At 40.5% G+C, this 57,671-nt stretch carries 34 protein-coding genes and 13 pseudogenes (2 of these 47 cut by a window edge); 30 read left to right on the top strand and 17 right to left on the bottom strand.

What is annotated here, in order from left to right:
• A protein-coding gene (locus tag RS130_RS17735; RefSeq protein WP_316027030.1) for a TonB-dependent receptor crosses the window boundary here: on the top strand, window positions 1-818 show its 3' portion. Its footprint begins 607 nt before the window's first position; 818 of the gene's 1,425 nt are visible here — the last part of the coding sequence; its start codon lies beyond the left edge, outside the window; its stop codon occupies window positions 816-818.
• Between the two features lie 153 nt (window positions 819-971).
• Here RS130_RS17735 and RS130_RS17740 read toward each other — a convergent pair whose 3' ends face one another.
• A complete protein-coding gene (locus RS130_RS17740) occupies window positions 972-2,264 on the bottom strand; it encodes a JmjC domain-containing protein (RefSeq protein WP_316027031.1) in 1,293 nt (430 codons plus the stop codon).
• 249 nt (window positions 2,265-2,513) lie between these two features.
• Between RS130_RS17740 and RS130_RS17745 the strand changes: the two genes are divergently transcribed.
• From RS130_RS17745 to RS130_RS17755, 3 genes and pseudogenes are all read left to right on the top strand, one after another.
• Window positions 2,514-3,257: a SapC family protein gene (locus tag RS130_RS17745; protein WP_316027032.1), complete on the top strand. Its 744-nt coding sequence runs from the start codon at window positions 2,514-2,516 to the stop codon at window positions 3,255-3,257.
• A 122-nt stretch (window positions 3,258-3,379) separates the two neighbouring features.
• A pseudogene (locus RS130_RS17750) lies at window positions 3,380-4,315 on the top strand (cupin-like domain-containing protein).
• A gap of 10 nt (window positions 4,316-4,325) precedes the next feature.
• A pseudogene (locus RS130_RS17755) lies at window positions 4,326-5,816 on the top strand (tryptophan halogenase family protein).
• Between the two features lie 40 nt (window positions 5,817-5,856).
• Here RS130_RS17755 and RS130_RS17760 read toward each other — a convergent pair.
• Both RS130_RS17760 and astE read right to left on the bottom strand, forming a co-directional pair.
• Window positions 5,857-6,182, bottom strand: a pseudogene (locus RS130_RS17760) (heavy metal-binding domain-containing protein).
• A gap of 34 nt (window positions 6,183-6,216) precedes the next feature.
• A pseudogene (astE, locus tag RS130_RS17765) lies at window positions 6,217-7,229 on the bottom strand (succinylglutamate desuccinylase).
• A 457-nt stretch (window positions 7,230-7,686) separates the two neighbouring features.
• Between astE and RS130_RS17770 the strand changes: the two are divergent.
• From RS130_RS17770 to RS130_RS17790, 5 genes and pseudogenes are all read left to right on the top strand, one after another.
• Entirely contained in the window at window positions 7,687-10,704 is a 3,018-nt protein-coding gene (locus RS130_RS17770) for a TonB-dependent receptor (RefSeq protein WP_316027033.1), read from the top strand.
• Window positions 10,705-10,824: 120 nt separating this feature from the next.
• Window positions 10,825-11,496, top strand: coding sequence for a DUF6445 family protein (locus tag RS130_RS17775; RefSeq protein ID WP_316027034.1), 672 nt, complete (start codon window positions 10,825-10,827; stop codon window positions 11,494-11,496).
• 65 nt (window positions 11,497-11,561) lie between these two features.
• Window positions 11,562-13,113, top strand: a pseudogene (locus RS130_RS17780) (MFS transporter).
• A 165-nt stretch (window positions 13,114-13,278) separates the two neighbouring features.
• A complete protein-coding gene (locus RS130_RS17785) occupies window positions 13,279-15,744 on the top strand; it encodes a glycoside hydrolase family 94 protein (protein ID WP_428982866.1) in 2,466 nt (821 codons plus the stop codon).
• Window positions 15,745-15,748: 4 nt separating this feature from the next.
• A complete protein-coding gene (locus tag RS130_RS17790) occupies window positions 15,749-16,846 on the top strand; it encodes a glycoside hydrolase family 5 protein (protein WP_316027036.1) in 1,098 nt (365 codons plus the stop codon).
• A 38-nt stretch (window positions 16,847-16,884) separates the two neighbouring features.
• Here RS130_RS17790 and RS130_RS17795 read toward each other — a convergent pair whose 3' ends face one another.
• From RS130_RS17795 to RS130_RS17820, 6 genes are all read right to left on the bottom strand, one after another.
• Entirely contained in the window at window positions 16,885-17,907 is a 1,023-nt protein-coding gene (locus RS130_RS17795) for a LacI family DNA-binding transcriptional regulator (protein ID WP_316027037.1), read from the bottom strand.
• Between the two features lie 151 nt (window positions 17,908-18,058).
• Window positions 18,059-18,814: a molybdopterin-synthase adenylyltransferase MoeB gene (gene moeB / locus RS130_RS17800; protein ID WP_316027038.1), complete on the bottom strand. Its 756-nt coding sequence runs from the start codon at window positions 18,812-18,814 to the stop codon at window positions 18,059-18,061.
• Window positions 18,811-21,078, bottom strand: coding sequence for an EAL domain-containing protein (locus RS130_RS17805; protein WP_316027039.1), 2,268 nt, complete (start codon window positions 21,076-21,078; stop codon window positions 18,811-18,813). Before RS130_RS17805 ends, moeB begins: the two co-directional genes overlap by 4 nt.
• 81 nt (window positions 21,079-21,159) lie before the next feature.
• The gene (locus RS130_RS17810) at window positions 21,160-21,468 is read right to left on the bottom strand and encodes a hypothetical protein (protein ID WP_316027040.1); all 309 of its coding nucleotides are present in this window, start codon (window positions 21,466-21,468) and stop codon (window positions 21,160-21,162) included.
• Window positions 21,437-22,147, bottom strand: coding sequence for a hypothetical protein (locus tag RS130_RS17815; protein WP_316027041.1), 711 nt, complete (start codon window positions 22,145-22,147; stop codon window positions 21,437-21,439). Before RS130_RS17815 ends, RS130_RS17810 begins: the two co-directional genes overlap by 32 nt.
• Window positions 22,147-22,545, bottom strand: a complete 399-nt coding sequence (locus RS130_RS17820) for a signal recognition particle receptor subunit alpha (RefSeq protein WP_316027042.1) — start codon at window positions 22,543-22,545, stop codon at window positions 22,147-22,149. Before RS130_RS17820 ends, RS130_RS17815 begins: the two co-directional genes overlap by 1 nt.
• A gap of 247 nt (window positions 22,546-22,792) precedes the next feature.
• Between RS130_RS17820 and RS130_RS17825 the strand changes: the two genes are divergently transcribed.
• Both RS130_RS17825 and RS130_RS17830 read left to right on the top strand, forming a co-directional pair.
• Window positions 22,793-23,581 (top strand): cytochrome C assembly family protein, encoded by a 789-nt coding sequence (locus RS130_RS17825; RefSeq protein ID WP_316027043.1) that lies wholly within the window; start codon window positions 22,793-22,795, stop codon window positions 23,579-23,581.
• Between the two features lie 70 nt (window positions 23,582-23,651).
• Window positions 23,652-24,943 (top strand): annotated as a pseudogene (locus tag RS130_RS17830) (HlyC/CorC family transporter).
• Window positions 24,944-25,007: 64 nt separating this feature from the next.
• Here the strand turns inward: RS130_RS17830 and RS130_RS17835 are convergent.
• Window positions 25,008-25,190 carry a hypothetical protein gene (locus RS130_RS17835; RefSeq protein ID WP_316027044.1) on the bottom strand — a complete coding sequence of 61 codons (183 nt, stop codon included), beginning with the start codon at window positions 25,188-25,190 and terminating at the stop codon, window positions 25,008-25,010.
• 60 nt (window positions 25,191-25,250) lie between these two features.
• Window positions 25,251-25,727, bottom strand: coding sequence for a phosphohistidine phosphatase SixA (gene sixA / locus RS130_RS17840; RefSeq protein WP_316027045.1), 477 nt, complete (start codon window positions 25,725-25,727; stop codon window positions 25,251-25,253).
• A gap of 116 nt (window positions 25,728-25,843) precedes the next feature.
• Here sixA and RS130_RS17845 point away from each other — a divergent pair, with 116 nt between their 5' ends.
• The 5 genes and pseudogenes from RS130_RS17845 (at window position 25,844) to RS130_RS17870 (ending at window position 33,868) form a co-directional block, all read left to right on the top strand.
• Entirely contained in the window at window positions 25,844-28,606 is a 2,763-nt protein-coding gene (locus tag RS130_RS17845) for an insulinase family protein (protein WP_316027046.1), read from the top strand.
• A gap of 182 nt (window positions 28,607-28,788) precedes the next feature.
• The gene (locus RS130_RS17850; protein ID WP_316027047.1) at window positions 28,789-29,484 is read left to right on the top strand and encodes a ligand-binding sensor domain-containing protein; all 696 of its coding nucleotides are present in this window, start codon (window positions 28,789-28,791) and stop codon (window positions 29,482-29,484) included.
• Between the two features lie 14 nt (window positions 29,485-29,498).
• Window positions 29,499-33,293 (top strand): annotated as a pseudogene (locus tag RS130_RS23905) (EAL domain-containing protein).
• A gap of 128 nt (window positions 33,294-33,421) precedes the next feature.
• Window positions 33,422-33,610 carry a hypothetical protein gene (locus RS130_RS17865; protein WP_316027050.1) on the top strand — a complete coding sequence of 63 codons (189 nt, stop codon included), beginning with the start codon at window positions 33,422-33,424 and terminating at the stop codon, window positions 33,608-33,610.
• A 96-nt stretch (window positions 33,611-33,706) separates the two neighbouring features.
• Window positions 33,707-33,868, top strand: coding sequence for a hypothetical protein (locus RS130_RS17870; protein WP_316027051.1), 162 nt, complete (start codon window positions 33,707-33,709; stop codon window positions 33,866-33,868).
• 415 nt (window positions 33,869-34,283) lie between these two features.
• On the opposite strand, the pseudogene fadJ reads toward RS130_RS17870, so the two are convergent.
• Window positions 34,284-36,427 (bottom strand): annotated as a pseudogene (gene fadJ / locus RS130_RS17875) (fatty acid oxidation complex subunit alpha FadJ).
• 11 nt (window positions 36,428-36,438) lie between these two features.
• On the bottom strand, window positions 36,439-37,749 hold the full coding sequence (gene fadI / locus RS130_RS17880; protein ID WP_316027052.1) for an acetyl-CoA C-acyltransferase FadI: 1,311 nt from the start codon (window positions 37,747-37,749) through the stop codon (window positions 36,439-36,441).
• Between the two features lie 381 nt (window positions 37,750-38,130).
• Between fadI and RS130_RS17885 the strand changes: the two are divergent.
• The 8 genes and pseudogenes from RS130_RS17885 (at window position 38,131) to RS130_RS17920 (ending at window position 46,508) form a co-directional block, all read left to right on the top strand.
• Window positions 38,131-39,088, top strand: a pseudogene (locus RS130_RS17885) (AAA family ATPase).
• A gap of 25 nt (window positions 39,089-39,113) precedes the next feature.
• Window positions 39,114-40,067: a DUF58 domain-containing protein gene (locus RS130_RS17890; RefSeq protein ID WP_316027053.1), complete on the top strand. Its 954-nt coding sequence runs from the start codon at window positions 39,114-39,116 to the stop codon at window positions 40,065-40,067.
• A complete protein-coding gene (locus RS130_RS17895) occupies window positions 40,064-40,567 on the top strand; it encodes a DUF4381 domain-containing protein (protein WP_316027054.1) in 504 nt (167 codons plus the stop codon). The genes RS130_RS17890 and RS130_RS17895 overlap by 4 nt, the downstream gene beginning before the upstream one ends.
• Window positions 40,560-41,559: pseudogene (locus tag RS130_RS17900) on the top strand (vWA domain-containing protein). The gene RS130_RS17895 and the pseudogene RS130_RS17900 overlap by 8 nt, the downstream one beginning before the upstream one ends.
• Window positions 41,556-43,460 carry a vWA domain-containing protein gene (locus RS130_RS17905; RefSeq protein ID WP_316027055.1) on the top strand — a complete coding sequence of 635 codons (1,905 nt, stop codon included), beginning with the start codon at window positions 41,556-41,558 and terminating at the stop codon, window positions 43,458-43,460. Before RS130_RS17900 ends, RS130_RS17905 begins: the two are co-directional and overlap by 4 nt.
• Before the next feature lie 8 nt (window positions 43,461-43,468).
• Window positions 43,469-45,184 (top strand): BatD family protein, encoded by a 1,716-nt coding sequence (locus tag RS130_RS17910; RefSeq protein WP_316027056.1) that lies wholly within the window; start codon window positions 43,469-43,471, stop codon window positions 45,182-45,184.
• A 66-nt stretch (window positions 45,185-45,250) separates the two neighbouring features.
• On the top strand, window positions 45,251-45,808 hold the full coding sequence (locus tag RS130_RS17915; protein ID WP_316027057.1) for a sigma-70 family RNA polymerase sigma factor: 558 nt from the start codon (window positions 45,251-45,253) through the stop codon (window positions 45,806-45,808).
• Window positions 45,801-46,508 (top strand): DUF3379 domain-containing protein, encoded by a 708-nt coding sequence (locus tag RS130_RS17920; protein WP_316027058.1) that lies wholly within the window; start codon window positions 45,801-45,803, stop codon window positions 46,506-46,508. Before RS130_RS17915 ends, RS130_RS17920 begins: the two co-directional genes overlap by 8 nt.
• Before the next feature lie 40 nt (window positions 46,509-46,548).
• Here the strand turns inward: RS130_RS17920 and RS130_RS17925 are convergent, their stop codons facing one another.
• Window positions 46,549-46,995, bottom strand: coding sequence for a GNAT family N-acetyltransferase (locus RS130_RS17925; protein WP_316027059.1), 447 nt, complete (start codon window positions 46,993-46,995; stop codon window positions 46,549-46,551).
• Window positions 46,996-47,162: 167 nt separating this feature from the next.
• Between RS130_RS17925 and RS130_RS17930 the strand changes: the two genes are divergently transcribed.
• The 6 genes and pseudogenes from RS130_RS17930 (at window position 47,163) to RS130_RS17955 (ending at window position 53,974) form a co-directional block, all read left to right on the top strand.
• Window positions 47,163-48,380, top strand: a complete 1,218-nt coding sequence (locus RS130_RS17930; RefSeq protein ID WP_316028092.1) for an EAL and HDOD domain-containing protein — start codon at window positions 47,163-47,165, stop codon at window positions 48,378-48,380.
• Between the two features lie 141 nt (window positions 48,381-48,521).
• Window positions 48,522-49,433: a sulfate adenylyltransferase subunit CysD gene (cysD, locus tag RS130_RS17935; RefSeq protein WP_316027060.1), complete on the top strand. Its 912-nt coding sequence runs from the start codon at window positions 48,522-48,524 to the stop codon at window positions 49,431-49,433.
• On the top strand, window positions 49,433-50,029 hold the full coding sequence (gene cysC / locus RS130_RS17940) for an adenylyl-sulfate kinase (protein WP_316027061.1): 597 nt from the start codon (window positions 49,433-49,435) through the stop codon (window positions 50,027-50,029). The genes cysD and cysC overlap by 1 nt, the downstream gene beginning before the upstream one ends.
• Window positions 50,029-50,817 (top strand): 3'(2'),5'-bisphosphate nucleotidase CysQ, encoded by a 789-nt coding sequence (gene cysQ, locus RS130_RS17945; protein ID WP_316028093.1) that lies wholly within the window; start codon window positions 50,029-50,031, stop codon window positions 50,815-50,817. The genes cysC and cysQ overlap by 1 nt, the downstream gene beginning before the upstream one ends.
• 2 nt (window positions 50,818-50,819) lie before the next feature.
• A pseudogene (gene cysN, locus RS130_RS17950) lies at window positions 50,820-52,230 on the top strand (sulfate adenylyltransferase subunit CysN).
• A 17-nt stretch (window positions 52,231-52,247) separates the two neighbouring features.
• Window positions 52,248-53,974: pseudogene (locus RS130_RS17955) on the top strand (SLC13 family permease).
• Window positions 53,975-54,236: 262 nt separating this feature from the next.
• On the opposite strand, the gene RS130_RS17960 reads toward RS130_RS17955, so the two are convergent.
• The 3 genes and pseudogenes from RS130_RS17960 to RS130_RS17970 form a co-directional block, all read right to left on the bottom strand.
• The gene (locus tag RS130_RS17960) at window positions 54,237-55,556 is read right to left on the bottom strand and encodes a methyl-accepting chemotaxis protein (protein ID WP_316027062.1); all 1,320 of its coding nucleotides are present in this window, start codon (window positions 55,554-55,556) and stop codon (window positions 54,237-54,239) included.
• A 350-nt stretch (window positions 55,557-55,906) separates the two neighbouring features.
• A pseudogene (rluF, locus tag RS130_RS17965) lies at window positions 55,907-56,637 on the bottom strand (23S rRNA pseudouridine(2604) synthase RluF); the annotation flags it as partial.
• Between the two features lie 73 nt (window positions 56,638-56,710).
• On the bottom strand, window positions 56,711-57,671 hold the 3' portion of the coding sequence (locus tag RS130_RS17970) for an ABC transporter substrate-binding protein (RefSeq protein ID WP_316027063.1). The gene runs 203 nt beyond the window's last position; 961 of the gene's 1,164 nt are visible here — the last part of the coding sequence; the start codon falls outside the window, past its right edge; it ends in the stop codon at window positions 56,711-56,713.

Consider the following 57,671-nt stretch of genomic DNA (forward strand, 5'->3'; position numbering starts at 1 on the left):
TTGATGATACTAGTTATGTATCCTTTGGTTATTTCGACAAACGGGTGAGTAACTTTATTGGTAAAGAGCAGGTCAGATTACCGCAATTTGATTTACGTGATCCAACAGCTGGGCCTCGCGCACAAGCTGCTGTAGCAGCGTTAGCTGATATTGGTGTAACACTTGACGAAACACATTTATTTGTCATGACCGCCATATTAGATAATCCACAAGACTTTCCAAATGGACAGGCCGATTACTTTACCGAAATGAACAGAATTGGTAACGAATCGGACTTCGAATTTGATATTGGTGCTCGTTACGACATCTATCCCAATGAAGATGATCCACTGTATGAGTTCTTAACATCACGACCGGTCAATAACAAAGATGCAAACATATATGGTGCTGAAATAGCGGCACAACACTTTTTTGCTGATACTGGTTTTGGCTTACAAGCTAACTATACCTTGGTACGCGGTGATGTAAAATACGACAATACTGCGGCTCCTACTGTGTCACAATTTGCTTTAACCGGCTTAAGTGACACCGCCAATATGGTAGCCATGTATGAAAAAGACGGCTGGCAAGCGCGTTTAGCCTACAACTGGCGCGATGAGTTTTTACAATCAGCCGGTACTGAACCTAGATACGTGGAAGCATATTCACAATGGGATTTCACCGTCAGCTATGATGTGATGGAAGATTTAACGGTTACATTGGCCGGTATTAACATTACCAATGAAGATCAAAGAGTTAATGGCCGCTCTGTGAATACTCCTTATAATGTTACCGATCTTGGTGCCCGTTATACCCTTGGCGCTCGATACAATTTCTAAACATGTATCAGTACCTGTAGTGCTCAATATTCGCACGACAACAAAGAACAAAGCCGCTATCTAAGCGGCTTTATTTTTGTCCATTATTTAACGGTAAACCTGAGCATATGATTTTTCAAACCATCTCCCCCATACAAATCAACGGCCGGCACTCTATAGCAAATCAATTATTCCAAACTTATACAAAACCTGCATGTAATGAATAACCTCGTTATGGGGCAAACCATTGGCTTCATGTTGCAAGGCAAGTATTTCAGGAATAGTAAAAGCAGTGGAGTTATCGGCCATCCTTTGCAAGGTGGGCGCTAAGCTGGTAGGAAATTTATGTATTTCGTTATTAAAGGAGATCAGTAGCAAGCCTTGAAATTCAATATACCTAAGTGGTGGCGCTGAGACAGCAAACAATTGCTTTGGGCTTACTTCTGGTATTGCTCGGATTTGAGTCTTGCCTTTATATGACGCCCGCGTTAACGACCGCAACCAAGGTTCAACAGGGGCATTTTCGTTTCGCACAATGTGTTCAGCCAATTGTTGCAATTCAGCCATTCGATGACGAAAATAACCCACGACTTCAGCAGGAACGTTGCCTTGTATCTTATCGGCAGTAGCAGGCGGGCCTCCTCGCCAGTAGGGATTCTGCTCGGCAAACTTTTCGAGTAGGGGCAGCAAATGCGCTAAGTAATTTTGCGGCGTAAACGAAAGGTTGAGCGCCATAGAGCATCCTATACCACGCGCTGAGTGCCAAGCTCCTGCGGGTAAACAAAGCACGTCACCGGGCTCTAGCACCACTTCTTGAATATCCATGTTGTCTGGCAACTTGCCCACAGCAGTCGTCATATTTCCTGCTTGGTAAACAGCATTGTTAGTTGGCCAAGGGATTGCCGCTTCTGTGGAATACTTCCATAACTTCTTTCCAGCGACCTGAATCGTTGTGGCAACTCTGGCATCGTAGTGCATAGGAAAACCAGAACCATCTTGAGAGATATAGCAGTTGATACCCACTGTACCAGTAAAGTTAAGTTGACCACTGATTGCGAGTGCCCATTCAGCCAGAAATGGATCGGCCATTTGAATATTCGATATACAAATCGTCCCTCCTCCATTAAGCACGTCAATCACTTTGTCATGGCTTACCTCGGCTGCATCATGAGGGTCCCCTGAGTCTTCTCCAGCGGCATAAGACGCCTTAATATTATACAGTTTGTCGGTAATGCACTTACCTCGTTCAAGGGCGTGCTTTAACCTTTCCCAGCTAAAGATTGCAGAAAACTTATCTGGCGCACCTTTTAGATGTAAAGATGTTTTAGAAAAATATTGACTCACAAACTCTTGACGAGAAACGGGGCCAAGTAAGTCATCTAATTCTTGACCTGTTAACGTAGGGCTTGGCTGTTCCTGTTCTAAACTAACACTACCAAGTAATGCCTCAAAGTCTGTTTTTTTCATATCTATTTCTTTTAATTCACTCAATCCAGATTCGAACATTTTCTTATAGTAATCAAATAATTACAGGACAAAAAAGCAGGCACTATTTGATTTCTAAATGAGGCTTTCATTATACACAAACAAACTATTTATGAGTGAATTTATGTTATTTAAATGTGAATATTTAGAAAATCAGTTGAACTATTACTTATGCTTTCGTTTCGATTATGTTTAAATAAATAAATACTAAAAATAACATTCAACTGCACTATGCCAAATCATCAATTACTTAATAATGTGACTCACCAAGACCTTAAAATCATTACCGAACATTCAGCGGAATATGGCGATAATGTAGGTACAGTTATGACTTTCCCAACCGAATTTGCGGATGTGCAAAAAGAATACCCTATATTTTTTCGCAAGCACCCTAATTCTGAAGAATTTCAGTCGGTAGTCATGCTAGGGCTTTTTCAGAATGACAATTTGTTTTTAGATGGAAACAACTGGAAGGCTAATTATATCCCCGCGGCTATCGCCCGAGGCCCCTTTGCTATAGGTTTTCAAGATCAGTCCGCAGACGGCGGGCCGGAGCGAGCGCCGGTCGTACACATTGATATGGATCATCCAAGAGTCAACACTACACACGGTCACCCTGTCTTCTTAGAACACGGGGGCAATAGCCCATATTTAGAACATATCAGCAATATGTTTACCCATTTAATGGATGGGCTGGATATAGAGAAAGCCATGTTTGCGGCTTTTAAAGAGTTTGATTTACTTGAACCTATTGAACTTGAAGTGACGTTACCAGGCAACCAAATACACAAGTTGCACGGTAATTACACAGTCAGTCAGACAAAGTTACAGGCTTTATCACCTGAAAATCTGCATGCATTGCATCGTGCAGGCTTTTTAGAAGGCGCGTATCTGGTTAGGTCATCTTTAAGTAATATACAAAAATTGGTGAATTGGCAGAATCAAAAAATGCAACAACAAAACCAATCCTCTTAGTTTACTTTTACCGTACAAGTAGTGTTTAACATATGCATCAACTTTCAAAAACGCCGGTTATAGAAGGCATAAGTCCAGACAATATTCCGGATGAAATTCTATCATCCACCGTTCCGCTAATAATGAAGGGCTTAGTTAAGTCTTGGCCCTTAGTTAAAAAAGGCTTAGAAAGCCCACAATTAGTAGCAGAATATTTAAAGTCCCACTACAATGGCACGCCCGCTGGTACTTATTACGGACACCCAAATATTAATGGCCGTTATTTTTACGTGGATGACTTATCTCGTTGTAATTTCGATATTAAGAAAACTCAGTTAGATGATTTTCTTGATGAAATCATTGCGCAGATGGATGATGAAAATCCACCAAGTTTGTATATAGCATCAAATAATATTGATAAACATTTTCCTACTATTCGCGAGTCGAATGACCTGAAATTAGATCACGATGAGTTTGCTGAGGTCGATCCTTTGGTCAGTATTTGGATTGGCAATAAAACCTTAGTCTCTTGCCATTATGATGTGTTATCGAATATTGCTTGTTGTGTTGTCGGCCATAGAAATTTCACTTTATTTCCACCTGACCAAATAGAAAATCTATATCCGTAGCCCTTACACCCTACACCAGGGGCCAAGCGGTGAGTATGGTGGACTTTAAGGATCCAGACTTTGAAAAATACCCTAAATTTAAAACAGCACTGCAAAATGGGCAACTTGCCGAATTAGCACCAGTACGATGCTTTATTTATACCGACTATGTGGTGGCACCAAGTAGAAGGTTTAGATAAGTTCAATACCTTAGTCAATTATTGGTGGACCCGTGCCCCTTCCTCGATGGGACAAAGCCATACCGTGCTGTTACATGCTTTACTTAGCCTACGAGATCAGCCTGCGCAAGAGAAAGCAGCCATGAAGCATATTCTAGATTATTACGTGTTTTCAGATCCAGAACTGGCCGGTGCCCATCTGCCAGAACAAGCAAGAGGCTTTTTAGGTGCACCTAGCGATATTCGAGTGCGACAAATTAAAGCCTCTATCTTAAATAAACTCAATCGATAACGAGACTAACGTGACGCAAAACAATAGACAAAAAATAGTCATCGCTGGCGGTGGTACTGCAGGTTGGATAGCGGCAGCCACAATAGCTAAACAATTAGGCAAAGTGGTCGATGTGATGTTAGTCGAATCGGACCAAATCGGTACTATAGCGGTGGGCGAAGCCACTATCCCGACCATTCGAACTTTTAATCATTTGTTGGGTATTGACGAACAAACGTTAATGCGAGAAACATCAGCCACTTTTAAATTAGGTATTTCGTTTGAGAATTGGCAACGATTAGGAAAAGATTATGTCCACTCTTTTGGCAAAGCTGGACAAGAGAGTTTTTTTGCCGACTTTCATCACTTTTGGTTACGTGGTCTACAAGAAGGACACACCGCCGATTTCTCTGAATACAGTTTAGAATTGCAAGCGGCAAAAGCCGGAAAGTTTGCAAAATCAGAGCAGCTTGCAATCAACTATGCTTTACACTTAGACGCAACCGCCTACGCAAGGTTTCTGCGAAAATACAGTGAAAAAAGAGGAGTCAAACGAACCGAAGGTAAAATATCCGAGGTCAATAAAGATCCTCAATCGGGCAATATTGCCTCGTTAACATTAGACTCTGGGGAAGTGATTGACGGAGATGTTTTTATCGATTGTACCGGTTTTAAAGCACTTTTGATTGAACAGTCTTTGCATACCGGATATGAAGATTGGTCTCATTGGTTACCCTGTGATAGTGCCTGTGTCGTACAAACAGAATCAGTAGGTCCTCCACTACCTCTTACTCGCTCAATAGCCCATGAAGCGGGCTGGCGATGGCGTATTCCACTGCAACATCGCGTCGGTAATGGACTGGTTTATTGCAGCCGCTATTTAGCCGATGACGATGCCAAGCAGAGGCTACTCGCTGAAATTGATGGCCCTACCATCACTGAGCCTAGGATCATTAAATTTAAAGCGGGCCGAAGATTACGAGCCTGACGATAAAAATTGTGTGTCCCTAGGTTTATCTAGCGGGTTTATTGAACCACTAGAATCTACCAGTATTCATTCGATTATTAGTGGCATTATTCGCTTTATTCGCGTATTTCCGCAGTCACAAATAAACCAAGCCACAGTTGATGAGTACAATAGGCAAACAAAAGAAGAAATGGAACAGTTGCGAGACTTTATCGTCATGCATTACCATGTCACCGAACGAGACGATTCAGCATTCTGGGATCATTGTCGGAATATGCAAATACCTGAAACCCTCGCTCATCGCATTGCTTTGTTTAAGCAAAATGCACAAGCAATGCAAATAGATGGGGAGATATTTAGGGTTGACTCTTGGACCCAAGTTTTATTTGGTCAAGGCGTGATACCTGAAGAGTATCATCCTATTGTCCACGCTATGAGTGATAAAGAATTAGCGACATTTCTAAATGGGTTTAGAACAAGAATAAGCCAGGTAGAGTAGGTAAATTACCAACACATCAAACCTTTATCGATCACTATTGCAAGATCCCTCAATAAAAAACGGCTAGAGCATTTTCCTCTAGCCTCATACAAGTGGCTATTTATCGCTATATCTAACGGCGGTACCACTGATACTAACCATCAGCATAGAGCCCCCTTCCCTACCACCTCGTAATCTATATCAATACCCACTACGGCATTGCCCCCCATTGCTCTAGCTTCTGCTTCTAGCTCTTGAAAGCCTATCTTTCGCGCTTTCGTCAATTCGTCTTCATAAGCACCCGAACGACCGCCTACAATATCTCTAATTGAAGCAAAAATATCCTTGAACAGGTTTGCTCCCATTACGGCTTCACCTACAACTATGCCAAGATACTGTTCAATACGCTTACCTTCTAGTTGACTGGTAGTGGTCATGATCATTTTTTTGTTCCTCTATCTATTGCCGATTTATCAATTAAATACTAGTTGGAATAACAGTTAACAAGGCTCGTTGCCCTATTGCAACATCAGCATTAGGAAAAACAATTGCTTCTCCGTCATACTCAGCCCTATATTCTTTTCCCGCTTCAGTCGCCAACACATAGTTTTTCGGGAAATCACTAAAGTTTGGGGTGTCTATTGAAAAATTAAGACAGAAATCATCTGCTTGTTTATTAATAACTTGATTAACTTTATAAATTAAAAAGTCATCTTTATCATACTCTTTTAATGCCAAGGGTTGATTGCACATTAGCTTTCTTAAGGTACTGATAACGTCATCAAAGCGGCGCATGTCATTTTGTCCAAATGGCATGACTTTACCTAATTCAATAGTAAACGCATGTGCTGAAAACTGCTTCGACGAGTAATAGCTAAAAGTAGTGGTTGGATTGCCTGATAGTAAAATTGTATTGATGCCACAAGCTAACAATATTTGTAGTTGTGATTGACTCAGGGTTTACCATGTAAATATGGATACACCGCGAACTTTTCATTTTTTGAGCGACGAATAGCGGTATGCAAATCATAATGACTGCGCTCTCTGTTGACTCCACTGTCACCTACTGCATAAAACTGGGCAACGTATTGTTCTAACTTCGCTGCTCTAATTTGCTCTTTACTATTACTTTGATGACCGATACTAAACAAGCGGTTCATATTTTCTTCAACAAAACGCTGGGCAATATCCATCGACTCTAGGTTACCAAAAATAAACAACACTCTTTGAGCAACGATTAATTGACCACGCAAAATGTCACGAACAAAGGCATCACATATTTCAATAGGGGCCGTTTCATTACCGTGGATCCCCGAAGATAAAATAATGTCTTTTACGGTTGATGCTTTAGGATTAAAACTGATCACCCCTTCTGCATAAATCTTCACCTCTGTATGATCAGCAATACAAAATGTGACTTCGGATGAAAACAATTGCGGGTTGCGACGCGAAAGAGACAAGAAATCTCCAGTTGACAATAATTTATCAATCACTTCTGCTTTTGTAGTTTTGCCTAGCACTTTTATCAACTCTGTTACATGTAGTTATGCCAATTCTAAATCATCAGCCCAACTAAAACTAAAAAAATAACAGACTGTTAAAAAGTTGTGACAAAAAGCCTGATAAGCGCATCTCCCCTTCAACCCAAACGGACCAAAAACTTACCTTTTAATCAATAAAAACTTGCTGTTATTTAAAAGCAGAACGACCTTTTTACATATGAATTTATCTATATTATACAATCACATACTACGACTTCAGCATAACTCGTGGGCTCCAAACCAAATTCAATGCAATAAGTTTATAGTCATAGTAAAAAAACAATTTAAATGTGATGGAAACGTTTGACAATTTCGCTACAACAATTTAACTTTGAAAACGTTTACAGAAATAATTGAATGCGTAAACGGTCAATTACCATATACAACAACTAAAGGTATTAAATACATGAGAGCACACACTCAATTCAAACAATCTATTCTCGCAAAGAGTATAGGCCTAATGCTTGGCACCGCAGTCATGGCCCCAGCAATTGCTCAAGAAGAAGCAGCTGAAGTCATTGAAGTTCGTGGATTACGTTCAAGTATGGCTGAATCAATGAACACCAAAAAAGAATCTTTTGGTGTTGTTGATGCTATTTCTGCAGAAGACATAGGCAAATTTCCTGATACCAACTTAGCAGAGTCACTGCAACGTATTACCGGCGTATCCATTAGTCGTAATAATGGTGAAGGTTCACAAGTGACTGTACGGGGATTTGGTGCAGGCAATAATATGGTGACGTTGAATGGCCGTATGATGCCAGCTGCGGGAGCCTTTGGCAGTGGTCAAGGTACATCTCGAGCGTTTGATTTTGCTAATTTAGCGTCAGAAAGTGTTCGTGCTGTTGAAGTGTACAAAACCAGTAAAGCAGATATAGCTACTGGCGGGATTGGTGCAACAATTAACGTCATCACGGCTAAACCGCTAAGTGGAAAAGATGGTTTTACGGCCAATGTAGGCGCTAAAGCGGTAATGGATACTACCAACCGTACAGGCTCAGATGTCACACCTGAGTTATCAGGTATTTTCAGCTATAAGAGTGATGATGCGACTTGGGGCGTGGGATTAACTGTTAGCCATCAAGAACGTGATAGCGGCGCAACTAAGTTCGAAGAGAATGACTGGCGCATAGACACTTGGGTAGATGAAAGCTCTGTAGGTAATCGCTCAGGAGAAAATGGCACCATCACCAACGCCCCGGCTGTTGGTCAACTGTTTGCGATGCCAAATAATGCTTCATATGCATTGGTAAACACCCAACGTGTACGTGACAATGCCCAATTAACCGTGCAGTTTGCACCAACGGATGACTTTACTGCGACCGTAGATTATACCTATGCGAATAACGATATTGAAGAACAAGTAAATAGTAAAAACATGTGGTTTACACGTAACACCCATAACGTTACTTTTGATACGGACCAACCTGTTGCGACCGCAATATTAATATCTGAAGATACCAGTGGTTTTGATGCTAACAATAACGTAATTGGCACCAAAGATAACAACGCAGACTCTATTTTTAGTGCGCAAGAAAATACACTTAGCTCACTTGGTTTGAACCTTGAATACCGTGTTAATGACAGTTTTGCCGTTCGCCTTGATCTGCATAACTCAAATATGGACAGTGCACCGAATGCAGGAAAAGCGGGGAGTCAAATAAATGTGGCAACTGCCACCCCTATCGGATTTTATCAAGAATTAGACTTCAGTACTGAACTACCGGGTATTGATTTGATTATCGACGACAATGCTAAAGGTAATGGTAACGGCGTAGCTGACATTGGCGATGTAGGTAGTCAGGTTATGCGCAGTTTTTGGAATGCCCAAGAAACAGACATTTCGCAAGCTAAACTGGATGGAACGTATGAATTCGACGAAGGTCGTTTCGACTTTGGTATAGAAACCCGTTCCATGGAAATGAAACAGTCATATTCACAAAACTACATGGCGTTGGGTGATTGGGGTGTGGCCAATCCTCAGGATATTCCAACTGAACTGCTAGAAGAAATCAACATAATGGCAGAGTTTGAAGACTACGATACGTCTGGCTCAGACCAATTTGGTTGGACCTCAAATACCGTTGCGTTGGCCGATTGGGCAGAAGGCGAATACAATCACGACTATAGCTATAACCCAAATCTAGAACAAAATCACTTAGTTAAAGAAGATACCACCGCTTTATATTTCCAAGTGGCGCTAAACACTGAAATTGGTGGTATGGAAGCGAATTTCTTAACTGGCGTACGTTATGAAAGTACGGATGTTGAATCGACTTCATTCTCTTTACAAAACACAGCCATCGTTTGGGCAGACAATAACGATTACTTCTATGAATTATCGGATGAAGTAACCGCTATTGTAGGAGAAACATCTTATGATCACTTATTGCCAAGTTTAGATTTTGACTTAGCAATAACCGATGAGTTGAAAGCTCGTGCTTCATTCAGCCAAACCATTGCACGTGCAAGCTATGATCAAATGAGAGCCGCAGTTACCGGTATTGGCACAAATGGTCCTGCTGCGACAGGGGGCTCTGCTACAGCTTCCGCTTCAAACCCTGCTCTGGTACCACTTCAGTCTAGTAACTTCGATCTGTCTTTAGAATACTACTATGATGACTCAAGCTATGTGTCAGCCGGTTTCTATGAAAAACGTGTTAGAAACTTTATAGGCACTGAACAAGTTGAAGAATCTCATTTCGATCTACGTGATGCTACCGCAGGCCCTCGTGCTCTGGCCGCAACTGCAGCGCTAAATGATCTAGGTGTGCAGGTTGACGAAACCTCTTTATTTGTAATGACGGTAATTATGGATAACCCAGGCGATTTTCCTAACGGTGCCGCAGATTATCAACAAGGGATCTCATTCGCCGAAGGCATAGCAGCCGCTTATGACGTGCGCCCTAATAGCGATGATCCAGTGATGACATTTTTAACCAGTAAACCTGTTAATAATAAGGATGCCAAAATTTATGGTTTTGAATTGGCAGCACAGCACTTCTTTGGTGAAACTGGTTTTGGTTTAGCAGCGAACTACACAACTGTACGCGGCGACATTGGCTTTGATGACACCGGTAGCCCGAGTGTTTCTCAGTTTGCGTTGTTAGGCTTAAGTGATACCGCAAACGTAGTTGCCATGTACGAAGGTAACGGTTTCCAAGCTCGTTTAGCTTACAATTGGCGTGATGAGTATTTGAATAGTACGTCTTGGGGAAGCTATAGAAGTCCAGAATATGTTGAGGCCTATGCGCAATTAGACTTTAACGTCAGCTACCAAGTTAACGATCAACTATCGGTATCTTTCGAAGGCTTAAACTTAACAGAAGAAAACAGCCGAAATCACGGTCGTTCAGAGCGTCAAATCATTAGTTTATATGATCTTGGAGCTCGTTATCAGTTAGGTGCTCGTTACAGCTTCTAAGGCGATCTGGTAACATTGATACATGTTAATATCTAAGCCACTTGAAAAAGTGGCTTTTTATTTTGAGAAGCAATCGTAAAATCAATATCATACAAACTACAATTGTCACGAGAAAAATATATGCAGCTAAGAACCAGTAATCATTTTAATATCAGCAAACATTACTTTGGTCAGGAACAGGCCCCTTTGCTTATAGTTGATGACTTGGTTGAAGATCCCGACGCACTGGTTACTGCAGCCAAAAAAAGTCAATATATAAAAAACTCGCCTTTCTATCCCGGGCCAAGATCGCCCGCTCCTTTAGCCTATCAACAACTGATATTAAGTAACTTAGAAGCGCAACTAGTAGACTTTTTTCAACTGCCAACGACTAGCATTCAATTTTCTGTTTGTCATTTTTCGGTTATCACCACCCCGCCCCATCAACTAAAACTACTGCAACGGATCCCACATTTCGATTCACTTGACAAACATGGTCTAGCTGCAGTGCATTATTTATTTCAGCAAGATTTAGGAGGAACATCGTTCTATCGCCACAGAAAAACGGGATTTGAGAGTATTGATGAAGCACGCCATCTAACATATTTACAATCACTTGAAGCTGAGAATGAAGGGCCAAACTTACCCAAAAGGCAAGATGGATACATAAACGGTGATACACCTTTATTTGAACGAATTGCACAACAACCAGCGGTATTTAATCGTTTGATTATCTATAGACGTAATTCGTTGCATTCTGCATCAATCCCCTCTAACTTATTTAACAACAATACCCCCTATACCCTCGATTGACCATAAGCAGCTTTATCGATTGTATCCCAACGGCCCCCTAACATTAGCTTTAGTAGAAATATGAAATGAGCACATTACCACTATCCGAAAAAGTGGGTTATGCCATGGGTGATGCCGCGGCTAACCTTGTTTGGCGAGGCGCCTTAGCTTACTTGGCGGTTTTCTATACCGATACTTTTGGCCTGAGCACTTCGGCTGTTGCTTTACTCTTTCTGGTGGTTAGGTTATCTGACGGCATAACTGACATCATAATGGGCATGATAACGGATCGTACACAAACGTCCTGGGGAAATTCCGCCCTTGGATTTTTTGCTCAACTCCTTTTTTATGCCTATTTATGGTGCTTTGTTTTACCACCCCAGACTTAGGTGAAAATGGTAAGTTAATCTATGCCTACATCACTTATATTGGCTTAACCTTAGCTTATACAGCCAATAATGTTCCCTACTCAGCTTTGATGGGCGTGATGACAACTGATAACAATGAACGAACCAGTTTGTCTGGCTTTAGGTTTGCCGGCGCTTTTTTAGGTGGACTTTTTGTAATGGGATTTCTACCACAACTTGTTGTCTTTCTTGGTCAAGGTGATACCGCACTAGGTTACCAATATAGTATGTACATATTTGCAGGATTATTGTTAGCGTTAATGGTCATTGCGGTTACTAGTACTAAGGAACGTATCACTCCGATAGTAAAACAGCACAAGAGCCTACACGATGAACTCATTGACCTCAGCAAGCAGTTACCCTTTCTCATCATACCTCTTAGCAGCATGTCGTGTTTTTTTACTATCGCAATTGGCTATCGGGCATTATTTTTGCGCTGGTCATGGTGGTTATGACCTTTTTAGTGAAACGGTTGTACAAGAAAAACAAACATAAGGACATTGTTCAAAAATCTGGCGTTCAACAAGATATATTTGATCTTATCACCAACAAACCTTGGTTAATTTTACTCGGTTTGGGCTTTTTAACGATGATGTTCAGCGGCTTAAAATATAGTGTGGTGGCTTACTATTTTAAATACGTCGTGGCTGATGAATTACTCGCTGGACAGTACTTCATCAGTTTATTACTGGTGTCTATTTTAGGGGCACTATGCACTAGCTATTTAGCGCAAAAAATAGGCAGGAAAAACCTCTTTGTTTTAGCTTTGTTAGCGAGCAGTTTGTTAACTTGCAGCTTTTTTTGGTTAAAGGGCAACAATATTACCTCTATTTTTGTTTTGGGTTGTTCAGCTGAATTTTTTGCCGCCATGATGCCAACCTTGCTTTTTGCCATGTTAGGTGATGCCGCAGATTACAACGAGTGGTTAAATGGAAGACGAGCCACAGGACTGATTTATTCGGCGGGGACCTTCGTACAAAAAACAGGAAACGGTTTTGCGGGCGCGCTAATGTTAGTGGTATTGGCGCATTATGGCTATAGCGGCATGGACCCATCAACCGTTCAAGGTGCGCTGCCTGGCATGATCCTCCTAATGAGTTTTATTCCAGCCGCGTTTGGCTTAGCAGCGGCTGTACTCATGTTTTATTACCCCATAACTGACAAGATGCAAGCGCAAATAACAACTGACTTAATCACCCGTAGAGCTCGGAGAAAAGCAAAGCAGCGTTAAGTTTTATAACAGCGGTTTTGGCATCACACCGCGCTTACGAATCCGTAATGCCCTATTGACTTAGCGCTCAGTACTGGAGCACATAGCCATCGACAACAAGCACAGAGCGTAACTAAAACACAAAGATACTTTCACTTAACAATAAGAGCGGCAAAGAGAGTCATTATTATGCAAAGCAGCGACGATGATACAGATCAAACATACGGATATTTTGACGATCAAAATTACGAATATGTCATTACCACTCCTTACACGCCAACGCCATGGATCAATTATTTAGGATCCAATGAGTTTTACGGCATCATCTCTAATACCGCTGGCGGATACTGTTTTGACCGAGATCCGAAGTTTCGTCGCTTAACTCGCTACCGATATAATAGTGTACCTTTGGACAGTGGCGGTCGATATTTTTACATTCGTGATGAAAACGATTTCTGGTCGGCAACTGGCCGTCCAGCCACTACTCAGTTAGATCAATATAGTTGTCGTCATGGTATGGGTTACAGCCGTTTCAACGCCAGCAAAAACGGTATCGCAACACAAGTTACGAGTTTCATTCCGCTAGACACTAAAGCTGAGATACATTCCCTAGTTGTCACCAATCATACCCAATCCACCAAGTCCATCGATGTTTTTTCGTTTATCGAGTGGTGCCTATGGAATGCAGAGGATGATGGAGCAAACTTTCAGAGAAACTTGTCCACCGCAGAAGTCGAAATTGAAGGAAGCACGCTCTACCATAAAACAGAATATCGCGAACGACGAAACCACTACGGATTTTATAGCGTTAACCGTCAATTAGATGGCTACGATACCAATCGTGAGAGCTTTCTAGGACCTTACCGCGGATTTGACCGACCCGAGGTGGTGGAAAAAGGTCAGGCTAACAATTCTTTTGCCAGAGGTTGGTCCCCTATCGCCTCACACCATTTAAAATTAGAGCTAGCTCCAGGCGAGAGTCAAAGCCTCGAGTTTGTCTTAGGCTACATCGAAGTTTCTGTCGACCATAAATGGCATAGCAAAAATGTTATCAACAAACAGCCAGCCAAGGACATGTTGACTCGTTTTGATAGCCATGAAAAAGTAATGGATGAACTAGGTAAACTCAACCGTTATTGGCGTACCTTGTTGTGCAAATTTAGTGTTGAAACACCCGATGACAAATTCAATCGGGCCATTAATATTTGGAATCAATATCAAAACATGGTGACGTTTAACTTGTCTCGAAGTGCCTCATTTTATGAGTCTGGTATTGGTCGAGGTATAGGTTTTCGAGATAGTAATCAAGATACTATCGGTTTTGTCCATATGGTGCCTGAAAAGGTTAGAGCACGTATATTAGATTTATCTTCTACCCAAAAATTTGACGGCTCTGCCTATCATCAATATCAACCACTAACTAAGAAAGGCAATGCTAACATTGGCGGAAACTTTAATGATGACCCAATGTGGTTGGTACTGTCTACCACCAATTATATAAAAGAGACTGGCGACTTTAGTATTCTGCAAGAAATGGTCATATATGATGGCCAAGAACAAGCCACACATGATCACTTTGATCATTTACTTCGCGCTTTCATGCATGTGATCAATAACTTAGGCCCACACGGTTTGCCGTTGATTGGTCGAGCAGATTGGAATGACTGCTTAAATTTAAACTGCTTTTCTGATGATCCAAATGAATCATTTCAAACCACGCAAGTGGGTGCGTCTGATGTAGCTGAGTCGGTAATGATTGCGGGACAGTTCGTATTGTATGGTCAAGAGTTTGTCGATTTATGCCAGCAAGTAGGCAAAATTGAACTGGCGAATAGGTCGATGAAACATATTGAAAAAATGCGCAAAACTATAGAACAACATGCATGGGACGGAGAATGGTACTTAAGAGCCTATGACTCACGGGGTAAAAAAATAGGTAGTCACAAAAATTCTGAAGGTAAAATTTTCATCGAATCTCAAGGATTTTGCGCGATGGCTGGTATCGGTTTAAATGATGGAAAAGTAGAACAAGCTTTACGCTCAGTTGACAAACATTTAGCCACTGATTTTGGCATCATGCTCAATCAGCCTGCCTATAGCCAATACGATAAATACTTGGGAGAAATATCTTCTTATCCACCAGGCTATAAAGAGAACGCAGGGATTTTTTGCCACAATAACCCTTGGATAATCATAGCTGAAACCATGCTAGGTCACGGTGAAAAGGCCTTCGAATATTACCGTAAGATCACCCCAACCTATCTGCAAAACCGACAAACACTGCTTAAAACAGAACCATACGTTTACTGTCAAATGATAGCGGGCAAAGATGCGGCTAACCCTGGAGAAGGCAAAAACTCTTGGTTAACAGGCACCGCAGCTTGGAGTTATTATGCTGCTACTCAATACATTCTTGGTATCCGCCCCGTATATCAAGGATTAAGTATTGCGCCTTGTGTGTTACCTTCGTGGAAACTAATCAGAGTTCAACGGGAATTTCGTGGCGCTCAATACAGTATTGAAATACATAACCCACATGGTTTAAGCAGTGGAAAAATCACCTTGAGTATTGACGGTCAACCTGTAGAAGGCAACGTCATTAGCTCCTCGAGCTTCAATGGTCAACACACCGTCATCGCAACTATGGTTTAATACTATGCATATAAAAAGACGCTATTTATTCACATTCGTTTTATTCGTACTGATGTTTCACACATCAGCTATCGCCAACGTTAACAGCGCTTATCCCAACACCAATGAGAAAAACCCTGACTCAACGCAATTTAGCTTATCCCGTCTGAGTAATAAGCAGCAATTCATTTCAGTAAAGGGTAATAAGTTAGTGAACGAGCTAGGTCAGAACATTATTTTTAAAGGACTCAACATTGCAGATCCCGGAAAATTACTTGAACAAAATAAATGGTCAAAAGCATTATTTGCAGAGCTAAACGCTTGGGGAGCCAATATTATTAGGTTGCCTATCCACCCAATGTACTGGCGAAAATTAGGTAGACAGAAGTACATACAACACCTTGATGACGCTGTGACATGGGCCAATCAATACAACATGTATCTGATCATTGACTGGCACTCCATCGGTTACCTGCCAAAGGAGATTTATCAACATAAAATGTACGACACCACCATTCATGAGACGAAAGCATTTTGGCAAGATATTTCCTATCGCTATCAAAATGTGCCGACCATCGCAGTTTATGAACTATTTAACGAGCCCACTGATTTGGCAGGAAAAGTGGGCAAAGCGAATTGGGCTGAGTGGAAAAAGCTCAATGAAGAACTGATCGATATTATCTATCGTCACGATCCAAATGTTATTCCTTTAGTGGCTGGCTTTAATTGGGCCTATGATTTACGCCCGATTGCCGATAACCCAATCGATCGCCCAGGTATTGCTTACACCTCACATCCTTATCCGCAAAAAGCGAAACCTACAATCAACAGTAAGCAGAACTATTTCGATTTATGGGACGAAGTATGGGGCTTTGCTGCTAAAAAATACCCTATCATAGCGACCGAAATTGGGTGGGTTAAGGCGGATGGAAAAGGCGCCCATATACCTGTCATTAATGACGGTTCATACGGTCCACAAATTATTGAATTTATGCAACAACGAGGAATTTCTTGGGTCGCGTGGGTATTTGATCCGGATTGGTCGCCCACTATGATCAGTGATTGGCAGTTCACGCCCACTCAACAAGGTGTTTTTTTTAAACAAGAATTACTTAAGAAATAACCTCAATTCAAAATTTGTACAGATAAAGAAGTAACGGCCTACTTTTGCTTTGGTACCACACCCGTACTATTTCTAATCATTAGGGTATAAGGTAAATATCGAGAGCCTGCTGGCACCTCTTCACCTCTTAGCTGTTTTAGTAGGAGGTTAATACAGGCTTCGCCAATTTCTTGCAGAGGCTGGTGCACCGTCGACAACGAAGGTGAAACATATTCAGCGTAATTGATATCATCAAACCCCATGACCGAAATATCATCGGGGATCTTAAGCCCTTGTTGTTGGAAATGCTGCATGGCACCTATGGCCATATCATCGTTAAAGCAAAAAACGGCAGTCGGCCTTTCATTTATTTGCAGTAATTTTTCAGCACAATCCACACCAGACTTAACGTCATAACGGCCTACAACTAAAAGCCTATCATCACGCTCAATACCAGCATCTTCTAGCGCTTCATAATAGCCCCGAACTCGTTTATTAGAACTCGGAATATTCTTAGGGCCGGTTATCGCGGCGATCCGCCTATGACCCATTGACACCAAGTAATTGACTGCAGCTTTGGCGGCTGCAACATTGTCGACCGCCACTTTCACAATTTCATCTGAATCAATGCCTTCATTACCGTTTACTAAAGGAGGTAATTGTTGGCGCAAAGGCTGATCGCAGTTAACCTTGAAAGGAAGTCTAGAGCCAAATAGTAATATCCCGTCAGCTTGGCCATGAGTGACCATATCGGCATAATGTCGCTCCATCTTCTCAACGCCTTGGGTATCACCCAAAAGAATTGAGTAACCCGCATTTTGCGCGCCTTTCTCAATCGCACGAATAATACCGGCATTAACAGGTTTGGTGATATCGGGAATAATGGCTACGATATTACCACTCTTGCGGGTACGTAAATTGGCGCCCATTCGATTAGGTCGATAGCCGAGTTCATCAACCACTTTCTTAACTTTATGTAAGGTTTTTTCTGACACCAAATCAGGAGAACTAAACACGCGAGAAACAGTAGCAGGAGAAACCTTAGCTAAGGCAGCAATGTCTTTTATACCTAAAGTAGCCAAATTATAAGCGTCCTAAAAATATAGATGAATTAAGATACAATTAGCCTAACATACTAAAGATTCTCATTTTAATAAATCGTTAATAAATATAGGAATATTCTGTTATAAAAACTATTTTTTTACATAAAAAACAAGCATATTTCAAGCTCAATTAACGACAGCTACAGACACTACATTTTTTATTTTTAGGAATTTTAAAACGTTGCCACTGGCTAGTATTACCGTCAAACATCATTAGCGTATTAACTAATGGCTGAGCAAAATCAGCCAAGACTTTAATGGTTTCTAGGGCTTGCATTGAGCCAATAATTCCTACCACAGGTGACATGATCCCGGCCTCAACACAGCTAAGTTGCTGTTCAGCAAACAGCACGCTCAAACAGTGATAACAAGCATTTTCAGCACTGGGTACAAAACTGGCGACTTGTCCTTCCATACGAATAGCCGCACCAGAGATCAGTGGGATATTGTGTGTCACTGATGCTCTATTAAGTTGATCTCTAGTGGCCAAGTTGTCAGTACAATCCACTATCACATCGGTCGTTGCTAAAATGCTCGGTAACTCATTTTGCTCAAGGCGTTGTTTGATAGTCTGAATATTACACTCAGAATTCAGTGCCTTCAAAGACTGCTCAGCGGAATCGCATTTTGCCCGCCCGACATCGTGCTCCCCATGTAAGACTTGCCTTTGCAAATTGGAATAATCAACTAAATCATCATCCACCAAGATCAAGTTCCCTACTCCGGCAGCGACCAAATATTGTGCGGCTGCACATCCAAGCCCACCGACCCCAAACAATAACACTCGACTATTAAGCAATTTTTCTTGTTTATCTAAATCAAATCCCGCTAGAGATATTTGACGGTTATAGCGCAGGGCTTGTTGAGTCGTTAACACTTCGCTCATAAGGTTTCTTTTTGGTAATTAGCTAAGAATTGAATAAAGTCAGGCTCAGGCAACGGCCGACTAAAATAATAGCCTTGAATTTCATCACAACCCATTGACTTCAATAGAGACAGTTGAGAAAGCTCCTCTACTCCTTCAGCAATCAGTTTCAAATTAAGATTGCGGCCTAATTCAATTATTGTTCTGACAATCGATTGATCGGCGCTTTCGGTCTGAATATGGCGTACGAATGATTGGTCTATTTTTAGCTTGTCAATTTTAAATTTCTTTAAGTAACTTAATGATGAATAACCCGTACCAAAATCATCAATTGATAATCTAACCCCAAGCTTTTTGAGTTGCTCAATGGTATCAATGGTTTCTTGCTCATTGTAAATAATCACCCCTTCTGTGATTTCTAACTCTAAATGTTTGGCAGGTAAATCCGCATCTTTTAGTGCCTGAGTGACCTTATGCAAAAATTCTGGTCGGCCAAACTGGATAGGTGAAATATTCACAGCCATCACTAAGTCCTGATAGCCAAGGTCAACTATTTGACGTGTTCTGTGACAAGCTTTGGTTAATATCCAATCTCCCAACGGAGTGATTAAACCGGCGTTCTCGGCAAGTGGAATAAAATCAGCAGGTGAAATCCATTCACCATAGCGTTGCCATCGAACTAGCACTTCGGCTCCCACAATCTTGTTTGACAACAAACACAGTTGAGGTTGAAAGTGCAGCTCGAACTTTTTCTGTTCAATGGCTGTTTTTAAGTCTTCTGTTAGTTTTTGTTCATGTCGTAATTTTGCACCTAATTCAGGGGTAAAAATCGCAAAGCGTTTATTCTCGTTTCTAGCGGATTTGTCTAACGCTGCCTTAGCGTTTAATAACAATTCAGTGAAGTTTGCCCCATGCTCTGGACTGCAGGCAAAACCAAAATCTAGTTTTACACGGTATTTGCAATGGAATATAGTGGCCAACAATTTCTGTTCAATGTACTCAATCAATTCTTGGATCTGGGGTGTTGACAGATAATAGGTGCTGGTGAGCACAAAATTTTTCTCTCCAATTCTGTACGCCTCAAACCTATCGTTACCAAGTACAGCAATAATATGCTGTATCGACATTCCTACTTCTTTTACCACAGTAGAAGCTGCGGTGAGACCACTACTTGACACCAATTGACTATAGGAGCGTATTTCCAATACCCCTAAAGAAAAAGGTATATTTTCGCGTCTCATCTCGTCGACCGATTTCTCCAGTTCATAACGCTTTTTGAGACCTGTTTCTGGGTCATGACTGGCTCTAAACTCTAATTCTCGTTCCACTTCTTTACGTGCAGTAATATCCGTTAAATGAATATCCCATTGCTGTTGATCAGCGAGCCAATGCAATTCACATTGAAAAAACAAGCCATCAATTTCATATTCAAAGAGTAGCGAATCTTGGTTCTCATCCGCCATTAATAACTGTTGATAGTAAGGTAAATTACTAGCCAACAATCGCAAAGCCGTATCATTAGGCTTACCCAATTGCTCTAACAATCGTCTGCTAGCTGGATTGCTAAATGTTAAGTTATTATTCTTATCTAAACTAATGACCGGGTTTGGGTTACGTTTTGGGAACAACGACAATCGTTCATTACTCGCAGCGCTGACCAAGTAGGCTTTCCATGCCCTGACTACGCTATATGCTATTAATAAAGTAACGAGCCCATAAAAGGTGACAAACAGACTCACGTTTTCCAAGCCACTGGCGATACTGTGTTCCGATAATTGCACGCCGTTTTTTGTTAAATCTATTAAGTGATTTAGCTGAGGCATAATAGTCTCGCGTACTTGACTAATTGTTTTCAGTTGCTCTCGCGCCAATTTCCAATTTGTATCGGTAGCATGAACATTATTCACTAATTGTTCACTGACATGTTCAAATGTCACTAATTGTTCACGGGTCACTTGTAACGGAGGAATAGACCCAAATTGACCAAACAATGAAACTAATGCTTGCTCAGTTTTTAGTTGGGTGGGCAAATAATGTTGTAAGAACTCTTGCTTATTTTCTGTGACATAAAATTCATACAAAAAACGTTCTTGCTCGGTCACGCTGTTTGAAATTTCTCGGAGTAAATCATAGGTAGGAAGTTTCTTGGTGACAAGTCTATCGACGTTCTCGACGATTTGATTACCACTATAAAAAATAAACCCACTAACGACACTGCCTATTACTAATATCAAAATGAATAAGAAATTAATAAAGGAGTTAGTAGGTTTATTTGCAATATTCATAGATAAAATTTAACCAGCCAAGTTTTGGAAATTGAGCATCAATTTTAGCTACATCATTAATTGATGCTCAGAGGTTAAGGTTTAGCGAGGGGGAAACATTCCACCCATTCCGCCGGGACCACCCGGTGGCATCATACCTTTCATATTACGCATCATTTTTTTGACCCCGCCACCCGACATTTTCTTCATCATCTTTTGCATTTGCGTAAATTGCTTGAGTAGCCTGTTTACATCTTGAATTTGCGTTCCTGAACCGGCGGCAATTCGGCGCTTACGACTCCCTTTAATTACTTCAGGCTTGCTGCGTTCTATGGCCGTCATAGAATTGATGATCGCTTCCATTTGATTAAAGGACTTGTCATTTGCTTTGTCTTTGACTTGGGCAGACATATTGCCCATACCAAGGCATTTTATCCATCAGCGACATCATGCCACCCATGTTACGCATTTGTTCAAGTTGCTCTTTAAAATCTTGTAAATCGAACCCTTTACCTTTTTGAACTTTCTTGGCCAGCTTTTGCGCTTTGTCTTTATCGACCTTACGTTCAACCTCTTCAATTAAACTAAGTACATCACCCATACCTAAAATACGCGAGGCGACTCGCTCAGGATGAAACGCTTCTAGCGCGTCTAGTTTTTCACCCATACCTAAGAATTTAATGGGCTTACCTGTGATATGTCGAACTGATAAAGCCGCACCACCACGCGCATCACCATCAGCTTTTGTGAGGATGACACCAGTCAAAGGTAGCGCGTCATTAAATGCTTTGGCGGTATTCGCTGCATCCTGCCCTGTCATGGCATCAACCACAAATAAGGTTTCAATCGGATTAATCGCTTTATGCAGGGCTTGAATTTCTTCCATCATCTTATCGTCAACATGCAAACGACCTGCAGTATCGACTAACAATGCGTCAAAAAAGTGCTTACGGGCAAACGCTATCGCGCCTTCAACAATATCAATCGGCTTTTGCTCTATTGTTGAAGGATAAAATTCAACACCGACATCAGCGGCCAATGTTTCAAGCTGTTTGATTGCTGCTGGACGGTACACGTCGGCGCTCACCACTAGTACTTTTTTCTTTTCTCTTGTTTTAATAGTGCCGCTAGTTTACCAACACTGGTCGTTTTACCCGCCCCTTGCAAACCGGCCATTAAAACTACCGCTGGCGGTTGAGTGGCTAGATTCAATGACTCATTGACACTACCCATGACGGATTCAAGTTCAGACTGAACAATCTTAATAAAGACCTGTCCTGGGTTTAGACTTTTACTGACTTCTGTTCCGACAGCTCTCGCTTTTACCTGGGCAATGAAATCTTTCACTACGGCTAACGCTACGTCGGCTTCAAGCAAGGCCATTCTGACTTCACGCAACGTATCTTTAATATTGTCTTCTGTTAGTCTTCCTCGCCCACTAATATCTTTGAGGGTTTTACTTAATCGTTCTGTAAGATTCTCGAACATCTGCTCATTACCTAGATTTATAAATTACCTTGATTATATCGAATAAGCGCACAGATAAGAATGCCGATTAGCCTTTATAAAGGCACATTTTTGCGCCATATAAGGTAAAACCGATTATCCCTATGTTATGTCACGATAAATAATGATATTTTTAGACTTGAAACAAGCAAAACAAATTAAATAAGGATGCGCAAACACTCATGTCGTTTTCTAAATCTCCATTCAGATGCCTTAAAGAGATAGTCAAATGTTGTTAGAAGTGCTGTGTTTTGGATTATATTTTTTAACCTCTGGAATTATTGTCACTGGTATGTTTAGTGAGCGAGGCCCCAATAAACGGCTTGCAATGTTAACCGTCATTTGTGCCCTTGTATTACATAGCCTTATTTTAAAAAGCACGGTGTTTGTAGAGCTTGGACAAAACATGAGTATGCTTAATGTAGCGTCTCTAATAGGTTGGTTAATCAGTATTACGATGCTCGTTGCTTCGATTAAAGTACCAAATACAATTTTACTACCAGTTGTGTACGGCTTTACCGGAGCTATCGTTATTTTCAGTCGTTTAATGCCAGACGCTCACGTTATGCAGGTTAGTGTTCAACCTACGTTATTGCTCCACGTTAGCTTAGCCTTATTTGCCTATGCCTGTTTAGGTATTGCCTTTTTATATGCATTGCAGCTGTCTTATATCAACTTCAGGTTGAAAGAAAAAAACGCCTCTTTGCTACATTCGTCTTTACCTCCTTTGATGGATGTTGAGCGTATCCTGTTTAAATTGTTATTAGTCGGTACGGTGTTACTAACCTTATCTTTAATCAGTGGATTTATGTTTCTAGACAATATGTTTGCTAAAGAACAAGCCCATAAGACAATTCTGTCTATATTGTCTTGGGCCATCTATAGTGTCATTTTATTTGGTCATGCAAAGTTTGGTTGGCGAGGAAAATCAGTGATTACATTTACGATTATTGGTGGCTTTTTGCTCACACTTGCATACTTTGGCAGCCGGTTTGTTAGAGAAGTTCTACTTAATTGAGCAAGCTACTTGAATAGCAAGCAAATAGCCCTTAAAGTTCGCTCTCATTTTTACTAAAGGATCTCCGTAATTGGATACCATAGCCACTAGTAGTCTCTTCATTATTCTTGGTGTTCTCATTTTATGTTCCGCTTATTTTTCTAGCTCAGAAACTGGCATGATGTCGATCAATCGATATCGACTAAAACACCTTGAAAATGAAGGCCATAAAGGCGCCATCCGAGTTCAAAAATTATTGAAAAGACCGGACCGTCTTATTGGCCTTATTTTAATCGGTAATAACCTTATTAATATAGCGGCCGCTTCTATCGCAACTATATTGTGTCAACGTTTATTTGGTGATGTATGGGGACTATTAGTCGCTAATATCGGGCTCACGTTAGTCATTTTGATATTTGCCGAAGTGACTCCCAAAACCTTAGCGGCGCTTTATCCGGAAAAAATATCTTTCCCAAGTTCATTTATTTTATTGCCTTTGATGATCATTCTTTATCCTTTTGTATTTTTGGTAAATGGCATATGCAATGGTTTATTGGCTATTTTTCGCATTAATCCAGTCAATGACGAAGGTAAAAACTTAAGCCGCGAAGAATTAAGAACTGTGGTACACGAAGCGGGTGCGCTTATTCCGCAAAAACACCAAGACATGCTCGTAGGAATTCTAGATCTCGAGAAAGTAACGGCTGAAGATATTATGGTCCCCGCAGTGATATCGTAGCCATCGATATCAATGACGAATGGAAACAAATCCAAAAACAACTAGTTAACTCTCAACATACACGAGTCTTGTTGTATCGCGATAGCATAGATGATGCAGTAGGTTTTGTGCATGTACGAGACGCACTACGCTTACTTTCAAAAGATCAGTTCACTAAGGCTAGCCTTTTGCGAGCGGTAAAAGAAATATACTTCACGCCAGAATCCACCCCACTGCATACCCTAATGTATAAGTTTCAGGCTATGAAAGAGCGCATCGGCTTAGTGGTAGATGAATACGGCGATATTCAAGGTTTGGTCACGCTAGAAGATATTTTAGAAGAGATTATTGGCGATTTTACTACCAGCTTTTTACCCGATCACAGTAAAGAGGCTAACTTACAACAAGATGGTAGTTTTATCATAGATGGCAGTGCCAACATAAGAGAGCTCAATAAAGAGCTAGACTGGCATTTCCCTACAGAAGGCCCTAAAACCCTGAATGGATTAATTCTTGAATACTTGGAAGATATTCCAGATGCCAACATCAGCTTGCGTTTAGCTGGGTATCCAATTGAAGTGATTGAAATGAAAGATAATATGGTTAAGACCATCAGAGTAATGCCAGAATACTATCGCCATTCTGATACGGATTCGACTGAGTAACGTTTACCTAAGGAGCCTCGGACTCTTTTTACCTTTTGACTTTACTTTGGTGCCAAGATAAACATTAACTATCTGTGTTTTTCAGTCTATTTTGTTTGATTTTATTTTTTAAGGATTCAACCTTACCATTCAATTGACTTAGGCGATCGATGATCTGCTGAAGCTCATCATCGTGAGTCAGTTGTGATTCATCAACATGATGCCTTAGCACCTGCTGTAAATATGCGGGTAAACTTTTAGTCGCCATACCCGTATTATCGACCAGCAGATATTTTTTCTAAAGAAAATAACGCATTTTTATGAAAAATTATTGGGGATGGTAAACTTTTTCAATTTTACCTTTATGTGTTTTAACATTGTAATCCACGATGGCGATGCTAGAGGTGTCAAATAGCATAGAGCATCTATCAACTGTAATGCCCTCTAATAAAAAACAAATAAAAGGCATATGAGTGACCACTAATAAATATTCTAATGCGCTATCGTTGGCAATAACTGAATCGAGATAGTCGTGAACCATTTTGGGATCGCCATTAGGGATCACATCATCTGAAGATTCTTCTCGTTTTGACTTGATCGAATGGCTTACTTCTTGGTAAGTTTGTTTCGCTCTTTGAAAAGAACTCACTATTGCTAAATCTATCGAGTTGTCGGCACCTAAGTACTGACTGAGCCAGTTACCAGCTAAATGAGCTTGTTGAATACCATTTGCAGTTAAACACCTCTGACTATCCGGCTGGCCAAATGTATTTGCTTCCCCATGACGCATGATAATTAATTTCATATATTTGCTGAAATTTGTATTGGTAACAATAATATAGCAAGATAATAAGTTAAAACCTCAATCAAGTCTAAATTAGTTTATGCTTGAGATATCTACCTTATAGCGGAAAGTTTACTTTGTTAAAAAGCATCTATGATAAGCGTCAGTATAAATATCTACATTTAGACAATGGGATGCGGATATTTTTAGTAGAAGATGCTAACTGCACAAAAAGCGCGTGTTCTATTACGATAAATTCAGGGCATTTTAACGACGACAACGACTGCCATGGCCAAAGTCACCTCTTAGAACATATGCTTTTTTTGGGCAACAAGAGATACCCCAAAGCAAACGAGTTGTTAGATTTCCTATCTGCCCATGGCGGTCATATCAATGCACAAACGGGCACCGAATACACAAGTTTTTTCTTAGACTGCCCCCAAGAAATTGAAAGCCAAGCAACAGCGCATCTATATCACATGTTGGTAGACCCCCTTTTCAACGAAGTGTTAATCGACAAAGAAACAAATGCAATCGATGCTGAATTTAAGTTAAAGCAAAAAGATGAAATTAGGCGCCTTTACCAAGTACATAAGGAAACGTGCAACCCTCTACATCCATTTAGCAAATTTTCTGTTGGAAATAAACAAACCTTTTCGGCGTTTAGTATTAAGCAGTTAAAATCAAAATTAGCACGGTTACATAGCGCTTTTTATCAACCACAAAATTGCTGCATGTGCTGGATTAGCTCTTCACCAATTGCAGACAGAGCGCATCTCATTACTCAATTGTTTTGCCAATGGCAAAACAGCCATAACCTTCCCCATCATAAGTTGCCGCCCCTTTATTTAGCAGAAAACTTGGCAACAAAAATAAGCATCAAACCTTTGCAACATGCGAAACGCCTGATCTTAACGTTTGCGTTACCCAACCCTCGCATTCATTTTAGAAGTAAACCACTAAGTATCCTAAGTCACTTATTAGGGGACGAAGGGGCAGATAGTTTACTGGATTATTTAAAAAATAAAGGATGGGCTTCTAACTTAAGCGCTGGCGGCGGTATTGAAGGGAGTAATTTTAAAGATTTTAACATCAACATTCAGCTTACTGATACAGGTGTCAGCCATACCACGAATATCATTAGTGCCTTATTCAACTTTATACATGTGATTAGAGAAAAAGGACTAGAACCTTGGCGGTTTGAAGAAATAAGCACCTTAAACAGACAGATGTGGGACTTTTCAGAAGTCGCTAAGCCGATAGACGAAGCGCTTCAGTTAAGTGAGGCAATGTTTGAATACAGTGAGGCCTACTTACTTGCTGGAGACTATATTTTAGATGAAATAAAACCTGAATTATCGCTCCAGTTATTAACTTATTTCACCCCTGAAAACATGCGAGTCAAGTTTATTCATCCAGAGGTAAAGACCAATAAAATTGCTAAGTGGTATGAAACGAGATTTGCTGTTGAGAAACTACACCAAGAAGAAACCTCACAATATCTAGATAAAACCCTAGCTAACCAGTTTGTGCTGCCTCAACCCAATCAATTTTTGGTTAACTCCCCTACACTCAAACCCATTGACAACAACTTTGCTGTTCCCAAACCTATTGTCAACGAACAAGGGTTACATTTATGGTATGGCCAAGACAATACATTTAAATTACCTAAAGGTGACTGTTTCCTGACCTTTGATTGTCAGGCTATCAACCAAGGAATTGAGATTGCAAGCAGTAAACGTTTATGGATTGCCCTGCTAAACGAAAAACTCAACAAGCGCTATTACCAAGCAGAATTGGCAGGGATGAACTTTCATTTTTATCCACATCAAGGCGGGTTTTCATTGCAAACCAATGGCTTCAGTGACAATCAACTGACCTTCTGCACAAAACTATTAACACAAATTATTCTGCATGAAGACTTTACCCAAAGTTTCGCAGAAATAAAGAAACGACAAATACTGGGTTTATCTAATGCACTACTTAATAAGCCTATCAATTTATTATTTTCCCGCTTAGCGGTGCTGATGCAACAACATAGCTATTTACCCCTTGATATGGCAGATACTATGCAACACCTCACACCAAACGACGTTTACCAAACAAAGCAAAAGCTGCTTGGAGAGTTTCATCTTGAAGGGCTAATGTATGGAAACTGGACAGAAGACCAAGCACAGGAAGTAAGCCACACTATCCGAGAGTTTAGGCAGTCTCACCCAGTTTGCAGTAAGGTAAATAGAGGGGTCGCCGATATTCGGAACAAAACCGTTGTTACCCATCAAGTCACCTGCCATCATCCAGATCCAGCAATTGTGATGTATTTTCAAGCGCCTGACGCAAGCGTCAAAAATGTCGCGTTAACCATTCTATTGGAGCAATTAGTAGCGGCCCCATTTTTCAATGATATGCGAACAGAACGACAACTAGGATACTTAGTTGGATGTGGCTATATTCCTTACAACCAGTACCCTGGAATAGCTTTTTACATCCAATCCCCCCACTCTTCTGCATCAGGATTAATCAATGCTGTACATGACTACTTGCAAACGTTATATCATTCGATAGATAGCTATTCTAGAAAATGGGACTCTGTCAAAAAAGCGGTCATTAGACAATTTTCAGAAAAAGACGTTAATTTAAATATGAAGAGCCAACGATTCTGGATGGGAATAGGTAATCAAGACTACAATTTCAATCAGACAAACCGTATGGCCAAGACCATTGGTGAATTAGGTCTGTCTGAACTAAAAGCCTTTCTACAACAGTTGTTAGACAAACAAGGGTTCGGCGAAATAATTGTGCACAGTGGCGAATTGGACGAAGTGTCATCGGACATGTCGATAGCAATTGATGACCCAACATTATTTAAGGGTTCACATTCTTATAAAAGGGAATTATAGTTACCAATAGGTAGCCAATGGCTTTATTTGCCGAAAGAAACAATTGAAATCACTTCATATGTAATATGTAATATGTGGCATTTGCTTATACTGGGCTAACAAATTAAGCAACTTGAGAACATTGCGATACGGATACGCAGCTAAAACAATAACAAAGTACAATAACTAGCGTTAGGTGAAAAGTGCATATTCGTAAACTATACCATCAATATTTATCTGTCATCATTGTCCTATTAGGTATTGGCGTTGTGCCAAATATCAATGCAGCTAGCAATGTATTTGTTAATTACAATAAGTCTGACAACCTTATCCAAAACACAGTTACCGATATTGTCGAAGACAAAAATGGCTTCATCTGGTTTTCCACCTTTGAAGGGTTAAGTCGATTTGATGGCTACGAATTTAAAAACTATCCCCCTTCCTATACGCTACCAAATTCTATCCCCGCAGGTTTTATCAAGAAACTTCAGCTCGATTCAGAAGGTCAACTTTGGGTCGCCACAGTAAACGGGTTGGCAAAATACAATACTTTGAGTGATGATTTCACTGTCTTTGACAAAAATAATAGTGATTTAAAAAGTAATGAAATTTACACCTTGTCGATCAATAGAAATGGGCAACTTCTCGTTGCTACCGACGAAAACCTTTATCTCTATGAACAATACTCTAAGCGTTTTTTGCCCTTTATTGTTGGCGGAGAAAATCTGCCCAGAGAAATTAAATTCATTCTTAGCGAAGACGATAAAACTTGGATTGGTAGTTTAGGCCATGGCGTCTACTTGCTAGACCATAGCACCAACATTTTGTACGACCTGAAAAAAATAACCCTTGGAATATTGATCTTGACGCGAATTACCTCTTCGATATCAAAAAGATAGATAGCAAATACTGGATGGGTACCGAAAATGGTGTGTATATAGTGGATTCAAATACAGCGCAATTGAATATACTAAACAACACCAGCTCGCCCTCTATTGCGGGAAAAGAAGTACGCAGTATTATTCAAGATGGCGAAGGTAAAATATGGCTAGGTACTACCACTGGCATTAGCATATTAAACGCAGATGAAACCCTACAGTTTACATACAACGATGAAAACAGCATTAACTTTGGGCTAAACAGCAGCCACTTTTATAAGCTATTCATTGATTCGAACAAGACTATTTGGCTTGGGACCTATTCTGGTGGAGTCTACAAACATTCTCTACAAGAAAATCAAATAAAGCTTTTTGAAAGTTCGCCGCAGAATCCTAATTCATTATCCGGAAATCTAATTTGGGGTATAAAAGAGGACCCCAAAGGCAATATCTGGATAGCGACACAAACAGCAGGGCTCAGTCTATTTGACCCTAAAAGTATCACTTTCAAAAACTACCTAAAAGACTTTAATCATCATATTTGGTCCATCACCATAGACGACAATAATCGACTTTGGATAGCCAGTTCTGGAGGGGTGTTTGTCTATGAACAAACACGAGAAGCTAATCTCACGTTAGTGAAAACCCTATTAACTGGACAAAATATTTTACAAGTTAACTATTATGCTGGAAAAATTTGGCTGCAATCGAATAACAACACTATTGCCTGGATAGATGCGACTAGTTTTTCTACCCACTCAGAGCCTTTAGCTAATCAAAGCATTAAATGGGTTAGACCTATATTTTTAGATAGCACTAATAACCTTTGGTTAGACACTAATGTAGGAATTTTACACTACCATGTCGACTCACAAAAAGTGAGCCGGCTAGTATTAGATTTCAATGACGACAATACGCGATACTTTAGTAAAGTCATCGAGACCGAAACAGCATTTTGGTTATCCTCTTTTGGCTATGGCTTAATAAAAATCGATAAAACTAATTATGAATTGTTAGAAGAGATAAACACCGGCAACGGACTTAGTAGTAACCAAGTAATGAATGTCATTATTCAAGGTAGGAGTTTATGGGTCTCTTATTCAAACAGCGGAATAGATGAGGTTTCATTAGATAGCAATCAAGTATTACAGAATATTGCCCCTGAAATGCTAGGTTTCAATGAATTAAATGAAAGCGTCGGATTATTGACACATAGTCAACAATTACTATTTGGTGGAACAAATGGTTTTGCCATGTTTGAACCGGAACAATTATCAGTCACCTCTCAAATCAATATACAAGGCATTACCGGCAAGAGTAAAGTCCCTACTATTACTCAACTGCGTGTGTTTAACCTGCCTGTTGATGTACGTAGCGCCAACAGCCCTATTAACGCGATCATTAATAGTTTGGACGAAATAAATCTGCCATACGAATCCAACATGTTGAGTTTTAAATTTGCGCAAGTAAATCCCGTTAATCCAAAAGCAATAAAGTATCGTTACAAATTAAAAGGCTTGTCGGACAAATGGATAGAGACCGTATCCGAGTCTCCTAGATACGCTCACTTCTCCAATCTTGATTTTGGAACATACCAGTTTATAGTACAAAGCAAGGCGCCTTTAACACCATGGTCTAATGATAAAGTATTAAACATTAATATTGCCCCCCTATTTGGCTGCAAACCAACTCTCTGATATTTTTCGGAGCGATTATTGTATTAATACTGATTTATTCCCTAAAACAAATTCGCAATAGACACGCCATTCGTCAGTCTATTTTAGAGAATGAAGAACGTTTAAAACTGACGCTATGGAGCAGCGGTGATGAACTGTGGGATTGGGATATTAGTCAAAGCCAAATTTTTCGCTCCAATACCTTGGGGCACACTAGACTTTCCTCAAGATGACATTCGTGTCAATAGCTCATACGAAGCCAATATACACCCGAATGATATACAGCGAGTTAAAGAATCTCTAAATACTCACCTCAAAGATAAATCGGAACATTATGAGATGAGCTACCGCGTTAAAACTTACAGAGGTGAGTGGCTGTGGGTGTTAGACAGAGGTAAAGTCGTAGCCAGAGATACCAATGCGCAAGCGCAACGAATGACAGGAACCTTAAAGAACATTAGTCATTTAAAGGTTGCAGAGGAGCAACTAAAATTATTTAAACGCTCAATTGAAACCATCTCTGATGGTGTGTTTATCACCGATACAAACTTTAAGTTTATTTCGGTCAATAACTCGTATTGTAAATATACAGGTGAAACCAGAGAACAAGCGCTGGCCAATTACCTTAGCTTTCATCAATATCCTGGAGCGTTTACCGAAGAAGTCAAAAAGTCACTAGTTCAAAAAGGGAATTGGTTTGGTGAAGTAGAATCCCGTCGTACAGATGGTGAAAAATATGAAATGGAACTTAACATTGACGCCATCACTGATGAAGACGGAAAAATCAGTCATTATGTTGGTGTATTTTCAGATATTACTGCTCGTAAAGGTACTGAAAAAGAGTTACTAAAACTCTCTAATACAGACCCACTGACAGAATTACCCAATCGATCATTCTTTTTGGCTAATCACTCAAATATTGTAAGACGCAACACGCCGCACGCCTTAATTTGTTTAGACATGGATAACTTTAAGAGGATTAACGATTCACTTGGCCATCAAACCGGTGATATTTTAATCAAACAAATCGCCAGGAGATTACAAAAACTAGCCGGAACTGACTCTACCGTATATCGGTTGGGTGGAGATGAATTCAGTGTTCTGGTAGACAAAACCACAGATATTCATACCATCACGCACTTTGCTCAAAGCATACTAGACTGCATGGCGCGCCCTTTTATGATTAATAAACAGGAGTTTGTACTGGGAGCAAGTTTAGGCATAGTGTTTTCCCCTGAAGATGGCGGCACGTCTCATGAACTGCTTAAAAATGCAGATACCGCCATGTATTTTGCAAAAAATGCCGGTGGTAATAAGTACCAATTTTTCAGTGGCGAAATGAATCAAAACGCGGTTAGGCAATTGCAAATTGAAAACTTAATTAGACATGGTTTAAAGGAAGATCTGTTCTCTGTGTTTTACCAACCCAAGGTGGACATCGCCAGCGGAAAACTGGTCAGTATGGAAGCACTTGTTCGTTATGAGCACCCAGAAAAAGGAATTGTAAGTCCAGCACAATTTATACCTTTGGCTGAAGAAACCGGCCAAATTATAGAGATTGGCGAAGTCGTTTTACGTAAAGCCTGTGAGCAAACTAAGCGGTGGGTTGACTCCGGATTGTTTACCGGCCGTGTAGCAGTAAATATATCCGCTAGGCAATTTGAAATACCTGATCTTGACGACAAAATAATGAATATATTAAAACAGGTAGGCCTTTCTCCCCTTCACTTAGAGTGTGAAATTACTGAAGGCACATTAATGCAACATCCTGAAAACGCACTTTCAATGATGCAGCGTTTGCGAGAAAAAGGGATTCACCTCGCATTAGATGACTTTGGTACAGGCTATTCATCTTTAGCTTACTTAAAACGCTTCCCTATCAATACCCTTAAAATAGACAAAGCATTTATCGACGATATCGCAAAAGCGTCAGATGATAGATACATGACTCAATCAATAATTACCATCGCTCACAATTTAGGATTAAAAGTTGTCGCCGAGGGAGTAGAAGAAGAAAATCAGTTAGTAATATTACGTAAATTCAAATGCGAGATGTTGCAAGGCTACCTTTATAGTAGACCTCTAAATGCTAGTAGGTTTGAGAATTTACTCAAAGAGAATCATGAACTAAAACAACTTATTCAAAACGCATAAATTACGTGTAGGCAAAGTCACGCCTGCAAACGCCCTTCAATGGATACATGTGGCAATTTATTACCGTTAAACCACGGCGGTAATTAATATGCTCCCAATAAACGCCCCCCATTCCAATAAGTAAATGTATGCACAGCGAAAATCTAGTGTTTAGCTTAAACGATACTTCTTATCCAGAACTCAGGTTATTTAATGGAACGGCTATCAGTATTAGCCGAAAATACACCGTCAAAATGACGGTAAGTCAGCATAATTTCATGGCCAAACAAACAACAAGCCCATTTATACCCATTAACTTCCTCAATACTCCCTACTAACTCAAAAGTTGGCACACTTTAAGCTATGTATAGATTGACCGACAAATAAATGTCGGCAAATATAAAAAACGTCAATAATCAAAGAGGAAAGTAAAGATGTTAAAAGCTTATGCAGTAGCAATGGTATTAGCCAGCAGTAACCCAGTAGCAGTTAAAGCAGAAAAAAGTGTACAAGCTCCGGTTAAAAGCCAAGCCAGTGCAACAAAATCTGTTGTAACGACTAAAAGCGGTGTAAGAGCTGGTACTGTTAGATTTTAATATAAGAAATGACATCACTGCTTTCAAAGCTATGATTGAATATTTAGTCTAAAGAGATGGACCTCTTTCCTAAGCTCTAAACAATGTGGCACCGGTTCCTCTAGCACGTACTAGCTTCATTCTTTGTCTAGATCTAAATAAAGGATATATAAACGGACCAAAAACCAACCCTGCTAAAGCCCACTTCTTGGCTGTCAATCCCGACTTAAACGACTGTACATAATACAAAATACTAAATACAACAGAACTTATAATAAAAACCATCCGTTACCTCACCGATTAATTTAATTCCCAATTACTGCCTTTGTCAGGCCCAAACAACCAATCGGTAGTTTCGATGTATTTTACTCATTTTTTATACAAAAAAACTGGATCAAGGTATTAATTGATCCAGTCAGGTATACAAAATTAGTATTTAATAGAAAGAAGTTTCTCTTTCGACCATAACTTGCAAGCAATTTGCAGGGGTAAACTTATCTCCAAGTGAACTCTGATAATACTCTAGCCTTGAGACAACATGAGAAATACCAAGAGAGTCCATATAACGAAATGGCCCCCCAAGAAAAGGAGGGAAACCAATGCCGAAAATAGCACCAATATCCCCATCACGCGCGCTCCTGATGACTCCTTCATCTAAACATCTAGCCGCTTCATTTAACATCAGTAACACACAACGTTCTGCTACTTGCTCATTGCTCAGCGTCACTGAGGGGGTAATACCGAATAGGTCATATATGCTGGCATCAACTTCCTTACCTGTATTTTTTCCCAGAATAATCATAAAAGCCACTCTGGTTTTTCTTACCTTTACGGCCATCAGCCAGCACTTTTTCAAATTTAGGATTAGATGAAAAACGCTCGCCAAACTGCGCTTGCAAAATAGGACCTATCTTAGTGCCTACATCAATTCCCACTTCATCTAGTAATTTAATGGGGCCAACAGGAAACCCAAACTTGACTAACGATTTGTCAATATGCTCTACAGGTTCACCACTCAATAGTAGCTCAGCCGCTTCATTAACATATGGTGCTAAAATGCGATTAACGTAAAAACCCGCACCGTCTTTCACTACTATTGGTGTTTTACCTTGCTTTTTCGCCAATTCCACCGTTGTAGAAATCGTTAAATCAGAGGTTGTATCATGGGCGATCACCTCAGCTAAAGGCATTTTGTCTACTGGTGAAAAATAATGTAACCCTATAACTTGCTCTGGGCGTTTGGCTTTAGCGGCAATTTGAGTAATGGGAATGGATGAAGTATTTGAAGCAAAAATCGTATGCTCCGCACAATTTTTCTCTACTTCAGCGACCATATTTTGCTTTAAGGTCAAGTCTTCAAACACCGCTTCAATCACTACATCTACATCAGAAAATCCGGCATAATCAACAGAGCCTGTTAGTAAAGACAATTGTTTTTGCATTTCTGATTTTTTAATAAAACGGCGCTTTAGTTTCTTATTTAAAATGTCATAACTATATTTGATAGCATTGGCGATCCCCTCAGACCGAATATCCTTAATTCTCACAGGTATACCCGCTTTAGCTGCGGTGACAAAGGCAATTCCCCCCCATTAAGCCACCGCCCAACACGCCGACTTTATTCACAGCGGCGGGAGACACGCCAGCAATGCCTAACTCTTTTTTCATCTCTGTTGAGGCAAAAAACAGACTCCGCAAGGCCGTTGATTCAGCTGTCATCACTAAATGACCAAAATGTCTTGCCTCTACTGCTAAACCTTTGTCCATACCTTGGTTAAGACCCGTCTTGATACAATCTAAAATAAGATCGGGTGAAGGATAATTGCCTTGCGTTTTTAGCGCAGTCTGTTTGGCCGCTTGGCTAAACAGGATATTGCGACCTACTTTTGTTCGCTCTAAAAACCTGCCCATTAGATTAAGTTTTACTGGAGAGCGCTTAGGTTTTGGCTTCTTAGCCATTTCAATGGCCACATCCAGTAAAATGGACTGCGGCACCATATCATCTACAATGCCATATTTCTGAGCTTGCTTGGCACGAACAGATGCGCCAGTTAACATCATTTTCATCGCTTGTTGAATACTGATCAATCTAGGTAATCTCTGTGTGCCACCACTACCTGTAAGCAACAAGCCTAATTGTACTTCAGGTAAACCCAATTGGGTTTTCCCATCATCACTACACACACGATAATGACAAGCCAAAGCCAATTCTAAACCACCGCCTAATGCAGGCCCATGAATAGCTGCGACAAAGGTCATAGGCATATTTTCAATTCGTTGGAATATCCCTTGTCCACCTTTGGCTATGTTAGTTGCATCTTCTGCAGTTTGACATTGATCAAGCATGCTAATGTCAGCGCCTGCGACAAAAGAATTCGCTTTACCACTAATTAACACCACACCTTTAATGCTTGAATCGGCTTGAATTTGGCTTAATACCGCATCTATTTGTTCGGCAAACTCCACCTTTAAGGTGTTCATGGTTTCACCCACAACATCCATAGTCAAAATAGCAACACCATCATCACGTATATCTAATGAAAAAGCGCTTTGAACCTGTGAATTATCAGTTGTTGTCATGGTCATAGTTCCTACTCTGTTTCAACTATCATTGCCGCGGCAAGCCCACCGGCCGCACATGCGGTTAATAAACCACTACCGCCACCGCGACGATTTAACTCATTTAGCATTTGCGTAATCATACGCGTTCCTGTCGCTGCAAACGGGTGTCCGTATGCGAGCGAGCTGCCCATCACATTGAATTTGTTCATATCGACTTCGCCGGTTGCCTTACTGCGGCCCAATTTTTCTTGGGCAAACTTATCACTAGCAAACATTTTCAAATTGGCCAGTGTTTGGGCAGCAAAAGCTTCGTGCATCTCGATTAAGGTTAAATCGTTTAAGGTCATGCCTGCACGATCTAGCGCCATAGGCGTGGCGTATGAAGGGCCCATCAACATATCTTGCCACACATCAATGGCAGCCCAAGCGTAACTTTTTATGAAACCTAATGGGCGATATCCCAAGGCTTTAGCGCGACTTTCTGTCATCATTAAAATGGCCGACGCACCATCAGTAAGAGGAGTAGCATTTGCCGCTGTCACCGTGCCGTGTTTACGATCAAATACGGGACGTAATTTAGCATAACCTTCTAGATTCGAATCAAAACGCACATTGTTGTCTTTCTCTAGTGCGGTTTTAAAAGGCTCTGGATAGGCAGTCATAACTTCGCCCTGCAGCTTTCCATCATTCCAACTTTGTGCGGCTAAGGTATGCGAACGATGGGCTAACGCATCTTGATCTTGGCGACTAATATGATGGGTTTTAGCCATTTGTTCAGCAGTTTGCCCCATGGATAAGCCGGTAGAATATTCGGCTACGGCTGGAGGAACGGGTAGTAAATCTTTGAACCCTAACTTTTTAAGTACCTGCCATTTTTGAGCTAATGTTTTAGTTTTTTGCAGGTCAACCAGCGCTCTGGCTAAGCGCTTAGACACCCCTATAGGCGAAACAGAAGTAGAATCTGCCCCACCTGCCACACCAACCGTAATATTCCCCGCCATCATCGACTCAGCGATATTAACCGTTGATTGAAAACTAGTCGCGCAAGCTCTAGATACACTATAAGCATCGGTATGCACATTCATGCCAGTACCCAATACAATTTCTCTGGCAATATTCGGCGCCTCAGGCATTTGCACTACTTGGCCATACACTAACTGTTCAATTAGTTCTGCATCAAGATTGTTGCGTACTAACATTTCATTGACGACCATTTTGCCTAAATCTACAGCAGGCACTCCATGGAAGTGGGTCGCCATTTTTGCGAACGGCGTTCGTAGACCAGCTACAATAGCAATTCTTTCGCCTTGTCTGGTGGTTACATTTTGCTTAGTTGTCATTTTCTACCCTTATAAATATACAAAACCAGTGGTCTGACCTGTAAACCAAACCCGATTGTACAGAGTTCCCAACTTTAGTACAAGGCTACCAAGTTGTAGAATTAAAATTAAAATATAATACTTATAATACAATGTGTTACATGAATAGAGCTGGCCCAAACTGCTGCTCTCACAGCAGAACAGCGGCCATTTATGAATAGTTAATTTTACCCATGATCAGCTGATCTATTCGGTATTTAATGGTTTATTTAAAGCTTTGTAACATTGTTTTTCAAGGATGGAACCTTATATCAGGTAGCATTGTCTCTAGTGGCAACAAAATTGTTTTACGAAATATAGAATTTTTAGTTATCCCATTTTAAGCAGGAAAAAATTAACGCCATGGCAGCAGCTCAATTCGAACAGTTACAAGCGTACTTAGATAGTCAAGTAATAGGTCAACAAACCCTCACTAGGAACATATTAGTCGCATTATTGGCTGATGGGCATTTGCTGGTAGAAGGACCTCCAGGGCTAGCCAAAACCCGTGCGGTTACTGCATTGGCAAAAAGTGTTGAAGGAGATTTTCATCGTGTTCAATTTACGCCGGACTTATTGCCAGCGGATTTAACTGGTACCGACATATATCGCCCGGAAACAGGTAATTTTGTATTTCAGCAGGGGCCTTTATTCCATAACTTAGTTTTGGCAGATGAAATCAACCGAGCGCCGGCTAAGGTTCAGTCAGCCCTACTAGAAGCCATGGCCGAAGGGCAAATTACAGTAGGCAATAAAACTTACCAACTACCTGAATTATTCTTAGTGATGGCGACTCAAAACCCCATCGAACAGGAAGGGACATATCCTTTGCCGGAAGCGCAACTCGATCGATTCCTGATGCATTTAGAAATTAACTATCCAAGGCGCAGAAACTGAGTTAGACATTTTACGATTAACGCGGGATGAAGCGATGCATAAAGCACCCATTAGCCCCCCTACTCTAACTCAAGTAGATATTTTTAATGCGCGACAAGATGTACTAAAAATTCATCTCGATGACAGTTTAGAACAATACATAGTGCAACTTATTATCGCTACGCGCCAGCCCGAAAAGTATGATGCAGAATTAGCGAGCTGGATTGAATTTGGCGCCAGTCCTCGTGCCACCATCGCCTTGGATAAGTGTGCCCGAGCACACGCGTGGTTAATGGGTAGAGACTTTGTCGGCCCAGATAATATTCAGGCGGTATTTCATAACGTATTACGCCATCGTGTATTACTTAGTTACGAAGCTGAAGCCGAAGGAATAGGTCGCAATCAAGTATTAGATAAAATTTTACAGTTAGTCAGCGTTCCTTAATCGACCAAGAGTGACAGGAAGAAGTATGCAAGACATTGCAAAGTGGCTGGCTAAACACCACTGCGATGGTATCAATCTAAGTATAAAAGAATTGATCCATTATCAAAGTAAAACAGGCCTGATTAATCTATCTCCACGTAAGACAGTGCAAGCTAAATTAGCTGGCACCTATTTGGCAAAAACCAAAGGTCGAGGCATGGAGTTTGATGAAGCGAGACATTACCAACCTGGCGATGACATCCGTGCGATTGACTGGCGCGTGACAGCCCGCACCGGTAAAACCCATACAAAGTTATATAGAGAAGAAAAAGAACGGCCCGTTTTTGTGTTGACCGATCTTTCCTCGAGCATGCAATTTGGTACTCAATTGCTATTTAAATCGGTTCAAGCTGCACATTTAACCGCGTTGATTGCTTGGGCAGCACGTAAACGCGGAGACCGAATTGGCGGCCTAGTATTCAATCAAAACCAACATATTGAATGTAAGCCTTTCACTCGGCAAAAAGCCGTGCTGTCTTTACTCAACAGTATGATCAAGATCCAACAGCTTCCTCCTCAGGAACAAAGCCCGCAAGTCACCCTGGCTGACGCATGTGCTAGGATCCGAAGATTAGCGCATCCCGGTAGTTTAATTTTTATTTTAAGTGATTTCAGTCAACTCAACGATCTCACCAAACAACACATTTCACAATTGAGTAGGCATTGTGAAGTGATAGCTTATCCAATCAGTGATCCATTTGAGCACCAATTACCTAAAGTAAAAATGAGCCAAAAAGTGTCACTAACCGATGGTCAAAATAGGCAACAAATTGTATTGGGTGAAAAAGAAACCGAGAAACAATACAGCCTTCAACATCAAAGTCACTTTGAAGGCATTAAACATAAACTCAAACAATGTAAGGTACAGGTTATCGAAATCGATGCAGGCCAGCCTCTAAGTACCCAATTAGATCCATTTTCGCAAGGTCAACGTAAATGAATCCACTAGATAATTTAAAAGACATTCACTCCGCTACACATATTAGTAACTGGCCTATTGCTTACGGGTGGTGGCTAGTAGCCGTGTTAATCTTAATTAGCATTTACGCCACAATTAGGTGGGTTACCTACGTTAACCAACGACGCAAAGCCAAGAAGCAAGCGCTTAAAGAAGTACAGCAAATTATCATGACAAAAAATGATAGCCCCGCTGCATTAAATCAAATCCTAAAGCGAGTAGCGGTTGTTTATTTTCCAGGTATTGCAGTGCAGCAATTACATGGCAAAGAATGGGCTGAGTTTTTGATTAATGCCTTGCCCGAAAAACAGTCGACCAAGTATTCGACACAACTTACCTCGTTGCAAAATAATCTATATCAAAAGCAAGCTGTTACAGAAACAGACATAGCAGAGTATCAGAAAACCGTAGAGAAATGGTTAAAATTAGCGCTTCCTCCTAGTCGCAAAACCAGTCAAAAATTGGAGCAAAAACATGCTTGAGTTTGAATGGATATGGGCATTAGCAGCGCTCCCCTTACCTTTTTTAGCGCGTTTGTTGCCAGGCAAAAAAACAAGGCCAAGAGGCCGCTCTACGGGTGCCACATTTAACCTCTGGCATCGAAAGCAAACAGCAACACAAAGGCAATAACAGGTTCAGGTTGTTAATAGCCAGTATTGCATGGATCTTATTAGTCGTTGCCACCGCACGGCCTCAATGGCTAGGTGAGCCCGTGAGCATTCCCGCAGAAGGCCGAGATTTGATGATTGCCGTAGACTTATCAGGCAGTATGAAAATTGATGATATGCAAGTTAATGGCCGTCAAGTCGACCGTCTGAAAATGATTAAATATGTGCTTAGCGACTTTATTCAGCGCAGAGTGGGTGACAGATTAGGGTTGATTCTGTTTGCAGACACCGCGTATTTGCAAGCTCCTTTAACGTACGATAGAGAAACAGTAGACCAATTACTGAAAGAATCCCTAATTGGTTTAGTAGGTGAACAGACGGCTATTGGTGACGCTATTGGCCTAGCCATTAAACGTTTTGAAAGCAAAAAAGAATCAAACAAAGTACTAGTGCTATTGACCGATGGACAAAATACAGCTGGCAACATCACCCCAGAACAAGCCAATGAACTCGCCATTAATAGTGGGGTTACTATATACACTATAGGCGTTGGTGCCGACCAAATGCTCGTACAAAGTCTGTTCGGTAATAGACGAGTGAATCCATCACAAGACTTAGATGAAGAGATGTTAACTAACATTGCGACTTCTACTGGAGGCCAATATTTTAGAGCACGTGATGCTCAGTCCCTCCAACAAATTTATGCAACCTTAGATAAACTTGAACCCATAGCGCGGGAAAGTAAGCAAATGCGCCCCCTTAAAGCGTTGTATTTTTATCCACTTAGTTTGGCTTTGTTACTTACAATCTTACTAGCAGTATGGCCACTCTTGCAGCAATTTGTCTTTAGGAAGGCAATACGATGATGGGAAATTTATTTGAAAACATGTCTTTCTTAAGTGACTTTCACTTTCTACGCCCACATTGGTTATGGGCAATCATACCGTTAGTAATGTTGGTGGGATTAATTCGTTACATCCAAAAACAACAATCTGGTTGGCAATCGGTGTTAGCTGGTCATCTATACCAACATTTGATCACCACTGACAAGGCTAATACTGCACGTCCGCCACTGCTGTTATTAGGCGTAGGCTGGGTGTTAGCTAGCCTTGCTCTAGCAGGTCCTACATGGGAAAGGCTGCCGCAACCGGTTTATCAGCTTAATACAGGTAAAGTCGTGTTGATCGACATGTCTATGTCAATGCGTTCGACAGACGTAAAACCAGACAGGCTCACTCGCGCTAAATACAAAGCCATAGATCTAGTCAATGCTATTACTGAAGGTGAAACAGGCTTAGTAGTCTATGCAGGTGACGCGTTTACAATTAGTCCGTTAAGTTCTGATGCGCAAAATCTTACAACATTGATCCCCAGCCTAACCCCTGAAATTATGCCAATTGCGGGCAGTGACCCAGCGCTTGGGATCAAGGCCGCTATTGAATTATTAAGCAACGCTGGTTATCAGCAAGGCGAAATTTTCTGGATCACTGATGGCATTAGTAACCAACAAATGAAGGAAGTGAGTAACGAGATAAACAACTCGTTGTTTCGGGTCTCGGTTTTAGCAGTTGGCACCGAAGAAGGGGCACCGATAAAGCTAACAAATGGCGAATTACTTAAAGATAGTCGCGGTGCCATTGTTATACCTAAGTTAACCAGCAATAACCTTAAGTCGTTAGCACGCAGTGGCGGAGGGCGCTATGCGCCCATGCAGGCAAATGGTACGGATATAGATTACTTAATTGAGCAAAGCCTAGTGAGCCAAGATCAGGACGTGGATGAACAACAAGAGAAAGAAAACTTTGGTGACAAATGGCAAGAGCTAGGCCCATATTTATTACTGATATTACTGCCATTTGCTGCCTATGCCTTTAGAAAAGGCATAATCACTGTGCTATTTGCAGCTTGTCTCATACCTGTATATACACCTCAAGCTCAAGCGGGCTGGTGGCAAGATATGTGGAAAACCAGAGATCAACAAGGTATGCAAGCTTATAAAAATTCGGAGTTTGCACAAGCAGCAGAAACATTTGATGATCCGCTATGGCAAGGCAATGCCCACTATAGGAATCAAGCATACCAAGCAGCGATTGATGCGTTTTCGAAAGTAGATAGCCCACAAGCTCTTTACAACACGGGCAATGCATTAGCCCAGCTAGGTGAATTAGACCAAGCCATTGCTGCTTATGAAGAAGTGATTAAACAACAACCCGATCATCAAGACGCAATAGCCAATAAAGCCTTACTAGAACAATTGAAACAGCAACAACAACAACAACAACAACAACAACAAGAAGAACAAGAACAATCAGAAGGCGAGCAACAAGAGCAAGATGGTCAGCAAAACGGTGACAACCAACAAGGTGATCAACAAGATCAACAAGATCAACAAGGCCAAGACTCTCAAGAACAAAATAACGACGAACAACAGGGAGACCAACAGTCGGAAAACCAGCAACCGTCAGCCCCTTCCGAAGGTCAACAAGAGCAAGATGAAGAAAACACCGAAAGTGAAGAGCAGCGTTCAGCCGATCAGCAAGATGCTCAACAAACCAGTGAAGAATCCGATTCAGAGCAACAGCCGCAGGCTGCTCAAGCTCAAGAGCAAGAACTGACAGACGAACAAAAAGAACAAATGCAACGTATGCAGAACTTACTAAATCGTGTGCCTGATGATCCGGCATTTTTATTAAAACGCAAAATGCAAATCGAATCTCAGCAACGCAAAAGAGAAAGATTACCGACTAATATTCAGGGGAATTGGTAGAAGTGATTATGAGTAAATTGACACAATTATTCGGACGCTTAAGCATAGTATTGTTATTTTTTAGCACCGTGCTACATGCCCAAGAAATTGAAGTGACAGCCACTGTCGATAAAAACCCAGTCATGGCTGATGAGTCATTCAATTTAGTCGTGGTTGCTAATGGTGATGTAGACCGAGGAGATTTTGATTCTTCAATATTGGCTAAAGATTTTGTGGTGGGCCGTACTTCTGTCAGTTCACAAACTCAAATGATAAATTTTACCACCAGCAAAAGCACGACCTGGACAACGGTATTGATCCCCAGAAAACAAGGTCGTTTTACAATTCCAGCATTTGAAGTGGCAGGTAGTAAAACTCAACCTATTTCACTGATGGTGGTGCCGGTTTCTGCTAGCACCAACTCTGCCGCCCGTGACCTGTTTATCACCACCTCCGTCGACGTTGAAAAAGTATATCTACAGCAACAAATTCATTACACGGTAAAGTTACATTTAGCTAAAGATTTACAAAGAGGCAGTCTATCAAGCCCTACCCTAGAAAATGCTGATATCCGGCAAATAGGAAAAGACAAAGAATACAACGACATTGTCGATGGAAAACGCTATCGAATAATAGAACGTTCTTTTGCCATTATTCCGCAACAAAGCGGCACATTTGTCATTGAAGGCCCGTTATTTGAAGGTGAAGTAATAGACAACAGCCGCCAAAGCTTCGGATTCTTTAACCGCAACAAAGCAGTCAATAGAGTTGGCCCCAATCAAACAATTGAAGTATTGCCAGTACCCGCCAACTATAGTCAGCACTGGTTACCTAGTGAGTTTGTGCAAGTAGACGACGAATGGCAAAATAGTGACAAAGGATTTGTGGCTGGAGAACCCATCACGCGCACCATTACTTTGACCGCACTGGGTGTAATTGAGCAACAACTTCCAAATATCAATAGTCAATATCCAGATACGGTAAAAACTTATCCAGATCAGGCTGAAACGACTACAGTAGAAAAAGATAATACCTTGATAGCTCAGCGCAAAGAGTCTATTGCTATCATTCCTAGTCAAGCTGGCAGTTTGGTGATCCCAGAAGTCAAAATCCCCTGGTTTAATACCCTTACACAAAAAACCGAGTATGCGTTACTGCCAGAAAAAACCATACAGATTCTACCAGCGGTTAATCAGCCAACGACTGCCACTATTCCTTTGGCGCCAGTACAAAAAGCTGAAACTGACATATCTATACCTAAAGCTGTAACTACTCCAGTGATGGTGTCTGGGGTTGAGCAGTATTGGCAATGGATTGCGTTTAGCTTATTGGCGCTTTGGTTACTTACCCTAACCGCTTGGTGGATACATACAAAGCGATTTACAAAAACACAAACCATTCAACGCCCTTCTGAAGTCAGAACGACTGAAAGTGAAAAGGTGTTATGGAAGAACTTAGAAAAAGCCCTTAATAATCATAACGCTTTAGATAGCCAAACCCAGTTGAACTTATGGTTGGCTAACATAATAGAGAGTAAAAACGCCACGTTGGACTACTGCCTACAAAAACTTCAGCAACCCGCCCTCAATGACCAAGTGAATTATTTATTGGCTGCTCGTTATTCAGCAGAAAAAAACGCTTGGAAAAGCAATGAGTTACACTCTTTACTACGTAGTATTCGCAAAGCACGATTTGCGAACGCCAATGTAGCGCCCCCTCTTAAGCCTTTATATCCGGTGAACTAAACGCTACCCTGTTACACAGTAAATGGAGTGTGAAATCACTTTTAGCCAACAGTTTGGTAAATAATTATGTTTGCACGAAAGCAAAACAAAACTGCTACGGTCTCTAAAGACATGGCAAATAAACAAACACGCTATGAAGCGCTGGTACTGGCTCTTCATGGAGATATTTACCGCTATGCATATTGGCTTGTAAAAGACAAAGCAGTGGCGGAAGACATAGTACAGGAGACCTTTCTCAGAGCTTGGAAGTCTTTGGATTCCCTAAAAGATGAAAAAGCAGCCAAGTCTTGGTTAATTACCATTTTGCGTCGAGAAAATGCGAGACGGTTTGAACGTAAACAGTTTGATTTGGTTGATATTGATGACGTATCAATTGAGGACGATATTTTGTCAAATGAAGTACAGATCGAGCATCGAGAGCTGCGTAAAATCATGTCCTCTTTAAGCGAAGAATACAGAGAACCGTTGATGCTACAAATTGTCCTTGGCTACAGCGGCGACGAAATTGCCGCACAGCTAGATTTAAACAAAAACACGGTTATGACACGCCTATTTAGGGCCCGTAACCAAGTAAAAGAATTGCTTGAAAAAAATGACATACAGTGGGGGCAATTAAATGGATGATTTAGAATTTCGCCGTAAGGTGTATGCAGATCCTAATTGTGCGGACGAAGAGATATTAAAGGCGTTAGCTGACGATCCTAAAAAGCGAGAATTCTTACGTGAACTGAAATTGCTTGATAAAAAAATGCATCAAGCGAGTCAAGTTGAAGTACCTATTGATCTCGCCAGTAAACTGATATTGCGGCAGACTATGCACAGCCACAACATGAGCAAAAAGCGTAATCGAATACAGCTGGCTTTAGCAGCATCCATCGCCTTTGTGATGGGGGTGAGTTTTATGTTATGGCAACAAAATAATCTAATAAATATCTCAGAACACGCTATAGCGCACGTTCGGGCTGAAGGTAGTTACGCATTAGATGCCCATGAGAATATTAGCCTACAACAAGTCAATGCTAAATTGGCCAGTTTTGGTGGAGAAATTTCAGGAGAAATAGGTCAAATTTATTACGCCAACTTCTGTGATTTTGACAATATCAGAAGTTTACATTTAGTTGTTCAATATGGCGACGAAAAGCTGACACTATTTGTCGTACCTAACAAGTTGGAATTTGATAAGGAAAGCGAGTCTCATACAAAAGGCTTTCATAGCCAAACAGTTGGATATCAACGGGCTAACTTAGTGGTGGTTGGTGAAGAAGGTGCAGATGTTAGTCAAGCCAAGCGGGATTTGAGCAAGAAATTTAAATTCTCCACTTAAGGCCGTAAATGCCAGGGTAATGATACACATTACCCTTTCTTTATTTATCGTGGGCTTCATAAGCCATACTAATATGCTCGATTCCCCCGTCATCATAGGGTTTACCAAAGGCTACAAACCCTAATCGGCGATAGAATTCACTAGCATCTACTTGAGATGACAGCATAATAGGCCAATGTGGATACTCATCTTGGATGTCTGTCAGCATGGTATTAATCAAATCTTTACCATGCCCTCCCCCTCTACTTTTCTTATCCAGAACAACTCTTTCTATTTTTATTATTTGTTTATCAGGCGCTTGTCGGTATCGCGCATAACCAAACAATTTCTGTTTGGTATTTTTGAGTAAATAGTGAATCGCCGACTGATCTAATTCGTCCAAATCTGCGTAAATACTATTTTGTTCGACAATAAATACGTCTTGGCGTAACTTTAAGATGGCATACAAATCATCTTTGGATAGTTGTTTAAAAGTCTGTCTGTACATAAATTCAAGCGTAGCTTTAGGTGAAATTTAATTAGCATAAATCAAAGACAACCTATATTCTATGGCATATTAAAATACGTTAATTTATACTTAACCACAGCTATTGTGATTGCAATAACTCAAATAACAATTTAATGTACGAACACTCTAATCAATTAGGGGATAATTTGAGCTTCTACGCTGCACGACAACCCATATTAAACAAAGATAAAACCTTGTTTGCTTATGAATTATTGTTTAGAAATAGTCTTGAAAATATATTTCCTAATATAAATGACGATCAAGCAACCGCGAAGTTAATTGAAGGGTTACAGTTTAATTTAGGACTAGAAACCCTCACTAAAAACTCGCTCGCTTTTATCAATTTCACTCAACATTCTCTATTTGAAGGCTATCCGTTTTTATTGCCCAATGACAAAGTTGTAGTGGAAATTCTCGAGACCGCCACACCTAGTAAAAAACTGCTGAATGCCTGCATTGAGTTAAAAAAGAAAAAATACACCATCGCCCTAGACGACTATGAGCATAGTAAGGTATGGCAACATTTTTTCCCTTACATAGACATCATTAAACTTGATTACAGTTTAACCTCTGAAACGCAGTTTCAAGAAATACTCAAGGCAATCGCACCTTTTCCAAATATCAAATTATTGGCCGAAAAAATTGAGACGTATGAAGAGTATCAACATGCTGTAGATTTAGGCTGTGAGTATTTTCAAGGATATTTTTTCAGTCGCCCTGAAGTGATCCGTTCTATTTCATTTTCGCCGGCACAAATATCAATCATCAAGTTAATGGCTGAAATAAACAAAGCGACCCCAGACATGAATTTGGTCACATCTCTTTTTGAAGAAGAAGTGAGTCTGTCGTTCAAGCTATTGCGTCACTTACAGTCACCTTTATTTAAACGTCGAAAAGACGTGGATACAATCAAACAAGCCGTGGTCATTTTAGGAAATAAAGAACTTAAACGCTTTATATCTATATTATTTACTGCCCAATTTAGTAAAGGAAAACCTCAAGAACTCACTGTCATGTCTTTAGCAAGAGCACGCTTTTGTGAGTCAATGGCTGAAAATAATATGTTAAAGGGCATAGAGACTTCGGCTTTTTTAATTGGCTTGCTGTCTTTAATTGATGCGTTGGTAGATGCTGATATAAAAGAACTAATGGATAAACTACCGTTAGGACCAGACATAAAGAATGCCATAGTCGAACGACAAGGTAACTCAGCTAACTTACTGCATTTATGTGAAATGTTTGAAAAAGGAGAGTGGCAACAGCTAGATGATTATTGCCAGGAAATCAAGATAGATCCAAGAAAAACAGCTGAGTTATATACGCTATCAATTCAGTGGGCTACCGAAAGATTGGAATCAATGTAATAAAGATTGTTTTTAGTCATTAGCATTTAATTATTAGATAGTCTTATCTTGTCCAAAAAAACACACGCCAGACTCAATTTTTGATATTGTTCTACCCATAGAATTTTTTAATATATACATCAATTTAATCGTGAGATATACATGCCTAACTCAATTCCAACTGTGACTCATTTAAAGCAACTTGAAGCGGAAAGCATTCATATTTTTCGTGAAGTAGCTGCTGAATTTGACAATCCTGTGATGCTTTACTCTGTAGGTAAAGACTCTTCTGTACTTTTACATTTAGCTCGAAAAGCTTTTGCTCCAGGTAAAATACCTTTTCCATTATTACATGTAGATACCACTTGGAAATTCCATGAAATGATTGAATTTCGTGACAAGATGGCAGCTAAACATGACTTGGATTTGTTGGTTCATATCAACCAAGAAGGGGTTGATATGAATATCAGCCCATTTGTTCATGGTAGTGCTAAGCATACAGATATCATGAAAACAGAAGGATTAAAGCAAGCGTTAAATAAGTATAAATTCGACGCAGCCTTCGGTGGCGCAAGACGAGATGAGGAAAAATCTCGAGCCAAAGAACGGGTTTATTCATTTCGAGATGAAAACCATAGATGGGATCCTAAAAACCAACGACCAGAATTGTGGGACATTTACAATTCTCAAGTGAACAAGGGTGAGAGCATTCGTGTGTTCCCTATGTCTAACTGGACAGAATTAGACATCTGGCAATATATTTATATGGAAGACATCGAAATTCCACCATTGTATCTATCAAAGCCCCGCCCAGTAGTGGAACGAGACGGTACCTTGATTATGGTAGACGACGATCGAATGCCGCTGAACGGTGAAGTGCCAGAAATGCGCTCGGTGCGTTTTAGAACGTTAGGCTGCTACCCACTAACAGGTGCAGTAGAGTCAACGGCCGCCACGTTACCGGAAGTCATTCAAGAAATGTTGTTGACGAAGACGTCAGAACGCCAAGGCCGAGTTATTGACCATGACTCTTCAGGTTCAATGGAGAAGAAAAAAATGGAAGGATATTTCTAATGGTAGATAACATAGTTTGGCATCAGCATGAGGTGAATAAAGCCCGCCGAGCAGAAGCAAAAAAGCAGAAACCTGCCGTATTGTGGTTAACTGGTTTAAGTGGCTCAGGCAAATCAACGATTGCCAATTTGCTAGAAAAAAAGCTCGCGGAACATAATAAGCACACCTACTTGCTAGATGGTGACAATGTACGACATGGCTTGTGCGGAGATTTAGGATTTAGCGATAAAGACAGGGTTGAAAATATTAGACGTATTGGTGAAGTGGCTAAATTGTTTGTAGACGCAGGTACTATTGTCCTGACTGCGTTTATATCTCCTTTTAAAAGTGAAAGAGACTACTGCCGTAACTTATTAGACGCGGGAGAATTTGTCGAAATATTTATTGACACGCCTCTAGCAGAGTGCGAAAAACGCGACCCTAAAGGGTTATATCAAAAAGCTCGACAAGGTGATATTAAGGATTTTACAGGTATTGATTCACCATATGAAGCGCCAGAGTCTCCTGAGATAACACTGCGCTATGCTGGCCAAACAGCTGAAGAGTCTGTCGAAGAAATATTTGAATTATTAAAAAGCAAAGGATTTTTAGCTTGATGTTAACTGACACACTTATTCAAAGCATAGTTGATATCAGTCACCAAGCTGGCGACAAGATAATGGAAATCTACCAAAGAGATTTTGCTATCTATGAAAAATCAGATGAAAGCCCATTAACTGAAGCCGACCTTGCCGCTCATAACTGTATCGTGGCAGGGCTGCAGGCCATATCTGATTTACCCATCCTATCCGAAGAGTCGGCTAATATTAGTTGGCAGGAACGTAGCGGTTGGGATAAATACTGGTTAGTGGATCCTCTGGACGGAACCAAAGAATTTATCAAAAAGAATGGCGAATTTACGGTAAACATCGCGCTTATTGACAAAGGTGTACCTGTATTAGGTGTGGTTTATGCGCCGGTATTGAGCCAAACCTATGTGGGTATCGTTGGCCAAGGTGCCTATAAAATCAGTGCAGGACAAAAAACTGACATTAGCCCTAAAGCCCATATTAAAGGCGATTCATGGAAGATAGTCGGTAGCCGTTCGCATCAAAGTCCTGAAATTCAGGCTCTGCTTGATTCTTTACCTGGCGAAACAGAATTAGTCGCGATGGGAAGCTCTTTGAAGCTTTGTTTAGTGGCCGAAGGAGTGGCGCATTTGTATCCCCGTTTAGGGCCAACATCCGAATGGGACACTGGTGCCGCACAAGCAGTAGTTGAAGCGGCCGGTGGCAAGGTGACAATAATTAAAGATGCCGCTAATCCATTGAAAGAAGATGCTGAGCCTCTTAGATACAATCAAAAAGATTCCGTTTTAAATCCATTTTTCTTAGTGAGTTGCTAATTATGAATAGCGAAAATAAATTATTACAGTCTGATATTTTGGGCTACCTAGAACAACACGAAAAGAAAGACATGTTACGTTTTTTGACGTGTGGCAGCGTTGATGACGGCAAAAGTACCTTAATTGGCCGTTTGTTACACGATTCAAAAATGATTTTTGAAGACCAACTTGCCGCCATAACCAAAGACAGTAAAAAAGTAGGTACAACAGGTGAAAAAGTTGACTTAGCTTTATTAGTTGATGGCCTTCAGTCTGAGCGTGAACAAGGCATAACAATCGATGTAGCCTATCGCTACTTTTCAACTGATAAGCGTAAGTTCATTATCGCAGACACCCTAGGACACGAGCAATACACGCGTAACATGGTGACCGGTGCGTCAACTTGTGATGTGGCGATTATATTAGTGGACGCTCGAGCTGGGGTCAAAACTCAAACCCGTCGTCACTCTTTCCTCGTTTCTTTATTAGGCATTAAACACATTGTGGTTGCCGTCAATAAAATGGATCTTAAAGATTACAGTGAAACGGTTTATGAGGAAATTAAACGTGATTACCTCGAGTTTTCTAAGCAATTAGAGATCCCAGACATTCAGTTTATTCCTTTATCTGCTCTGGAAGGTGATAACGTTGTAAATATCAGCGAAAACACACCTTGGTATAAAGGTCAGTCGTTAATGTCAATGTTAGAAAACATCGAAATTAACAATGATGTGAACGTTGATGATTTCCGTTTTCCGGTGCAGTACGTTAACCGCCCAAACCTTAATTTTAGAGGGTTTGCAGGTACAGTAGTCTCTGGTGAAATCAAACCAGGGGACAGTATTACGGCGCTACCTTCAGGTAAGCAGTCGAGAGTTAAAGCTCTGGTTAACTTTGAAGGAGAGCAAGAACGCGTTTATGCGCCACTTACCACTACCATTACACTTGAAGATGAAATCGATATTTCTCGTGGAGACATGATAGTAAAAAGTGACAATTTACCACTTCATTCAAGCACTTATAAAACGAATTTGGTGTGGATGGATGAAGAGCCGCTTCTGCCTCATAAGCAATATGGATTTAAGTTTGCGACTAAATTTGTACCTTGGCAGTGTTGCTAACATTGACTACCAAATAGACGTAAATTCAATGGAGCAAAAAGATGCGGTGCGCTTAGAATTGAATGAAATAGCAGTAGGTAATATTAAGCTGACACAACCTGTTGCTTGTGACCCGTATACCAAAAACCGTGCAACTGGTGCCTTTATCATTATCGATAGATTGACCAATAGTACCGTAGGTGCGGGTATGATCATTGAAGCGACTGACGACAGTGGTAAGAATACAGATTATTCTGAATTCGAATTGGAATTTAATGCCTTAGTTAGAAAGCACTTTCCCCATTGGAATGCTGCCGACATTACTAAGCTTTAACTATAAGATAAAATAATATGGATAGTAACCAGTATCTGGTTCTCGCGATATTTACTGGTACCATATTGGCGCTTGTAGTAACAGACAAGCGCCCTTCTCTTATTTTTGCTAGTTCGCTATTGGCTCTTATTGCCAGTCAGCAACTGGTAATGGTTGATGTAATAAACAATTTAACAAACCAAGGATTAATAACCCTAATATTACTGCTATTGGTCAGTTCTGCGGTAGACAAAACCTCCTTGATAAAACGCCTTGCTAGAACTCTAGTAACGGCTAACTTCAAATCCAGTTATTGGCGCCTATTTGGCTTAACATTCACCTCTTCAGCCTTATTGAATAACACCGCCATTGTGGCTAGTTTAATTGGCCCTGTTAAGCAAAACCAATATCACCATGCTTCACGCCTACTTATTCCCCTCTCCTACTCAGCCATTTTAGGCGGTACTGTGACCTTAATTGGCACCTCAACCAATTTGATTGTAGATAGTTTTTTGATTGAACATGGCCATTCTGGATTCAATTTTTGGGATTTTACTTTGTATGGTCTTGTTGCTGGCTTAAGCTGTGGCTTATTAATGTTTCTAATGACTCCTTTGTTGCCAGAGATTGAAAATAAAAACAATCAATACAATAGTTACTTTATCGAAGCCGATGTTGAGTCAGATTCAGAACTAGTCGGCAAAACCGTTGAAGAGAATCATCTTCGAAACCTTCCCGAACTGTTTTTGATAGAAGTATTCAGAGACGGAAAGCTATTCAGCCCCATAACCCCTGACTTTGTGATCCACGCCAATGATAAACTTATATTTACAGGCAATGTACAAAACGTAGATAACCTTAGTCATATTAAAGGCTTAAAATTATTTGCCGAGTCTGATGGTTTACTTAGAGAAAACCTAACCGAAGTTATTATTTCAAATCGCGCGCCTATAATCGGTAAGACACTTAAAGCATTGGGTTTTAGAGCGTTGTTTGATGCAGCTGTCGTTGCCATACGCCGCGATGGAGAGTCGTTATCAGGGAAACTAGGAGAAATAAAATTACAAGCGGGTGATTTTTTATTGCTGGCCACCGGTCCTGATTTTGTGCAACGACACAATTTGGCAAAGAACTTTTTTATATTATCCGAAAAGAAAGTCGTGACAAAACTAAGCCGCCTGCAAGAATGCATTACCTTTGGGGGGTTCATAGTTACTGTTGGTCTAGCGGCCTCATCAATATTAAATTTAGCGACTGGATTACTGTTTTTTTGGCGATACTCGTGGCCAGTGGCATCACGTCAAACAATGAAATTAAACGCAATATTCCTTTGAATTTAATTATTGTGATTGTCGGCGCACTAAGCCTAGCCACAGCCTTAGAGAAATCGGGAGTCATTGCCTACCTTATGGATGCGCTATACCCATGGGCTTCAAGTGTCAGTCCGATATGGGCACTAGTGACGATATATTTGCTAACATTATTACTGACTGAATTAGTTACCAATAATGCAGCTGCTGCACTTATGTTTCCATTTGCCTATGGTATGGTACAAGCATTAGGAGCGCCTATTATGCCTTTTGCCTTAGCCGTCGCTTTTGCCGCCAGTGCCAGCTTTATTTCACCTTACGGTTATCAAACGAACCTGTTGGTCTTCAGTGCCAGCAATTATAAATTCAAGCATTTTATTAAGTTTGGCTTACCTATCTCTATTTGTTATTCGAGCATTGTCTTGCTCTTATTGAAATACACTTATGGTTTATAAACAAAGCGTCGATAAACCATGTATTGCTAAATTACTCAACCTGAATCCTGGATAATCCGAACCTCTCGATAACGCTCTTTTTGTATCTAGCAGCGTTGGATTGTATGGCTATAACACGCTATGACGTACAACAATCCGCCTCGCTAAACACGAAAAATTTCGTCACCGAGTAACACTTAGCTGAGGTTATATAGACAAAAACATATTAAGCCATTGAATTATATTTCTTAGCTTAAACGATACTTCTTATCCACAACTCAGGTTACTTACTGCTATCTAAGTTAGTGACAAATTGTGAAACAGATTGCACGACTTTTTGCGCCCCGACTCTGATAGCTTCAATCACTTGATTGGTTTTATTGATTCGCTCCGCGACTTCCGTTGCAGTATTTTTACTGTTATTAATGGTTGCAACCGCTTGACTGGTTAATTCCTGATTCTTTGCCACTACATCAACAATTTCTTGGGTTGAACGACTAGTTCGAGATGCTAATTCCCTTACTTCATCAGCAACCACCGCAAAGCCTCTTCCTTGGTCACCGGCTCTGGCAGCTTCAATAGCAGCATTTAACGCTAACAAATTAGTTTGGTCCGCAATACTACTAATGGACTGAATAATGGTACTGATCGTTTTTGACTGCGAGTCTAAAGCGTCTATATTGTCTGAGGCAAATGTCATTTGTTCCGCCAACTGCTCCATAACATTTGCCGTTTGCTGCATTAATTCAGCGCCTTGTCTAGCGCTTTCATCGGTATGTTGAGAGGTGTCAAATGCAATTCTTGCTGCTTCATTTGTCTGCGCTTCTAACACCACCTGCTGGGTAATAACAGTGGCAAACTTAACGATCTTATAAAGGTTACCGTGGTTATCAAAAATAGGATTGTAAGAGGCGTCTAACCACACCACATTGCCCTGTTTGTCTACTCGTTTAAAACGAGAGGCAACAAACTCACCTTCATTAAGTTTCTGCCAAAACGCCACATAATCTGGCGAAGAAGTTTCTTCGTCAAGACAAAACATACGATGGTGTTTGCCTTCTATCTCAGAAAATTGATAACCCATTGCGTCCAAAAACAAGTCGTTAGCATGCTCTACAAAACCTTCTGGAGTAAACTCAATCACGGCCATCGACCTAAGCAAGGCTCTTATCATGTTATCTTGATGAATAGACTTTTCTATGGTCCTAGATAAATTGTTTGCGAATATATCAAAATACAAACACCCTCCATCTTGGTCTTTTACTGGTTGAAGAATGATCCTCAACCATACCACTTGACCATCCTTTTCAAGCTCAACCGCTCCGCACCAATGTAATTTTTGTTCCAGCGCATTTTTTAATTGACTGAAGTGCTGACTACTTCGAGATTGTTGGTAAACCATATCAATAAACTTACGCTGATAAATTTGCTGCTCAGGAATTCCAGTTTCTCTAAGGAAAACTGCATTAACTTCCTCTACGACCCCCTGCTCACTCAGCACAATATGCAACATTTCTTCGCTTAAACTATCAAAAATCTGCTTGTTAATAGATAGCGCTTTTTGGGTGTCGAGTAATTCATCTTTTAGTTTACTGTTAAACATATATTTCCTTATCTCTATTTATCACCATTATCGGCGTAAATGCGTAAACAATAAGTTTTCGATTGTCTGTAACTATGTTTCGGCAACAAAAAATATAGCATTAATTAATCCCCTGACAAACTAAATGAACCATAAGTTAGTGTTTTAAATTAAAGGGTAAAGCTTGTAGATTTGCGATAAGTGTTTTTACCCCCTAAGGGGGCTGTGAAGAACGTCAATATTGTCGACGCTTTTACTCTTTGATACTAATTATGGATTATATTCACTAAGCAAACATAGTATGCAACAACTGTAAAAACTTTGGTTTGAAACAAAGTTATGCATTTAAAAAGTAGAATATAACCTTAGATGGCCGTTTTTGATGAATCTTGTACTGCGCTATTAATCTCTGCCATTTCGTCAGCCGTTAAATTACGCCACTGACCGGGTTTAAGCCCAGCTAAACGCACAGACATAATGCGACTACGTTTCAATTTAGTCACCTCATACCCTAAGTACTCGCACATACGTCGAATCTGTCTATTTAAGCCTTGGGTTAGAATAATCCTGAATACCATCTTACTTTGCATCGTCACTACACAAGGCTTAGTGACAGTATCTAAAATCGGAATGCCGTTAGCCATCTTTTGAATAAATAACTCAGTCAATGGTCGATTTACGGTAACAATATACTCTTTATCATGTGCGTTTTCTGCCCGCAAAATCTTATTCACTATATCGCCATCACTGGTTAAAAAATCAAGCCTTCGGACGGCTTGTCTAATCGACCAATAGGAAAAATCCTCTCTTTGTGGCCAATAGCATCAATGATATTGCCTTTAACGTGGCGCTCTGTCGTGCAGGTAATGCCAACAGGTTTGTGGTACGCAATATACACCCTATCGGATTTATTTTTGGCGCTAGCAGAAATCACTTTTTGGTCCACTTTCACTATATCGCCTATCGCCACTTTAGTGCCTAGTTCGGGGATTACACCATTAATCGTTACTCGTTTTTGCTCGATCAATTTGTCTGCTTCTCGACGAGAACAAAAACCTGAATCACTGATAAATTTATTTAACCTGATAAAAGACATGAACATACAGCTCTATTTAATATGAAAGGAAATACCTACTACACCTTGAGGCATTTTATACGATTGGCGGTCAAAAGAATCAATTTAATTGCTGATTAATAATGTCTAATGGCGCCAGTAAATATTCTTTTCTATCCCTATTATTGAATTTGCTATAGTTATATAAAATCCGTTTGTTCCATTTCGGCTCAATCAAAAATGGACCAATACGGTGCACATTTTCTTTACTTAACTGCGACATTTCTATTTCGACAATCGTGCCATATTTTTTAGCAAAATCAATTCCATGCAAATAATCATAGTAAAAAATCAATGCCAACCCAGCCTCCAAAAAATGTCCGCCAAAACTAATATCGATTTGGCCATTTTCGATAAAAGGTATGGTATTGGGTGACCAGTCAATACTGCCGACTAAGACGTCATGTTTATACTGATACTTTTTAAGGCCATCAACTATCCCCCAAGCCATATTGTCGCTGGCGGCCCAAAATATATCAATGTCACTATGGCGACCAACAACCGTTGCCATTTTTTCTAAAGCAATAGCTCTACGCCAATTTGCAGCTACATTATTAAACAGGTGGCTTTTAGGATCATTGTGCACGGCTCGCCTCACACCTTCCACCCGTTGCTGACTAACCGCTGCATAAGGCAAGCCCGTGAAACCAAAAACATTAGCGCCACACTTAGTCTTAGTACAATTATTTCGCTTTCGATACAAGCTCAACAAAGCCTGCATTAACTGTTTACCAACTTGAATATCGTTAGGAGAAAAGTGGCCTAACCACAGTGGAAAGCGTTCTCTAGGTTTGCCTAATTCAACGAATTGCTGAGCAGAGACATAAGAATTCAAACTAATAAACGGAATTGATTGTTCATTCAGTAAAGCGAGTAACTTTTCCTCAGCGCCAAATAGAAACGCAGACATAACCAAAGTCGGAGGGTGCTGGCGATCGTTAAGATAGTTTTTAATATAGCCAACAACTCCGAAACGATCTCTATACTTACCGGGAACATAATGCACATCCACATTAATATCT

Source organism: Paraglaciecola aquimarina, assembly GCF_032464635.1.
Taxonomy (GTDB): Bacteria; Pseudomonadota; Gammaproteobacteria; order Enterobacterales; family Alteromonadaceae; genus Paraglaciecola; species Paraglaciecola aquimarina.

Bases quoted from the DNA above. Each gene is read 5' to 3' on its own strand.
- RS130_RS17740 (WP_316027031.1), bottom strand. From the start codon at position 2,264: ATGAAAAAAACAGACTTTGAGGCATTACTTGGTAGTGTTAGTTTAGAA.
- RS130_RS17745 (WP_316027032.1), top strand. From the start codon at position 2,514: ATGCCAAATCATCAATTACTTAATAATGTGACTCACCAAGACCTTAAA.
- RS130_RS17770 (WP_316027033.1), top strand. From the start codon at position 7,687: ATGAGAGCACACACTCAATTCAAACAATCTATTCTCGCAAAGAGTATA.
- RS130_RS17775 (WP_316027034.1), top strand. From the start codon at position 10,825: ATGCAGCTAAGAACCAGTAATCATTTTAATATCAGCAAACATTACTTT.
- RS130_RS17790 (WP_316027036.1), top strand. From the start codon at position 15,749: ATGCATATAAAAAGACGCTATTTATTCACATTCGTTTTATTCGTACTG.
- moeB (WP_316027038.1), bottom strand. From the start codon at position 18,814: ATGAGCGAAGTGTTAACGACTCAACAAGCCCTGCGCTATAACCGTCAA.
- RS130_RS17805 (WP_316027039.1), bottom strand. From the start codon at position 21,078: ATGAATATTGCAAATAAACCTACTAACTCCTTTATTAATTTCTTATTC.
- RS130_RS17810 (WP_316027040.1), bottom strand. From the start codon at position 21,468: ATGTCTGCCCAAGTCAAAGACAAAGCAAATGACAAGTCCTTTAATCAA.
- RS130_RS17820 (WP_316027042.1), bottom strand. From the start codon at position 22,545: ATGTTCGAGAATCTTACAGAACGATTAAGTAAAACCCTCAAAGATATT.
- RS130_RS17825 (WP_316027043.1), top strand. From the start codon at position 22,793: ATGTTGTTAGAAGTGCTGTGTTTTGGATTATATTTTTTAACCTCTGGA.
- RS130_RS17835 (WP_316027044.1), bottom strand. From the start codon at position 25,190: ATGGCGACTAAAAGTTTACCCGCATATTTACAGCAGGTGCTAAGGCAT.
- sixA (WP_316027045.1), bottom strand. From the start codon at position 25,727: ATGAAATTAATTATCATGCGTCATGGGGAAGCAAATACATTTGGCCAG.
- RS130_RS17865 (WP_316027050.1), top strand. From the start codon at position 33,422: ATGCACAGCGAAAATCTAGTGTTTAGCTTAAACGATACTTCTTATCCA.
- RS130_RS17870 (WP_316027051.1), top strand. From the start codon at position 33,707: ATGTTAAAAGCTTATGCAGTAGCAATGGTATTAGCCAGCAGTAACCCA.
- fadI (WP_316027052.1), bottom strand. From the start codon at position 37,749: ATGACAACTAAGCAAAATGTAACCACCAGACAAGGCGAAAGAATTGCT.
- RS130_RS17890 (WP_316027053.1), top strand. From the start codon at position 39,114: ATGCAAGACATTGCAAAGTGGCTGGCTAAACACCACTGCGATGGTATC.
- RS130_RS17895 (WP_316027054.1), top strand. From the start codon at position 40,064: ATGAATCCACTAGATAATTTAAAAGACATTCACTCCGCTACACATATT.
- RS130_RS17905 (WP_316027055.1), top strand. From the start codon at position 41,556: ATGATGGGAAATTTATTTGAAAACATGTCTTTCTTAAGTGACTTTCAC.
- RS130_RS17910 (WP_316027056.1), top strand. From the start codon at position 43,469: ATGAGTAAATTGACACAATTATTCGGACGCTTAAGCATAGTATTGTTA.
- RS130_RS17915 (WP_316027057.1), top strand. From the start codon at position 45,251: ATGTTTGCACGAAAGCAAAACAAAACTGCTACGGTCTCTAAAGACATG.
- RS130_RS17920 (WP_316027058.1), top strand. From the start codon at position 45,801: ATGGATGATTTAGAATTTCGCCGTAAGGTGTATGCAGATCCTAATTGT.
- RS130_RS17925 (WP_316027059.1), bottom strand. From the start codon at position 46,995: ATGTACAGACAGACTTTTAAACAACTATCCAAAGATGATTTGTATGCC.
- cysD (WP_316027060.1), top strand. From the start codon at position 48,522: ATGCCTAACTCAATTCCAACTGTGACTCATTTAAAGCAACTTGAAGCG.
- cysC (WP_316027061.1), top strand. From the start codon at position 49,433: ATGGTAGATAACATAGTTTGGCATCAGCATGAGGTGAATAAAGCCCGC.
- cysQ (WP_316028093.1), top strand. From the start codon at position 50,029: ATGTTAACTGACACACTTATTCAAAGCATAGTTGATATCAGTCACCAA.
- RS130_RS17960 (WP_316027062.1), bottom strand. From the start codon at position 55,556: ATGTTTAACAGTAAACTAAAAGATGAATTACTCGACACCCAAAAAGCG.